The organism is Thalassobaculum sp. (assembly GCF_040219615.1).
Taxonomy (GTDB): domain Bacteria; phylum Pseudomonadota; class Alphaproteobacteria; order Thalassobaculales; family Thalassobaculaceae; genus Thalassobaculum_A.
In genome coordinates this window covers 57,672-113,381 of sequence record NZ_JAVJSE010000031.1, presented here as the reverse complement: position 1 = coordinate 113,381, position 55,710 = coordinate 57,672, and the positions used below count along the sequence as shown (strand labels likewise).

The window sequence follows — 55,710 nt, the reverse complement described above, 5'->3', positions numbered from 1 at the left end:
AGGTCCTCAAGATCCTGTCGGACGCCTCGGCGATCATCGCCGAGGGCGAGGTCCACCAGCTGGTGACGACCAACGACATCGCCACCACCGAGGACGCCTATCTCGAGGTGATCCGCTGCAAGACCGCGCAGCTGTTCGCCGCCGCCGCACAGATCGGCCCGGTGGTCGCCGAGCGGCCGGAAGCCGAGGAACTCGCGCTGGAGAATTTCGGCCGAGACCTCGGGGTCGCCTTCCAGCTGGTCGACGACGTCCTCGACTATGCCGCCGAGCAGGCGGCGTTGGGCAAGACCGTCGGCGACGACTTCCGCGAAGGCAAGGTCACCCTGCCGGTGATCCTGGCCTGCCAGGCCGGCGACGCGACCGAGCGGGCGTTCTGGAAGCGCACCATCGAGGATCTCGACCAGCGCGACGACGACCTCGCGGAGGCGCAGCGGCTGATGGCCCAGCACGGCACCCTGGAAGCCTCGCTCGACCGGGCCAGGACCTATGCCGGGGCGGCCCGGGAGGCCCTGCGGGGGTTCCCGTCGAATCCGTACCGCGCCGCGCTCGAGGAGCTGGTCGACTTCTGCGTCGAGCGCGCCTACTGACGCGACGCCCGCAGCCCTGTCGCTATCCCCAGTCGACCCGCGCCCAGGCGCGCTCGTGCAGGTAGTACAGCCCCATCTTGGTCAGCACCTCCAGGCTGGCGATCGAGCTTGCCCAGGCGAAGCTGCCGGTCACGAAGAAGCTGATGATGAAAGTGTCGATGGTGGCGGTGACGCGCCAGCTGACCGTCTTGGCCAGGGAATGCCGGCGCGACATCGCTCCGCGCGACGCCCTGGGCGATGCCGCGGCCCCCTGAACCGCCGCCGTCTGGCCGGCGGACGTCCGTGTCCTGTCGTCGGGTCCCGTCATGGGATGCTCCGTGCCTCACGAGCCAGGGCCCACGGAACACATCCGTGGCGCTTTAGCAGTTGGTTTCGCGGCCGCAAGCTGCCCCTCAAATCCCGCGGGTCGTGTTTCGGGCGACCACCCCGTTGCCGGCACATTCGACGTTTCCAGCGCCAGGATCAAACAAAAATCGCCTGAGTCCCGGTCCGTCTCGCACCGATCCGGTCAGGCCGACAGCGCCGACCTGAGCTTGTCGACATAGATGCGGTAGTCACCCAGCGCCCGCCGCAGGTCACCCGAGAAGGTGACTCCGGCCATCTCTGCTGCCTTTTCGAGGTAGTAGAAATAGGCTTGGTCGAAGGTCTCTGCCTCGAGGTCGTACCAGCCGTCGACGACCGAGGCCGCGTGCCGGGTCCAGTCGTCCGGCATGCCGACCCAGGTCTCGAAGTCGATCCGGCGATCGGAGAGATGGCTCATCGGCAGGTCGCCGCCCCGGAAGACCGCGGTCTCGAACAGCCGGCGCGGCATCGGCGCCAGGGAGTGGCGGATCACGGTCGCCCAGTACTCGATCAGACCCTTGGGATAGCGGATCAGCGGCTTGCTCTTCCGGATGATCGCGAAGTTCATGTAGTCGGGTACGCCGAGAACCGGTCCCAGGTTGCGGTAGAGATGCTTCAGCGTCACGTCGCTCTCGGGCAGGTTCTTGTACGGCCTGAACACCTCGTTTTCCGTTTCCAGCGTCGCCAGCAGGAAATTCTCGAAGTCGTCGATATGACCGGCAAACATCACGTCCCCGGTCAGGTAGGGGCCGTCGAACTGCATCGGCGGCGTGAAGATGAAGTTCCGTTGCCCGACGGCGGTGTACTCCGAGAAATTCCGTTCGCAGTGCAGGACATGGTCGCAGAGCGCCGGCAGGTCGGCGTGCAGGTCGGTCCGGATCTTGATGACGTAGTCGATGCCGCCAACCCCGCGGAGATGGTCGAGGCCGATCTTGGTGCTGAGCATCTGCCGCACCCGGTTGCGCAGCGGGATTCGATCCCGGGACCAGGCGGGCGTGGTGTCCCGGCTGAACAGGGCATGGCAGTTGTCGCCCCGCAAGCCGGGATCCGCCTCCCCCTCCCAGGTCGACAGGACCACTGCCTTGAACCGCTCGCCGAAGTCGTCGACCAGCCGCTGGATGTTGTCCCGGCAGTCGAAGCCGCGATGCGTCACCGGCCCTTGAATGACCAGCCCGAAAGTCCGCGTTGGCGGACGATCCGCCGGCGGCTTGGCGACAGCCGGCGGGACCCTTACCGGCGGCGCGTTCTGGAACGGACGCTCCGGCAGAACGTCCCGGTCCCCGCACAGCGGTCGCACGGTGTCGAGCCAATGGGTCAACGCCTGCGAGATGCGGTTGAGCCCGAGCAGGAAATAGAAGAGCTGAGCGGCCCCGGACTGATCCCCGGGATGCATCGCAACCGACTCCCGCAGCACGGCGACCGCCCGATCGGCTTCGTCCTCGGCCTTGCTCAGCTGCAAGAGCATCCCGACCCGCCGGAAGTCGCGGAAGTCGGCCTTCAGGCTGGCGACCGACCGGCGCAGCCGTCCGACGGCCGGCTCGACTCCCTCGGTCTCGCTGTATTTCGCCACGTCTGCGAGGAGGCTGCGCAGTTCCAGGGTCTGTCGGCGACCCGTGGCCTTGACGCCTTCGGACAGTGTCGCAACGCCCTCCTCGTGCCGGCCGAGGACCATCTGCATCAGCGCGAGATCCTCAACCTCCGTCAGCAGCGGCTGCCGCAGGCGGAAAGCGGTCTGCAGGGCGTCGCAGGCCTCGGCGTACAGGCCGGCGGCCTGGGTCAGCTTCGCCACGATGGTATGGAGAGGGTGATACTTCGGGAACTGCCGGGCGCCCTTTCGCGCCACTTCCAGCGCCGCTTCCGGAGCCGTACAGCGGATCTGGATTTCCGCGAGTTCCTCCAGCAGTTGCGGCGCATCCGGCAGACGCCGGATCGCCTCGCCGAGCACCTGGATGACGTCGTCCCGCCGACGGTCCAGTTCCAGGGACCGGGCGTAGGCGAGGATACAGGGAACGTCGTTCGGCGCGAGCCGGACCGCCGCCTCGAGAGTTTCGACAGCGTGTTGGGACTCGAGCAGACCGTGATAGAACAGCCCGAGCCGGAGATGCTCGGGAACCGGGTTCTGCGAACGCGCAAGCATGTCGCGCAGCGCTTCGACGAGTTCACGGCGCAGGATCGAATGTTGATTCTGGGCCACCAGGCGGGCGAGCGCCTCATGGTCGCGCGGCCGTGCCAGATCGAACGCCACCCCCTGATAGCGGACCGCAGCCGGCTCGTCCTGCCATCCGAGCTGCCGGTGCGTCCAGGCCAGCCAGAGGCCGGCCATGAGATTCTCGGGATCGCGGCGCAACGCCCGTGCGAGGGCGGCCGACGCCGACAGCAGGTCGCCGGCGCGAACCAGGTGGATACCGAGATCGGCCATGAAGCGAGGCGGGTGATCGACGACCGGCTGCCCGGCCGCTCGCCAGACGGTCAAGGCGTCGGCGTGGCCGTCGAGCCGGACGGCCGCCGCCGCCAGGGCAACCGTGGTGGCGCGGTCGGTACTGAGCTCGACGGCGTTCAGCAACTCGACCCTGGCCTGGTCGGCCGGACCATGCTCCGCCAGGATCAGGGCGAGTTGAACCTGCAACTGCCGGGCGGCCGGCATGGCCGCCAGGCTCGTGCGGAGCACCTGCACCGCCGCCTCGGGCCGCCCGAGCTCGGTGTAGCAGGCGGCGAGGCGACCGGCGATCTTGCGATCGGGAGCGTGATGCAGGGCGATCTCCAGGACCGTACGGGCCTCGCCGGATGCCTGGAGCTTGCCGAGCCACCCCCCGCAGGCCGTGAGGAAGGCAAGGTTCGTCGGATCCAGGCAGACGGCGCTCCTGACCAACGCCACCGCCAACGTCCGTCGGTTGCCGTTCCAGAGCTCCGTCGCGAAGTCGATCAGCGTCCGGGCGCCGTCCGGGGACCCGTCGAACGCCTCCAGGCGCGCCCGCAGCTCGTCGCCCGGCCGGACCTCTTCCGGGACCGGACTGTCGAGGATGGTGTCCGCGGCCACCGGCCTCACCCTCTCGGCCGCCGGCGGCGGACGATGCCCAATGGCGCCGTCATACCGCCTTGACGGCGAGCAGAGTGATGCGCTTGTCCGGCAGTCCGGGCAGGCCGCTCTCCATCCGGAAATCCGCCGTCCACTCCGCGCCCGCGTCGGGCGGTGTACCGACGGTGGCATGCAGGGTGAAACCGAGGTCGCCGAAGCAGTCCCGGTACTCCGCCACCGTCATGTACTGGTGGATCTCCAGCTTCTCGACGTTCCAGCGGGCCGGGTCGGCCTGCTTCAGCTTGTTGTACTGGGTCAGCAGGATGCACAGGTCGTGGGAGCCGATTTCCAGGGTGTCGGCGCCGGCCCAGCGATGCGCCATGCGGCGCGCCGGGTATTCATCGAGAAACCGGCCGACGGCCCCACGGGCCTGCGCATTGAGGACCCGAACCGTCACCCGCACATCGTCCGGGCACAGCACGTTGTCGGTGATCGCGACCGCTCCGCCCGGCGCGACCACTGTCGCCACCTGGGCCAGCGCCCGGCGAGCCGCGTCGAGGCCAAGCGCGTGATCGATCGGCTCCGCGACGTCGCCGTTCGGACGTCCGCAAAACGAATACACCTCGTGCAGCATGTCGAGCATGAACACCAGGTCGAAGCGGTCGGCTGACCGGCCGAGCTCGAATATGTCGGCCTGGCGCCACTCGAGCCGGGGATCGCCGTAGCGGCGCGCGGCGGCCTCGACCACCGCGGCATCATAGTCCAGGCCGACCAGCCGGCGCCCACCCAGTGCGTCCAGATAATGCAGCGCGATCTCGCTGGTCCCGCAGCCGATGTCGAGCAATCCGTCGACCTTGGACGGGCCATGGGCCGCGATCAGGGCGTCGAGGGCCTTCACCTTGTACTGGGCGGTCTCGCCCTGCACGAGGTTGTCCCAGTAGGCATCCCGCTTTCGCGACTTGTGCGTCTGAGTGAGTTCCATTCCCGGCCCGGTTTCTCCGCTGATCGCGATTGTTTCGGCAGTCGGCATCGTAGCCCGCGACAGGTGGCTGGGAAAGCGCAAGACCGGCCCATCCGGGCGAACCGGATGTCCACGCCGACCGGCCGCCGGTCCCAGGTCGTGCGTTGACACCGGGCCTTGGTGACGGAACAGTCTGACCCGTTCGGGAGTGCGGCGGTGCGCCGCGATCCCCGGGGCCGGCGGGCGACGATTGGGGAGAGCGAATGAGCGGCGACCATGACTACCGATGGATCGCGGAAGCCTACGTCTCCGCGTTCAACGGCCGCGATCTCGAACGTCTCGCGGCGCTGTTCACGGAAACGGTGTCGTTGCGCGACTGGTCCCTGGACGTGCACGGCCGCGAGGCGGTGCTGCAGGCCAATCGCGACATGTTCGCCGCCACCGAGTCGATCGAGGCTTCGATCCTCAAGAGCGTGGTCGAGGACCGGACGGTCGTGCTGGAGCTGGTCATCGTCGTGAACCGCACCGAGCGCCTGGCGGTCGTCGACGTCCTGGAGTTCGACGCCTCCGGGCGCCTGCTGGCGATCCGCGCCTACAAGAGCTAGATGCCGACCCGCACCACCGTCTGCATCCTGGCCGCCGGCGCCGGCACGCGGTCCCGGGCCAGCGCCATGGGCATGCACAAGGCGCTGCTGCCCGTGGGCAACCGCGCGGTGCTGAGCCATATCATCGGGCAGTTCCCGCCGGACAGCCGCTTCGTGCTGGCACTCGGTCACTATGCCGACCAGGTTCGCGACTACCTCGCCGCGGCGCACCCGGACATCGACGCCGTGTGCGTTCCGGTCGACCGAGTGACCGGTGCCGGTGCCGGGCCGGGCTACTCGCTGCTGGCCTGCCGACCGCATCTGCAGGAACCGTTCGTATTCACCGCCTGCGACACCTTGGTGCCGGCCGAGATTCCGGCGACCGACCGAAACTGGCTGGGGGTACAGCCGGTCGACCGTCCGGAGCGCTGGTGCACGGTGGCGACGGCCGGCGACCGCGTCACCGGACTGTTCTACAAGCGCGCCGGCACCCCGCCCCTCGGATTCATTGGCATCGCCGGGGTGAACGACCACGACCGGTTCTGGACCGCCCTGGAACGCGGCCTGGCGACGCGAGCGGAGTCGCAGGTCGTGCCCGGCCTGGAAGCGCTCATCGAGCCGGGGCTCGCAGCGGTCGAGTTGCCCTGGCACGACACCGGGGACGAGGAGGGATACGCCGCGCTGCTCGGACGGTTCGACCCGAACTACTCGTTCGAGGGCAAGACCACCGACGCCACCTACCGGCTGGACGACCGGATCATCAAGTTCTTCGCCGATCCGGCGGTCTCGGCCCGGCGGTTCGAGCGCGGCCGGCGGCATCCCGAGGCGTTCGCGGCGGTGCTGGAGCACCGGGGCCACTGCTACAGCTACCGCTTCGTGGAGGGCAAGAATCTGGCCGGCCGGCTCGATCCCGGCCGCATGACCGCCCTGCTGGACTGGCTGGAGACCGCGTTCTGGCGCAGTCATCCGTGCGATCCCGGCGAGTTCGCGGCGCTGTGCCGGCGATTCTACCGCGACAAGACATTGGACCGGCTCGGATCCTATCTGGCCCGGTTCGGCGACGGGGCGGAACCGGAAATCCTGCGGATCGACGGCCTGTCGTGCCCGCCGGCCGCCGTCCTGGTCGAGGACCTGCCGAAGGCGTTCTGGAGCGGGGGGCTTCCATCGACCTTCCACGGCGACCTGCATGCCGACAACGTGCTGGTCGACGGCGACGGCCGGTTCACGCTGATCGACTGGCGGCAGGACTTCGGCGGCCTGACCGCTTATGGCGACCGCTACTACGACCTGGCCAAGTTCTTCCACACCCTGGACTTCAGCGTGGCGGCGATGCGCGACGGCTTCCGCATCCGGGAAGCCGGAGGCGAGGTCGCCCTGGCCCACGACCCGCTGCCCGAGGCCGACGCCCTGCAGGCCGCCTTCTGGGCGTTCTGCGCGCGGCACGGCTACGACCGGCACCGAATCCAGGTGCTCAATGCCCTGATCTTCGTCAACATGGCCCCGCTGTACGACCGGCCGCTGGCCGACTACCTGTATCTGCTCGGGCGCCGCCGCCTCGCCGAGGCACTGGCCGGGCCGGACTCGGAGCACTGAGCGATGGCGATCACGACCGTGACCAAACCCTGGGGCAAGGAGATCCTGGTCGCCCATACCGACCGCTATGCCCTCAAGGACATCCACATGAAGGCCGGCACCCGCTCGAGCCTGCAGTCGCATGTCCGCAAGCACGAGACCATCCTGGTGGTGTCGGGCCGGATCGCGGTGGAGACCGGGCCGAACCCGACCGAGCTGACCTCGCGGACCTATGGCCCGGACGAGAGCTACACCGTCGCGCCCGGCACCGTGCATCGCGTGACCGTCCTCGAGGATTCGCGCCTGATCGAGGCCTCGACACCGGAACTCGACGACCTGATCCGGCACGCCGACGATTTCGGGCGCGGTTCGCCCGGCGCCTGACGCCGCCGCTTCCTCACGACACCCTGGGGTGCCATGCCGATCGACCCGAAAGTCCTGATCCTCGACGTCGACGGCGTTCTCACGGACGGGGCGATCTACTATTCCGACGCCGGCAAGGTCCTGAAGCGCTTCGGCCCCGACGACAACGACGCCATCGGCCTGCTGGCCGGCCGGCTGCCGGTCCATGTCATCAGCGGCGACAAGCGCGGCTTTCCGATCACCCGCAGGCGCGTCCAGGACGACATGGGGCTGCCGCTCGACCTGGTCAGCACCCTGCACAGGGTCGACTGGATGGCCGAGCGCTGGCCGCTGGACAGCGTCATCTACATGGGCGACGGGATCTTCGACGCCGTGGTGTTCGGCGCAGTGGGCTATTCCATCGCCCCGGCCGACGCCGACCCGCTGGCGCGCGCGCATGCCGACTACGTGACCGAACGCAAGGGTGGCGACCGGGCGGTCGCCGAGGCCTGCCTGCATGTCCTGGCGAAATTCTTCGAGCCCTTCGATCTGTTCCGCTACAAGGAAGAGGCGGGGAGTTCATCCTGAACGGGGGCAGCGGATGGGGGCGGTACGCGAGCGGTTGCTCGCCCAACTGAGGACATGGCCGAAGACCCTGCTCGGTGTCGGCGTGGTGAGCCGGCTGACCGTCGAGGCCACGGTCGAACTCGCCAACGAGCACGACGTGGACCTGATGCTGATCCCCAGCCGCCGCCAGGTCGACACCGACGCGCTCGGCGCCGGTTATGTCGAAGGCTGGTCGGCAGACCGGTTCGCCGAGTTCGTCCGCGCCCGCGACACCGGCGGGCGGGTGCTGCTGTGCCGCGACCATGGCGGCCCCTGGCAGAACGCACGCGAACTGGCCGGCGCGCTGAGCGAATCCGACGCGATGGCGTCGGCGATGAGGTCCTACGACGAGGACATCGAAGCCGGCTTCTCGGTCCTGCATCTCGACACCAGCGTCAGCCCGGACGGCGAGCCGCCGGGGGACGTGGCGCTCGAGCGGCTGTTTACGCTGTACCGCCACTGCACCGACACCGCCCGCCGCCTGGGCCGGGAGATCGCCTTCGAGATCGGCACCGAGGAACAGGACGCGGTGACGCACGGCCTGGACGACCTGTCGGACATGCTGGAGCGGGTGCAGCGGTTCTGCCGGGAACAGGACGTCGAGCCACCGCTGTTCGTGGTCGCACAGACCGGCACCAAGGTCCTGGAAACCCGGAACGTCGGGTCGTTCGGATCGCCCTACCGCATCCGCGGCGAGATGCCGTCCGAGATCCACGTGCCGCAGCTGGTCGATCGGCTTCGGTCCTTCGACGTCCTGCTCAAGCAGCACAACACGGATTACCTGAGCCGCGAGACCCTCCGTTCGCTGCCGGCCTACGGCATCGCCGCCGCCAATGTCGCCCCGGAGTTCGGGGTGACCGAGACCCGCGCCCTGTTGCACGTGCTGGAGGCCAACGGCCTGCTGGACCTGCGCGACCGCTTCCTCGAGCTCGCGCTGGCCAGCCGCAAATGGGAGAAGTGGATGCTGGCGCAGACCCGCGCCGACGACCGCGACCGCGCGGTGATCGCGGGGCATTATGTCTTCTCGACACCGGAATTCGCCGTCATCCGGCATGACGCCGATGCCCGGCTTGCGGCCCGCGGCGTCGACCTGGAAGGCCACCTGAAGTCTCGGGTGAAGGACGCCATCCGGCGCTATCTGGAATGCTTCCGGCTGACGGGTGTGCCATGAGGGAAGTCGCCACCATCATCCTGACCCGCAACCTGCCGCAGGTCGCGAACCGCCTGTACGAGCAGTTCGAGCGCCAGAACAACGGCGAGACCGACATCTACGTGGTCGAGAGCGGCACCAGCCGGGACCAGCTCTGCGACTACTACACCTACTGGGCCAACTGGGACGAGGCGCTGAAGGAGGGGTTGCGGTACCCGCGCGGCTTCAACTTCGGCCTGCTGCAGCTGCTGCGCGAGGCCAAGTTCCACGCCTACGACTACTTCCTGCTGGTGTGCAACGACGTCACCTTCGAGGCCCCGCTGGTGCCGATCCTGCTGGACGAGATCAAGCGGCACCCGCGGGTCGGCATCCTGTCGCCCTGCGGCGTGCACTGGGCCGAGTACGCCCAATTGCCGGCCGACCAGACCCGCTATGTCTGGCACATGAACCACATCGTCTGGCTGGTCCGGCGCTCGTTCGTCGAAACCGTCATGGAACGGGTCAGTCCGAGCCACATGAACCTGCTGTACGACGGCGCCAATTTCCGGGGCTACTGCGCCGACCTGGAGCTGATCATCAAGGGCTACGTCAACGAGTACGCCTCGGCGGTCACCAACCGGGTGTCCTTCGAGGAGGACACCAGCCTGCTGCGCGACCAGGCCGACCTGATCCGCACCGACCCGCTGTCGATCAACCAGCGCCGCGTGGTCGAGGAAGGCCGCGAGTGGATGCACCGCAAATACGGCTTCACCTCGATGTCGCAGATGCAGGTCTACGCCCGCACCTTCTACGACCGGTTCTTCGAGCTCTACCCGATGCTGTCCGACCACCGGTTCTGACGGGCGACACAAGCGCGCAGGCGATGCGGTCGACGGAACAATCCGCGCCGCTGCGAGTCCCATTGAGTGGCACGGGCACGTTCGCCCGCCTACCCACCCGATGGAGACGCATATGCCGGACATCCGGAACGCCAGGATCCTGATCCTCGCCACCAACGGCTTCGAGCAGTCGGAGCTCGAGGTGCCCCGCGACGAGTTGCGCCGGGCCGGCGCCGAGGTGCATGTCGCCAGCCCGGACGGCAAGAGCATCCGCGGCTGGGACAAGTCCGACTGGGGCCGGACGGTGGCGGTCGACCTGAAGGCCGCCGACGCCGAATGCGCCGCCTACGACGGCCTCGTGCTGCCGGGCGGACAGATCAACCCCGACCTGCTCCGCATCGACCGGTCCGCGATGGCGGTCGTGCGGGCGTTCCTCGGCAGCGGCAAGCCGGTCGCGGCGATCTGCCACGGCCCGTGGCTGCTGGTCGAGGCCGACGCCGTGCGCGGCCGCGACGTCACCTCCTACCCCTCGATCCGGCGCGACCTGGAGAACGCCGGCGCCACCTGGATGGACGAGCCGGTCGTGGTCGACGGCGGCATCGTCACCAGCCGCAACCCGGGCGACCTGCCGGCCTTCGTCTCGAAGATCGTCGAGGAGGTCGGCGAGGGCCGCCACCGGCAGCGCGCGACCGGCTGACCGGGCCGCGCCCTGTCCGCGCCCCGGACCGGTTCCTGCAAGGAACCCCGGCCGGGGTGTGCGGGTTGATCATTCGTCCACAGTACGAAGGACAGGAGACTTCCGATGGCCAAGCCGGTGACCTGGATCGTCGTCGCGGATGCGGGGCGCGCCAAGGTCTACGAGGCCGTGGGCGGCATCGCCGCCAGGTCCTGGAAGCGGCGCCACGAGATGACCGCGGCCCTGCCGCCCAGCCGCGACATCGACAGCGACAGACCGGGCCGCAGCTTCGACAGCGGCGGCCCGGGCCGCCATGCGATGGAGCCGCCGACCGACCCGCACGAGCACGCCAAGGAGCGCTTCGCCCGCGACGTCATGCAGACCCTGGACGACGGCCGCCGCCACGAGGCCTTCCAGGACCTGGTCGTGGTCGCGGCGCCGGCCTTTCTCGGCGACCTGCGCTCGAAGATGCCGGACCGGCTGCGGGATCGCGTCCGCCACGAGGTCGACAAGGATTACTCGAAACTCCCCGAGGACGAGCTGCGGCAGCGCATCCGGGACAGTATCTGAACCGACCGTTTCGCAAGCGAGGACACACGCACCATGACCGACAATCCGAAGACCAAACAGGAGCAGGACGCGGAGCTGGACGAGGAACTGGAGGACTCGTTCCCGGCCAGCGATCCGCCGTCCTCCTCGACCCCGGGCGGCGGCTCCGGCGCCCCGGACCACGACAAGGAAGACGAGAAGAAGAAGCCGTGACGGCCACCGACACCGACCCCCGGCGGCGGGCGCCAGCGATCGAGTCGGTCAGCGCGGTCACGCTGGCGACCGCCGACATGTCACGGGCCGTCGACTTCTACCGGCGGCTCGGCTTCGGACTCACCAAGGGCGGGGCGGGAGCCGCGTTCACCACCCTCGATGCCGGCGGCCAGAGCCTGAACCTGACCGCCGAGGCCGGCACCGGCGCGCCGGGCTGGTGGGGCCGGGTGATCTTTCACGTCGCCGACGTCGACGCCAGCTACCGCCACGTGCTGGCCCAGGGCGTCACGCCGGAGTTCCCGCCGCGCGACGCGCCCTGGGGCGAGCGCTACTTCCACATGGTCGACCCGGACGGCCACGAGATCAGCTTCGCCCGCCCTTTGGAGTGACGGGTCTTTCCCGGGCGCGCTCGACAGCCTGAGGCGCCCCGCCTGCGCGGGGCCGCGAAGGTTCAGCCGCCGGCCAGGTCCAGGATCCTGGCGTGCAGGGCCGCGTCCACCGCTACGCCGGCGGTCGCGGTCGTCGCCCGGTTGCGGCGCCGCCGGTCGGCCGGCAGCCGCACGCCCTCCTCCGCAGTGATCTGGGCGAACAGCAGTTCGGCATGGGTGGCGAAGCCCTCGGGGTCGCCGAACCGGGCCGGGTCGATCGCCAGCATCAGCTCGCCGCCCTTTGGCGGGCCGCCGTCGCCGTTGTCGGCGGCCAGCGCCTCGAAGCTGAACTTGTCGCCGATCAGGGCGCCGACCAACAGCTCGATCATCAGCGCGATCGAGGCCCCCTTGTAGCCGCCGAACGGCAGCTGGGCGCCGCCGTCCAGGATGGCTTTCGGGTCGGTGGTCGCGTTGCCGTCGGCGTCGATGCCGGTACCCGGCGGCACCTCGTGGCCCTCGCGCGCGGCGATCATGATCTCGCCGCGGGCCAGCGCCGACGACGCCTGGTCGAACACCAGCGGGTCGCGGCCCGGCCGCGGCCAGGCGAAGGCCATGGGGTTGGTGCCGTAGATCGGCCGCCGTCCGCCGGCCGCCACCACATAGGGGAAGGCGGCGGTAAAGGCGAAGGCACACAGCCCCTGCTCGGCCAGCGCCTCGACCTCCGGCCAAAGCGCCGCGAAATGGTGGATGTCGTTCAGCGCCAGCGCCGCGATGCCCTGGCTGCGCGCCTTGCCCATCAGCGGCTCGCGGCCAGCCTGCAGCGCCAGCGGCGCGAACCCGCCCTTGCCGTCGACCCGCACCACACCGGGGGCCAGGTCCTCGACCTGCGGGCGGGCGCTGCCGTTCACCTTGCCGCTGCGCAGCGACGCCACGTAGCCGGGCAGCCGGAACAGGCCGTGCGACAGGCAGATGTCGCGCTCGGCGGCGGCGATGGTGTCGGCCACGGCCCCGGCGTTGACGGCGTCGCAGCCGTTGGCGACGAGGCAGCGGCTGGCGAGCGCGTGCACCTCGCCGAGGCTGAGATGGACGCTGGCGGCGGCAGGGGGGGCGGCAGGCCCGGCCATGGACGGTCTCCCTGGTGTGGCGGAAGCGAATCCGCGACAGCTAACCAGAGGATCGCGGCGCCGCAAACCCACCGGCCGGCCGGCGCCGGAAATTCCTTGGCCGCCAGCACGATCCGGGCTTGATGCCGCTTCGGCGACCCGCTATATCACGCCCTCGCATCCCGGCGGGCCGCCTATCAGCCCGTATCGGTCGGGGAGTAGCTCAGCCTGGTAGAGCACTGTCTTCGGGAGGCAGGGGCCGGAGGTTCGAATCCTCTCTCCCCGACCAACATCTTCCTGCTGCAAATCCGACTGAGCCGATTGCCCCGGCGCTCCCGGGAGTCCCTGCTTACCCCCCTTGGGAGCCGCACTCGGCTTCCAGCTGGGCGAAGACGTCCTCCGCCGGGCGGTGGAACAGGTCGGGCTCCTCCAGGTTCACCAGATGGCCGGTCGCCGGCACCACCGACAGCCACACATCCGTGCTGGCCTGTCTCATGAACCGGCCCGAGCTCAGCGCTCCCGGAAGTCCTCGAACGCGCGGGTTCTTGTACTTGAGCTGGATGCGGTTCGGCGCCTTCTTCAACGTATTGATCGCCTCGGCGAAGCCGCACCGCTCGTACAGCAGCGCCCGGCCGCCCACCGCCGTCAGTTGCGGGGCTTGATCCCAGTCGAGTAGACCGAGTTGGCGTAGTGGCCGCCGCACTTCTCGCCCGGCTTGCCGCCGCAGTCGTAGTCGCAGGACGGCGACGTACCGTGCTTGCCATAGCTGTTCCCGCAGGCGCATTCGACGCCGTACTGGGTTCCGGCGAAGGCGAAGCCCTTGCCGGCGCAGTGCCGTACGCAGGCCTGGCCGGAGTTCGCGTTGCCAAGTTTGGTGAAGTCCCGCAGGTCGCGGTCGCCGCGCTTGTCGACGAAGCAGCCGAGATAGGTGCCGCGGGGTGCGTCGAGTTGGCGGAACGGCGTATCCGGCGGCAGCTGCTGCACCGCGGCCGGCGACACGCCGGTCGCGTAGATCGAATTGGCGTAGTAGCCGCCGCAGATCTCGCCCGGCGCGCCGGTGCAGGCGTAGTCGCAGGCCTTGGACGGGCCGTGCTTGCCATAGGTGTCGCCGCAGGCACACTCGCGCCCGTACTGGGTGCCGGCGTAGATGTAGCCCTTGTCCGCGCAATGCTTGGTGCAGGCCTGGGGCGAGTTGGTGGATTCGAGCTGGGTGAAGTCCGGCAGGTCGCGATCGCCGCCCTTGTCGGCATAGCAGCCGAGGAAGGCGCCGGCCGCCGCGCCGGAGTTGCCGGGGGACGGGGTCGGGGACGGGGACGGTTGCCGGGTCGCGACCGCCGTCACGCCGGTTGCGTAGATCGAGTTGGCGGCGAACCCCCCGCACTTCTCGCCGGGCCGGCCGCCGCAGTCGTAGTCGCAGACCGCCCCCGACGTGCCGTGCTTGCCGTAGCTGTTCCCGCAAGCGCATTCGACGCCGTACTGGGTCCCGGCGAACGCGAAGCCCTTGCCGCCGCAGTGCGCGATGCAGCTTTGTGCGGAATTTCTTCCGCCGAGCTTCGTCAAGTCGGGCAGGTCGCGATCCTGGACCTTGTCGGCATAGCAGCCGAGATAGGCGCCGCGGGGTGCGTCGAGCTGGCGGAAGGGGGTGTCGGGCGGCAGCTGCCGGGTCGCGGCCGGCGACACGCCGGTGGCGTAGATCGAGTTGGCGGCGAAACCGCCGCACTTCTCGCCGGGCCGGCCGCCGCAGTCGTAGTCGCACACCGCCCCTGACTGTCCGTGCTTGCCGTAGCTGTTGCCGCAGGCGCATTCGACGCCGTACTGGGTCCCGGCGAACGCAAACCCCTTGCCGCCGCAGTGTGCGATGCAGCTTTGTGCGGAGTTTCTTCCGCCGAGCTTCGTCAAGTCGGGCAGGTCGCGATCCTGGACCTTGTCGGCATAGCAGCCGAGGAAGGCACCGGCCTGCGGGTCGGCCGCCGGAGCGCCGGGCGCGGTGACCGGCCCGGCTGCCGATGCGCCGCCGCAGGAATCGTCACGGAAGCACTGCCGGAGAAAGTCGCGCAACTGGCCGCTGACACCGGCGCGCACGGTGTCGACGTCGACGACCACCAGCACGCGCCGGGCGGCGGCGCTGACTAGGTTCGGCGTGTCGTCGTCGGCGACGCAGGCGATGTAGGCCGAGGTGTGGCCGACGGTGTCGCCGAAGATCCAGCCGTCCTGGCTCCGCACCTGAAACGGCAACGAGAACCGGCTGGCCGCCGCCGCCAGGGCCCGGCGCGCGCGCTGCTCGCACTCCGCCTGGGTGACCGACACCCAGTTCCAGTTTCCGGCTGAATGGGTCTGTTGTGCCTGAGCCGGATCGAGCATCCAGGATACGGCCAACAGAATTGACATCGCCCACAGGGCGATCGTGGCTGGTCGTCGCATCGTCTCCCCCCGCGATTGTGAGCCAGCTATGCTGTGTGTCCCCGCAATGCGCAGCCGGGGCGTCTGGACGACCCGGCCAGTTCGAAGATGATTTACTGATCGGTGGCTGTCCAGGATTCCGGATTGACCGAAGGATCACGAGGCCTTGAAGGCCGCAACAGTGGCCAGGGCCGCACCGACGGGACTATGATCGGTTCCGAGGATGGTCGGGTGCGGGGAGACACATGACCAAGCTTCGCCTTGCAGTCCTGCTCGGCGCCGCGGCCTTGCTGCCCGGCGCGCCTCCGCAGGCACATGCCGACGCGCCGCCGGGCCACGAGATCAGGGAATTCGGCCAGTCCATCCAGGGGCCGGCCCTGCGTGGCGCTTCCGGCAGCGGGCCGGCCGGCGTCGGCACCACCCCGGCCGACCGGGTCGACACGCTGGGCGGGCTGCTGGGCCCGATCGTGTCCGGCAGCGGCGACCTGTCTCCGACGACGCCCGGCAGTTCTTCGCCCACGGCTTCGAACGGATCGCCATCGACCCTGGACAGCCTGTTCGACGATGTCGACGCCGAGGCCTCGAAGCGCTGCGACGAGATCGCCCGGGCCGATGGCGCCGGCCTCGACCGCCAGGCGGCGGAGCTGGACCGCCGGCGCCAGGACGAACTGGCGCGGCTGAAGCGGATCGAACAGGCCGAGCAACGCATCGCGGGCCTCAGGGGCGAGATCGATGCGCTGGACCGGGACATCGCCGGCCGCGAACAAACCAAGAGCCCCGAAGACGAGGCCCAGAGCCGCAAGATGGACGGCCTGCGGGACGACCTGGACGCCGCCCGCAAGGAGCTCGAGCGCAAGCGCTTCGAGCTGCGGCAGCTGGACGAGAAGAACGACCTGCTGCGGCAGCACCGCGACACGTTCGCGGCCGCCAGCGCGAAACTGCGCGACGCCACGGCCCGGATCGACTCCCTCACTCGGCAGATCCAGGATCTCCAGGAGGGGAACCGCACCACGGTCACGACCCGGGCCGGCGACGCCGCCTATGTCCGTCACGCCAGCCAGGAGTTGCAGGGGCAACTCGATGCTGCCCTCGAGGCACGGGCTGCAGCGCTGGCCGAGGCCGGAGGGGCGCTGTATCTGACCCATGCACCGGCGTCGCTCGCCGAGCTGGCGGCGCAGACCTCGCAGCTGCACGCCGACTGGCAGCAGTATCAGCATCAGCGCCAGGGGATCGCGACCCGGCTCCGCTGGCTGGAGGGCGAGCGGATTCCATCGCTGGAGCGCGACTTCAACGCTGCCGAGACGGCCGGCGCCGCCGCCACGGCCCGCAGCGCCGAGCTCGATGCCTTGCGGGACCGGCGCCGGCAACGCCAGCAGGACTACGACCTGGCCCGCGAGGACATGGTGACCGACCGGGTGGCGGCGGTGCTCGCCTTCAAGCTCGACACCGCGGTGCGCGACTGCATCGACCAGCGCCGGGTCGCCGGGACGAGTGCTCCGCCGCCGGCCACGACGGGCGGGCGGCAGACGGTGACCGGGACGATCACCCGGACCTGCTACGGACCGACCACCGGACCGACGGTCCAGCTCTTCCGGGGCTTCACCTACGCTCCGCATGAGTGGCAGCCGATGTCGCTTCACGTCAGCGACAACAACACCGTCGGGTTCGGCTTCATGCCCGGTTCGATCTATGGCGGCACCCGGCTCTACAAGACGGACACCTCCGGCAACACCTATCTAGATCGCGGCACCGGCCACCTGGACCCGGCGAGCGGCCGGCTCGTGCTGCGCGCCGAAGGCACCAGCATCTTCAACACTCTGCAGGGCACCGGGGCCAACCTCAGGACGGTGCGCTCCAGCGTCTGGCCGCTGGTGCTGATCGGCGAGTTGCGGCCGGATTCCTCGGCGCCGCGGGGATGGCGCGGCCACGGCAAGGGACAGATGGGTTTCAAGCTGTCCTACAGGCAGAACTTCGGCTCGTATCACGGAGACGAGCCTTGCGAGATCGAGTGGACGGTCCCGTGATCCCAGGCCGGCCGGCGGCTCGCCCCACCGTCACACTACTGTTATGAAAAATCCTTAGATTCCAGGGTGATTCGCCCACAGCCCGGGATGGCCGGCGCCGTGCACATCCTGATCGCGACCGACGCGTGGTACCCGATGATCAACGGCGTGGTGCGGGTCATCGACTCCGTGCGCCTGCGCCTGTTCGACCGCGGCCATCGCGTCACCGTCATCTCGCCGGACCAGTTCGCCTCGGTCCCCTGCCCCGGCTATGCCGAGATCCCGCTGGCGATCGCGCCGCAACGCCGGATCCGGCATTTCCTGAAGAAGGACCGGCCCGACGTCATCCACATCGCCACCGAGGGACCGATCGGCTGGGCGACGCGGGCGGCCTGCCTGTCCAAGGGGCTGCCCTTCACCACCGCCTATCACACCAAGTTCCCGCAGTACCTGACGGAGCGGCTCCCGATCCCGCTCGGCTGGGGCTACGGCGCGCTGCGCCGGTTCCACGGACCCTCGCGCTGCGTGTTCTCGCCGTCTCCGTCGGTGGCGGCAGAACTGAAGGAACGCGGATTCTCCAATGTGCTGGAGTGGAGCCACGGCGTCGACACCCGGACGTTCCGGCCGCGCGGCAAGGGGTTCTTCGACCTGCCGGGGCCGATCTTCATGTATGTCGGCCGGATTGCTGTCGAGAAGAACCTCCCAGCCTTCCTCGACCTCGACCTGCCGGGCAGCAAGGTGGTGGTCGGCCGCGGCCCCGACCGCGATGCTCTGATGAAGCGCTACCCGGACGTGCTGTTCCACGTCTGCCACGGCGACGACGAGCTGTCGCGCTGCTACTCCGCCGCCGACGCCTTCGTGTTCCCGAGCCGGACCGACACCTTCGGGCTGGTGATGCTGGAGGCGCTCGCCTGCGGCGTGCCGGTCGCCGCCTATCCGGTCCCGGGGCCGCTGGACGCGCTTGGTGCGACCGGGCCGATCGACGCGGGTCACGGCGTCCTGAACGACGACCTTCGCGCAGCGGCGCTCGCCGCCGTTGGGAAGTCTCCGGATGCCTGCCGGGCCTATGCCGAGAAGTTCGATTGGGACCGGGTCACCGACCAGTTCCTCGCCAACGTGGTCACGCTTGCCGCCGGTCCGGCCGCGACCATCGCCGCCTGACCCTCCGGGGCCGCAACCCGGCCGGAAGATCGCGCTTGGCCTTCGCACCGGGCCGCCCGACAATGCGCGCCAAAAGCGCATCGGGAGGAATTCACAGATGGCCCGAACGGCTGCATCGCCCAGCAACGATCCGGTTGACGTCCTGATCATCGGCGCCGGCGCGTCGGGTGCCGCGATCGCCTGGAGCCTGACCGAGACCAGGATGCGCATCCTGTGCCTGGAGCAGGGCGACTGGATGTCGTCGTCGCACTACCCGACGACGGCCAAGAACTGGGAGGCCCAGCAGTTCGGGGCCTGGCACGTCGACCCGAACGTCCGCGGGCGGGACACCGACTATCCGGTCAACGGCAGCGAGTCGCCGATCGACGTGCTGAACTTCAACGGCGTCGGCGGCGGCACGATCAACTACGCCGCCCATTTCCCGCGCCTGCACCCCTCGGACTTTCGCGTGAAGACCCTGGACGGCGTCGCCGACGACTGGCCGCTCGGCTACGATGACCTGGAGCCGTATTTCGTCCAGAACGACCGGATCATGGGGGTGTCGGGCCTGCCGGGCGACCCGATGTACCCGCCGAAGCTGCTGCCGCTGCCGCCGCTGCCCATCGGGCTGGTCGGCGAGACCGTGGCCCGCGGCTTCGACCGGCTGGGCTGGCACTGGTGGCCATCCGACGCAGCCATCCTCTCCCAGCCCTATGAGGGCCGCGACCGCTGCCTGAACCTCAATCCCTGCATGTCCGGCTGCTCGCAGGGCGCCAAGGGCAGCACCGACATCACCTATTGGCCCGAGGCGATCCGGGCCGGCGTCGAGCTGCGCACCCGCTGCCGGGTGCGCGAGGTGACGGTGAACGACGACGGCATGGCGGACGGCGTGATCTACTACGACGCCGACGGCCGCGAGCGCTTCCAGAAGGCCGAAGTGGTGATCATGGCCTGCAACGGGGTCGGCACCCCGCGCATCCTGCTGAACTCGACGTCGAAGCAGTTCCCCGACGGCCTGGCGAACCGCAGCGGCCTGGTCGGCAAGAACCTGATGTTCCACCCGGTGGCGCTGGCGACCGGCGTGTTCGAGGAGCGGCTGGACACCCACAAGGGGCCGAACGGCTGCTGCATCCTGAGCAAGGAGTTCTACGAGACCGACCTCGAGCGCGGCTTCGTGCGCGGCTACAACATGCAGGTGACCCGCGGCGCCGGCGGGCCGCTGGCGACCGCCATGCGCGGACTGGCGGCCGGCACGATTCCCTGGGGCCCTGGGCACCACGAGAAGTTCAGCCGGTACTTCGACCACACGGTGCAGTGCCTCGCGGTGTGCGAGGACCTGCCCGAGGAGTGCAACCGGGTGACGCTCGACCCCGAGCTGGTCGATTCCGACGGCATCCCGGCGCCGAAGATCAGCTACCGGCTGAGCGAGAACAGCAAGCGGATGCTGGCGCACGGCCTGGAGCGCGGCAAGGAGGTGATGCGGGCGGCCGGCGCGAAGGAGGTCATCGAGACCCCGCTGCTGCGGCCGTCCGGATGGCACCTGCTGGGCACCGCCCGCATGGGCACAGACCCCGAGCGTTCGGTGGTGAATTCCTGGGGCCGCAGCCACGACGTGCAGAACCTGTTCATCGTCGACGGCAGCCTCTTCGTCACCGCCGGCGGCGTGAACCCGACCAGTACCATCCAGGCGCTGGCGCTCTATATCGGCGACCGCATCAAGGCGAACCTCGCCAACCTGTTCGACGACTGAGGGGAATTCCGGTGACGACAGCCTTCAGCGACAGCCAGCGCCGCCGCCTCGCCGCCCTGCAGGACAGCATTCTGCCGGCCAGCGGCGACGGAACGATGCCCAGTGCGGCGGAGATCGACTTCCCGGCCTATCTGGCGGAGCAGGCGCCCGAGTACCGGGACGAACTGACCGCAATCCTGGACCGGTTCGACGACGGCTTTCCCGGCCTGCCCCTCGAGCGCCGCGTCGCGCTGGTGCGGGCGTTCTCGGAGGCCGACGCCAAGGCGTTCCGCAGCCTGGTGTTCCGGGTGTACGACAGCTACTATCAGGACGACCGGGTGCGCGCCGCCATCGGCGCCCGCCCCGGCCCGCCGTTCCCGGGCGGCCATTCGATCCCGGCCGGGGATCTCTCGTCCCTGGAAGCGGTCAAGGCACGCGGCAAGGGCTACCGGCGTTAGGACAGTCAGCCTTCCAGGTCGCCCAGGAAGTCCGCCAGCAGCCCGGCGCACGCGTCCGGGTGCGACGTGATCAGGAAGTGGCTCGCGCCCTCGACCACCGCCGGGCGGACGTTCGGCAGGCAGGCCGCCAGGCCGTCGGTGATGGTCGCCATCTCCTGGCAGGCGGCGCTGCCGCGCACCAGCAGGACCGGGATGTCGAGACGCGCGTAGTCGGCCTTCGAGGCCGCGAACGCGAAGGCGGTGCGCCAGTCGAGCACGTTGGCGCCGGCGGTCGTCCGGCAGTAGTCCTGCACGACCTCGGGCATCGCCGCGAACGATCCGGCGCCGCCCCAGAAGTCGATGATGCGCCCCGCCGCGTCCCGCTCGCCGCCGGCATGCGCCGCCTCGAAGGCCAGGCTCATCGCGCGGGTGCGCTCGTACAGCTCCTCGGAGCCGTGCTCGCGGATCAGCGCCAGCGGGTTGGCCTCGAAGGTCGCGATGCTGCGGATCTCGGCGACGCCGGCCAGGGCCGCCGCCAGCGCGACGGTGCCGCCGAAGGAATGGCCGACGAGATGGACGGGCGCCCCGATCCGGGCGGCCGCCTTCCCGATCACCCGGACCTGGTGGGCCATGTCGAGATCGGCCGGCGTCCGGGTCTCCCGGGTCGCGCCGTAGCCGAGGATGCTGGTCGCGACCAGCCGGTAGCCCGCGGGCAGCCGCTTCCACATGCCGCGCCAGGCGGCCGGCGTGCCGAACGAGCCGGAGACGAACAGCACCGCCGGCCCGTCCCCCTGCTCGACGAAGTCGATGCCGTCGTCGGATGCGGTCTCGCTCAAGCGGCACTCCCAACCCGTGTCCCAAGGTCGGATGGACACCCTATCGAGAGAGCACGGTCAGGCCCGGGAGACCAGCGGCACGTAGTCGTACTCGCCGACCCCCTGCAGCACCAGGAAGGTCAAGGAGGCGTCGCCGGCGTTGGTGACCAGGTGCGGCCGGCCCGGGGCGACGGCGTAGCTCTCGCCCGGCCCCAGCTCGACGCTTTCCTTCGGTGCCTGCAGGAACAGGCGCATCCGGCCCTCGAGCACGTAGAAGGTGTCGCCGACATGGGTGTGGCTGTGCCAGGGCACCGTCTGGTCGGGCGACAGCTGCAGCTCGGTGATCCGGAAGCCCGGCCGCTCCAGGTGGCGGGCCCGTCGCTCGACCTCATACAGGTGGCTTGCGTCGGGGATGGACTGGCCCCGTTCGGGCGTCGTGGTCATGGGCGGACTCCCGTTCCTGGCTTCCGGAGGCGCATGGCGTTGCGAACCCTACCGCCGGCCCGCACCGGCCGCCACAAGCCATGCGGCACCGGCGGCGGCTGTGCTAGGCTCGGACATCGCTCGCCCCGTCCTGGCGGTCGCTTCCGTTTCCCGTGCCGAGAAGGTGAAGACGATGGCGTATGAAAGCATGATCGCCGAATCCCTGACGATCAACGGCCACAACAACGAGCCGATCTCAGCCTACCAGGCGCGGCCGATGGGCCCCGGCCCGTTCCCGGGCGTCGTCCTGATCCACCACCTGCCCGGCTGGGGCGAGTTCTACCGGGAGATGACCCGGAAATTCGCCCATCACGGCTATGCCGCCGTCAGCCACAACCTGTACCACCGGCTCGGCGAGGGCCATCCCGACGACGTCGCCGCCAAGGCGCGGGCCGAGGGCGGGGTCGCCGACGACCAGATGGTCGGCGATACCCACGGTGCGGTCGCCTGGCTGCGCGCGCAGCCCTTCGTCAACGGCAAGGTAGGCCTGATCGGCAGCTGCTCGGGCGGCCGCCAGGCCTTCGTCTATGCCTGCCAGCGGAACGACATCGACGCCGTGGTCGAACTGTGGGGCGGCCGCGTGGTGCAGGCCGAGGACGACCGGCCGGCCAAGCAGCCGGTCCCGCCGATCGAGATGACCAGGGGCCTGTCCTGCCCGCTGCTGGGGCTGTTCGGCAACGAGGACCGCGCCCCCAGCCCGGAGCAGGTCGACCAGCACGAGGCCGAGCTGAAGAAGCACGGCAAGGACTACGCGTTCCACCGCTACGACGGCGCCGGCCATGGCTTCTTCTACTATCACCGGCCGATGTACCGGGTCGAACAGACCCTGGACGGCTGGGAGAAGATCTTCGCCTTCTTCGGCAAGCACCTGAAGGGGTAGGCGGCATGTGCACCTCGATCGTCGAGATCGTCCCGGCCGAGGGCGCCGGCAAGAGCTTCGACGGCTGGTTCCCGGTCACCCGGGCCGTCGTCTCCTACGACCATCCGAACCACGCGCTGCTCGATGACGGCATCATCGTCGACTTCGTGAACCCGGATCTCGGCCCCGGCGCCCGCGCCGCGGTCGAGCTGACCCTGGAATCGGCCAGGGCGCTGGTCGGCGCCCTCGAGCGGGCGATCGCCGCCGCCGAACTCGAGGAGGCGGAGGCGCGGCGGGTGCCGGCGAAGGCGGCCTAGACCGAAATCCCGAGCCGGTACACCCGCGCGGCGGTGTCCGCGAACAGCGCCCGTTTTTCGGCCGCCGAGCACCCCGCGGCGATTCGCTTGAAGGCGTTCCACAGCACGCCGTAGCCGCAGCTGCCCTTGTCCACCGGGAAGTTGCTCTCGAACATCGCGCGGTCCGGGCCGAACGCCTCGATCGCGGTCTCGACATAGGGCCGCCAGGCGGCGGCCACCGCCTCGGAACCGGGGGCCCGCTCGCCCGCGTGCAGGTCGAAGCCGAACAGCCGCATGCCGAGGCCGCCGAGCTTGACCGCGACGTTCGGCCGCCGGGCGACCTCGCGCAGCGCCGCCCGCCAGTCCGCGAAGACTTCGTCCCGGCGGCCGGCATAGGGGCCGATGCCGATCGGTCCGCCGACATGGTTCAGGATGATCGGGGTATCCGTGAACGCGTCGGCGAGCTCGGCCGCGTCGGCCAGCTGGGTGTGGTACATCCAGGCGTCGAACGACAGGCCGAGCGGCGCCAGATGCGCGAAGCCGGCCCGAAAGGCCGCGCTCCCCAGCAGCCCCGGCGGGACGTTCAGCATCGAGCCGTGGGCGGTCGGGTCGGGATGGTGGACGCTGCTGCAGCGCAGGCCCCTGAGGCGCCCCTGCCCGACCGCGACCGCCGCCTCCAGCAACGGTCGGACCCGGTCGCCGGCGGACAGGTCGAGGGTGCCGACGACGCCCCGGCAGAGCGCCGTGTTCCCGCCCTCCGCCTCGGCGAGCTCGCCGACGCCGGCGGCGAAGGCGACCTCGCCGAGCGGCCGTTCCAGCGGGTCGCCGCCCTCGCGGTACATGGCGTGGCATTCGACATAGACCGTCGCCAGGATCCGGTGGCCCGACCCGTCGATATCGGCCCGCAGGTCGTCGGCCAGGTAGCGCGAGTCCGGACGGTCCCAGAGATGGTGATGCGGGTCGACGATCGGCAGCTCGGGGTCGAGCGGGTCTTCGCGGCAGGTGGCCAGCCAGTCGGGACGGACCGGGATGTGACGGCTGACGGTCAGGCTCATCGGGCGGCTCCGGCAACGGGTGCCCCAGGGTGCCGCAGCGCCGGCCGGAAGTCGACCGGCCGCCGGCCCGGGTCAGGGTCCGAAATAGCGCGCCAGGAATGCCTCGACCGCCCGCCAGCACGCCTCGCTGCCGGGCGACAGCGACGGCACCAGCGCCGAGGAGCCGTGTCGGCCACCCCGGTCCGGCGAGAAATGCGCCTTGCGGTCGTGCGGCACCGCTTCGTAGATCGGCCGCCACTGGGCGACCTCGTCCGGTGGCGAGACGATCAGCAGGGGTACCGCGATGCCCGGCGCCGCGTCGACGACCGAATGGCCTGCCAGATACTCGCCGGGCGACACGGCGACGACCCCTTCGACCAGCGTCGGGTACTCGCCGGCCAGCCACAGCGCAAGCGCCGCCGAGTAGGAACTGCCCCAGAGCAGCACCGGGCCGCCGGTCCGGCTCCGCGCATAGGCGATGCCGGCCTCGATGTCGGGGATCGCCGAGACGTAGTCCTGGCGCATGCCCCTGGCCCGGCCGGCGGCGGCGGTCTCGTTCGGGATCCCGGCGAAGCCCGAGCCGGAGCGCTGGTCGAGGGCGACGGCGTTGTAGCCGAGCCGGTTCAGCCGCGGCGCGATCTCGCGGTACTCGCCGCGGCTGGCCCCGGCCATGTGCGCCAGAACGATCCACGGCGCGCCGGCATCGGGCCCGGCATAGACGTCGGCGGTCACCGGCACCCCGTCGGCGGCGGTCAGGACCACCCGCTCCTGCCCCGCCGCCGGCAGCGTGAGCAGCATCAGGACCGCAAGGGCCGGGAGGATGCGCCGCCTGAACATCGGGTTCCGTCCTTCCCCGAAACGGCCGCCGTCGCGCGGCCGCAGTCCCGCAAGGATACGCCGGTGACCCGCCGGCCGACAGGAACCGGACACTCGCGATCGGACAAAACCGCGCGAGGCGATCAGTGCGCCCATACCTCGTCGACCGACAGCGCCCGCGGCAACAGTCCCTGGTCGAACGCCCAGCGCGCCGCCAGCTCGATCGCCGGGTCCAGCGCCGCGCGGCCGACCGGCAGCGGGGCGCCGGCGGCCTGCAGGGCGGCGACAAGCGCCTCGGCGAAGCCGGCCACCAGTTCCGGCCGCGACAGCACCAGGTCGCGGCGCGCCACCACCAGGTGGTTGACCGGCACGAAGCCGTGCGCCGCCCGGAACCGCGCCCCGGCGGCCTCAGGGTCGGGGAACACCTGGCGCAGGGCGGGGTCGTTCGGCGGCTCGTTGCCGACGATCACGGCGTCCAGGTCGCCCGCCCGCAGCATCGCCAGCATGTCCGATCCGGCCGGCGCCCGCGTGGCCCAGGGCGGGTCGGCGTATTCCGGGACATGGGCCGGCTCGAAGGTGGACCAGCGGATGCTGTCGGCCTTGACGCCGAAATCCTGGGCCAGCACGCCGCGCAGCCAGGCGCAGGTGGTCTGGCTGTAGGCCCGGACGCCCACGCGCCGGCCCGCCAGATCGGCCGGCCCGGCGATGCCGCCGTCGTCGGCCCGGCACCACAGCGAAGGCTCCTGCGAGCGCGCCGCCACCGCCACCGGCAGCAGCACCATCGGCTTGTCGTAGGCCCGGGCCTGCAGAAAGGTGAACAGCGCCATCTCGGAGAGGTCGAAGCGCTGCTCGCGCACCATCGGCGCGAACGCCCGGTAGATCGGCGAGACGTCGGCGAACTCGACCGGCACGCCGCCGACGACCGGACCCGACGCCTTGAACGCCCGGGTCCACTGGGTGGTCCCAAGCGCCACGCCCAGCGTGCCGGCGCTCACGGCAGCAGGTCCGAGACGACGTGCGGGAACACCGCCTCGTAGGCCTCGCCGTATTTGATGCCCTTCCTGTCGGAGTTGCGGGCCGCCTGGGCGCCGCGCTGCAGGGCGACCCGGCCGTAGTACTCCCAGAGATGCTCCTGGCCGGCCATGCACTCGATCGCCGCCTGCTTGCGGTCCCAGACCGCGGTGATGTCGAGCAGCATGGTCGGCATCCAGCGGCACTGCTCGGGCTGGTGCGGCTCGAACAGGAACACCGGCGGCGACCCGGCGACCGGGACACCGGGGTTGTGGCCGTGCGCCTGGGCGATGATCCGGGCGTGCTGGGCGAAGCTGCTGACCGCCGGGTGGTCGTGGTTGTACGGGTCCGCGCGCGAGTGCGTCAGCACGAAGGCCGGATGGGTGGCCCGGTGCAGGTCGGCCAGCCGGTAAAGCGCCTCGTCGGGCAGCGCAATCGGGTAGTCGCCGAGGTCCCAGAACTGGATATCGGCAACGCCCAGGGCCTCGGCCGCCGCCTCGGCCTCCTTGCGGCGCTCGGTCTTGACCCGGTCCAGGGTCATGCCGTCCTGGCGCCACAGCTTGGCCGACTCGCCGCGCTCGCCATAGGACAGGCAGACCACGGTCACCGCCGCGCCCTGCGACGCGTGCAGGGCGATCGCCCCGCCGGCCCGCCACACGAAATCGGCGGAATGGGCGCTGACCACCAGCGCGGTCTTGCCCGCCATCGTCCCGGCTGTCGTCACGGCTCAGTTCCTCCTGGTCTGCGCATCCGCCGCGGCCACGTCGTCGGGCAGCGGCGGCGTGCCGTGGGTGTGGAAGCTCTCGATGGTCTTCAGGCCCCAGGCCTGGCCCTTCTTGCGCTCCTCCTCGGTCCACACCAACGGCTTCCAGTCCGGCGCCAGCAGCAGCCGGGCGCCGGCGTTCGCCAGCTCGACCCGGTTGCCGCCGGGCTCGTAGACGTACAGGAAGAAGGTCTGCTGGATCGCGTGCTTGTGCGGGCCGGTCTCGATGAAGACGTCGTTCTCCTTGAAGATGTCGGCGGCGCGCAGGATCTCCTCGCGGCTGTCCAGCGCGAAGGTCACGTGGTGGAACCGGCCGCCGATGCCGTGCGCCTCGCGGGTGTAGGCGAAGTCGTAGCTCTTGTTGGTGCAGGTCATCCACATGCCGGCCTCGGTGCCGTCGTTCAGCACGATCTGCTCGGTCAGGCGAAAGCCGAGATAGTCCTCGAAGAACACCCGGTTCGCGCGGATGTCGGCGGCCAGGCAGTTGAAGTGGTCGATCCGCCGGACGTTGACGCCGCGCGCCGGGAACCGCTGGGCCTGGTTCTTCAGATACGGCTTCAGCTCGGGCGGCGGCTGGTACCACTCGGTCTCGTAGTACAGCTCGACGACATGACCGTCGGGATCGCGGAACTGGTAGGCCGGGCCGTGGCCGAGATCGCCGTCGGTCCAGCCGATCGCGTACTCGGTGCCCTCCAGCGCCGCGACCCGGCGGGCCAGCGCCTGCGGGCTGCGCGCCCGGAACGCCGCGTGGCCCATGCCGGAGGTGCCGGCGTCGGTCAGCTTCAGCGAATAGCGTTCGTAGTCGTCCCAGCCGCGCAGGTAGACCGAGCGACCGTCGCGCCCGCTCTCGGTCATCCCCATGACGTCGACGAAGAACCGCAGGGACTCCTCGGCCTTCGGCGTCAGCAGTTCGATGTGGCCGAGATGGGCGACGTCGAGAATCGGTTCGGCGGTCATGGCCGTCTCCAGGCACAAGGTCGAGACATACGGGCTCGCGCGCTTCGGCGAGCGCCGCAGTATACCTGAATAGACCCGCCGGCCGCGGGACATGGCATCGCAAATCCGGCACCCGGCATAACCGGTGGCTATACCCCGGCGCCCCCGGATCCGGGCGGCGGCGGCACCAGGCCCCGCCTGGCGAGATCCGCGATGTAGTCCCGCAGCACCGTCGCGAAGGCCTGGGCCGGAGGCGTCAGCGGCCGGTCGCGCGCCAGGATCAGGCCGGCCGGCCGGTCCGGTGCGGCGATCGCCAGTGGCACCACGCGCAGGGTGCCGCGCAGCAGGTCGCCGACCATCATCAGCCGCGGCATCGCCGACAGCATGTCGGTGCTGTGCAGCATCTCGCGGATGAAGCCGTAGGAGTTCGAGCGCAGCGGCCACACCGGCGCCAGGTCGAGCCGCGCCAGGAAATGCTCGATGTCCTGGCCGACGCGCTGGGTGATCGTCGGCAGCACCAGCTCGCAGCCGGCGATTGCCCCGGCGGTGACCGGCTGCTGCCCCAGGATCGGGTGACCGGCCCGTGCCAGCAGCGAGATCGGCTCGCTCCACAGCGGCTCGCGCGCGAACCCGTCCGGGACCGGCGGCGCGTACAGCCGGCCGACGATCACGTCGAGTTCGCCGGCGTCGAGCAGCGGCAGCAGGTCCTCGGTCCGCCCCTCCTGCAACCGCAGGCGGATGCCCGGATGCTGGTCCTTCAGGCGGGCAAGGACGCCGGGCAGCACCCCGCTCGCGGCCACCGGCAGGGCCCCGACCGCGACCGCCCAGCCTTCCGGGCTCGAAAGCTCGTCGAGCGTGTCCTCGAGGCGCGACAGCTCGGCCAGCACCTTGCGGCTGGACCGCAGCACGCGCTCGCCGGCGGCGGTGATCCGGACCCCGCGCGAGTGCCGCTCGAACAGCCGGGTCTGCAGGATGTCCTCGAGCTCCCGCAGGCTCTTGGTCAGCGCCGGCTGGCTGACGCCGAGCGCCTTCGAGGCCTTCGAGATGCTGCCGTGCTGGGCGATCACGTCGGCGGCCCGCAGGAGCGGGAGCTTCAGCCGCTGGTCGAGGTATCGCCGCATCGCCCGACATCTCCCTCCGGCCCGTGCCGCGACCCTTACACCGTCCGGCGGCGCCACGGAACCGCCGCCGTCGGCAAGGCCGGAAATCGCCTCTTGGCCGGTCCGCCGACCCGACATTATCGTCTGGGGTCGCCCGCATGCCCCTCCGATCGCAGCAAGAGGACCGATGACCGACACTCCCGCGACATCGCTGCCGGCCTATGTCGAACTGCACCGAGACGTCATCCTGAATGCCGACCTGTGGACGTCGCAGGTGCGGATCCTGTCCGCCGACTATGCCTTCGAGGGCATTTCGGGCGTCCCGGGGCTGTTCACCGTCGACGACCTGAATCTCGCCGTCCTCGCGGGTGCCGGCGTCAACCTCGACTATGCCGCCGCCGACCCCACCGCGCCGCTGCGCAACCTGACGTCGTCGGGATCGCCGATCGGGATCGCGGCAGGCGGCTTCGGCGGAACGCCGACCCTGCAGGACGCCATGCCGGTGGTGTTCAGCTGGCCCCTGCTGCCGAGCACGGTCCACCCGACCGACATCGCGGTCACGCTCAACACCGGCGAGGTGATCACGCCCGAGGTCGCGGCGCTCAACCCGAACTACGACTACAACGAACGGCACGTGATCGTGTTCTTCGGCGATTTCGGGAACCGGCTGGCGCCCGGCACAGAGGGTGCCCGCTACCCGGTCTCGCTTACCATCGTCGACGACGGCACGCCGCTGATGGCGGTCGGCCGCGACGGGCCGGAGTCGCTGGTCGGAATGACCGCCGCGACCGGCAACCACTACGCGTCGGGACCGCAGCTGGTGGGCGCACGGCTGACCGAATACTCATCGGCCGGCGACTTCTCGCCGGCGGCGCTGTCCCAGGCGTTCCCGAACGACGGCGCGGCCTACTATGGCGACGACGCCGTGTTCCGGCTTCGTCTGTTCACCTCCGGCGGCTTCTCCCCCGATGGGGTCAGCGGCTTCCTGCCGACCGACTTCGGGCGCCTGTTCAAGCTGGAGGCGACGCATGCGGACGGCTCCACGGTCGTGCTGACCCAGGACGGGCTCGACTACGAACTCGGCGTCGGGACGGTCCGGGTGGTCGGCATCGCCGACCTCGGCCCGGCGGTCGGGGACGAGTCGGCGATCGACACGCTTCAGTACCAGGAGGACCACGACAACTATCTGGACATCATCCTGGCGGGCGATGCCGCGGCGGTTGCAAGGCTGACCACCGTCGTGATCCCGACCGCGGCGGAAAGCGGCTACACCGACGTTTACAACCCCGGCGGCCCCGGGCGCACGCCGACCGAGGGCGTGATCTTCTCCGAGCCGGCGGCAGCACAGCGGATCGGGATCGAGGTGAGCCTCGACGACCTGGGGACCGTCAGCTACGCCGCGCAGGCGATCTCGGACTACGACCTGGACGACGGCCTGCCGGTGGTGTTCCGGCTCTACGACCCCGGCAACGGAACGCATCTCTATACCGCCAGCACCGTCGAGGCGACGTCGGCGCTGGGGCTCGGCTATGTCGAGGAGGGCGTTCCGTTCTCGAACGAAGGGTCGCACCCGGCGCTGACCGCGGTGCATCGGTTCTTCTCGGCGACCGCCAGCGACTACGTGCTGACCACCGACCCGGCCGAGATCGCGGCGCTGTCCGAGGCGGACAGCGGCTTCGGCTACGACGGCGTGGCGTTCGCCGGCATCGCCGAGGCCGAGCCCGGGACCACCGCGATCCATCGCTTCTACTCGGCCGCGACGGCGGACCATCTCTACACCGGCAACTTCGCCGAAGGTGCAGACGCCGCAGGCTACGAATATGAGGGCGTCGCCTGGTACGCGATCGGTCTGCTGCAGGCCGACACGGCAACGGAGGCGCTGCGCTCCGGGTGGCTGGTCGAGGCCTGACCGCCGGGCTGTCGGCACGCGGCCGTCATTGCTCCGATTCCGCGTACAGCTCGGCGAAATAGGCGACCAGTTCGTAGCACATGCTCACGTTGCCGGTCTCCGGGTCGTAGTAGGCATTGGCCTCGTCGCAGGATTCGAAGACCACGTCGAAACCGGCCGGCAGAAGGAACAGGTCGGAAACATATGCGACGGCATCCCGGATCTCCTGGGATCCCTTGAGGAAGCTGACCAGCTTCGGGTCGATCCCCTTGCCCGGCCGCTTGAAGAGCAGCCTGATCCGGCCGCCGCCGGCCTTGCCCTCCGGGCGGTAGTGCCGGTCCAGCAGCGCGTCCCAGCTGAGCAGGGTCTGCGCGAAGATGCCGGGGCAGCGCTCCTGCTGCTCCTCGGGCATCTCCGTCAGCTCGGCCAGCTCGACCCAGCCCTCGGGATCGCTGCCGTAGACCAGGCAGACCACGGCGGCATAGCGCTGCAGGTCGAGCGAATGCTCGCCCCAGAACGCCAGGTCGTCCTCGTCCTCCCTCTCGTAGGCCATGCTGTAGCCGTCGGCCGCCGACAGGATCATCGCCTCGGCGACCGGGTCCTCCTGGTCGTCCTCCGGCAGCATCAACAGCACCGCCAGCCCGTCGACGGCGTCCTCCTCGCGGCCCAGGACCGGGATCTCGAGCTTGTCGATCAGGGCGTGACCGAGCTCGTGGTACAGCGTGAACAGCGTGTTCCCGACGACGAAGACCACGAACTCGTCGGCGGCCTCTTCCTGGCCCTTTGCGGACCCGGCGGTCGGCAACGCGCAGGCGAGCGCTACGGCCAGCCCGACGCCCAGCGTCATGCGACGAAAGACGGCCAACATTTGGCGCGATTCCCCTGAAGATACCCGTCGGCGCCAGTGTGATCCGACCTGCGGCGGCGCGCCAGCGGCGTTCGCTGCCCCGGGCGCTGCCCCACGACCGCTGCGCGGCTACAGCACCAGCGGCGGCAACGGGACCGGCAGCATGTCGCTGTCCGGCACGCCGGCACCGAGGTCCACGAACCGGTTGTCGTCGCCGACCCGGTTGTAGGCCGGATCGAGCTGCGGCAGCTTCAGCGCCACGTTCTCGACCGGCTGGCGGATCGTGAACAGCTGCGGCGGGGCCCCCTCCTCGTCGGCGAACACCGGCAGGCAGACATATTCCGAGAAGACCGGGCCGCCGACGCTGTACTCGAACAGCACCCGGAAATACAGGCCGCACGGCCGGCCGGCCAGAGCCAGGTTGATCAGCGATCGGCGCGGCCAGTCCTCCGGCCGCGACAGGTCCTTGAGGCTGGTGCCGGTCAGTTCCCGGCCGCGGCTGGCATTGATCGCCGTGCCGACCAGCCGGAAGATCATCTCCTCCGCCGATCTCACCTCCAGCACGCTCAGCCAGTGCAGATGCCGGGCGATGTCGGACAGGGCGATCTGCCCGCGCCGCGGGACCGTCGCATCGCCGCGCCACCGCAGCCAGGCCTGGACGAAGTCCCGGCATGTCGGGGTGACCAGCAGATCGGACAGCCGTTCCCCGCCGAGCGGTCCGGCCGTGCCTGATGACATCCGTGGTGTCCCTGTCGCCCTGCCCGGGTAGAATCCTAGTGTGCCGTCACTCTGGTTGCCAAGCGCGCCAGCGATCATCTGGCCCGGACCACGAACTCCATCCCGGCCCGATTCCCGACCCATAGCCCCGGCTTGCTGCGCCGGAGCGTGATCAGCAGCTCGCCGACCGACACCTCGGCCCGATCGCCCTGCAGCCGCACCACGGTGCCGCGCATCTCCTTGTCGTTGTCGGTGCAGGTGACCGTGACCTGATCGTCCAGACGCATCGCCGTTCCCCGAAAGGCCGCCGGCGACCCCACCGATCCCCGGACCGTCGCGATGCTGACACAAAACGGCCGCCGACCCGGCACGAATGAGCGGAACCTGCCGCCGCTGCCGTGCCCAGGTGGGTCGCCCTACCGGTATCTGATATAGTTTGCTCCCTCACTGGGGAGCGGGCGGGGTCGCGACGTGCCGAGCCGATACCTCGACGACATCGATCCGGAGAGCCCGTCGCACGCGGCGGGCAGCCCCGGAGGCCGCATCGTCGAGTACAAGGCGGACGATCGCTGGAGCCTCGAGCAGCTCGATTTCAGGGAATGGTTCCGGGCCGTTGCGGTCGACGGCATGGTGCCGCAGGGCACGCCGATCGACCGGCTGGCCCGCTACCTCGGGCACATCCACAAGCTCGAGGTCGGCCGCGGCGGGACCGACTTCCGCTACCGGATCTACGGCAACCTGATCGCCGCCGAGGCCAACATGCGGATGCAGGATCGCTGGGTCTCCGAACTGCAGGAGCCGACCAGCGGCATCGTCCTCGAGCACTATCGCCGACTGTGCGGCAAGCCCCGGCTGTTCGTCGGCGAGCTGCGCTATGCCGGCGGCGAGACGATGCGCTACCCGGTCTGGCTGCGCGCGGAGGCGCCGATCGGAACGCGCGACGCCGGAACGCTGGGGTTCATCGTGCTGACCTTACCGCTGGAACACGCCAGCCTGATGCCGGAGGACGAGGCCCCCGGCGGCGGGGCTCCCGACGCCGGGGGCCCGCCGCCTTCCGTCTGACCGGCAGGCGGCGGGGATCTTCGGGTCGCCCCGGTGGTTGGGGTCAGGCGCCGGCCGCCTCCGGGGCGGAACGGTCGGACGGACGGCCGCGCTGCTCGGCCATGAACTGGTCGAACTCCGCCTTGTCCTTCGCCTTCCGCAGGCGCTCCAGGAAGTCGACGAACTCCTTCTGCTCGTCCTCGAGACGCTTGAGGGTCTCGGCCCGGTACTCGTCGAACGCACTGTTGCCGGTGCCGCCACCCGCGCTCGACCGCTTCTCGCCGTGCCACCACTGGCCACGGCTGCGCTTCCAACATCCCATGCGACCACTCCAGAAAAGATAAGCCAGAACCGCCAGGCCGATCGGCCAGAACGCGATGAAACCGAGCACCATCAGGCCGATCCATGCCGGCTTTCCGATGTCGTCGAGCTTTTCCACGATGCCCATGCTGCACACACCATGTAAATGTTAGTAACATTCACATGGGCGATGCCGTCGCGCCGTTCAAGCCGCCCCGGTCGAAAAATCGCCGCCGAGAATCCGACCGGCGGCCAGCTATCGCTTCGGGGCGTGCAGCCCGAGGCCCTGCAGGTACACCAGTACCGCCGCCTCCAGCAGTTCCTCCGGCGCCATCGGCAGCTTGCGGCGGCCGGCGTCGCCGCGGCCGAACAGCGAGGCGATGCCGTGCGCCATCGACCAGAGATGCAGGGCGACCATCATCGCCGGCGGCCGGGCGCCGGCGGGCGCCAGGGCGCACAGCGCCTCGGCGGCCTTGCGGATCACCGCGAAGGCGGCGTCGGCGGCCTTGCGCAGTTCCGGATCGGCGTCCAGGTCGACCCCGGCCTCGAACATCGCCGAGTAGTGGGCCGGCTCCTCGCGGGCGAACTGCAGGTAGGCGCGGCCGGTGTTCTCGAACGCCGTGAAGGTGTCGGGCCGGCCGTCGTTCCAGGCCTTGTCGAGGCGCTGCTCGAACAGCTCGAAGCCGCGCCGGGCGACGTCGGCGATCAGCGCCTCGCGGTCGCGGAAGTGCCGGTAGGGCGCGGCCGAACTGACCCCGGCCGAGCGCGCGGCGTCGGCGAAGCTGAAGCCCGACGGCCCCTTCTCGGCGATCAGCGACAGGGCCGCCTCGATCAGCGCCTCGCGCAGGTTACCGTGGTGGTAGCCGCGCTTGCCGCCGGATCCGTCCTTCGACCATCCCATGGACGCGGTTCTTATGTCATTCGGGCCAGGAGCGCAGCCGCAATCGGCGATCGCGGCTCAGTACGGGTTCTTGTCCGGGTTGTCGGCCCACTGCCGGAACACCGCCCGCGCCTCGTCGCGCAGCAAGTTGCTCGCCGGCAGCGCCCGGCCGTCGATCGGCAGCGCCACCTGCTCGTAGAACCACTGGTCGTCGAAGCCGATCTCGGCGGCGTCCGCCCGGGTGTTGGCGTAGACCATGCGGTCGATGCGGGCCCACAGGATCGCGGTCAGGCACATCGGGCAGGGCTCGCAACTGGTGTAGACCACCGCCCCCGACAGGTCGTGGCTGCCGAGATGGGCACAGGCCCGGCGGATCGCCACCATCTCGGCATGGGCGGTCGGGTCGTGGTCGGCGGTCACCCGGTTGACGCCCTCGCCGAGGATGACGCCGTCGCGCACCACCACCGCGCCGAACGGGCCGCCCTCGGCGCTGACGGCGTTGCCGCGGCTCAGCTCGATGGCGCAGCGCAGGAAGGTCTCGTCTGACATGGCAGTCCCCTTCGGTTCCACGGCGATTATGACGCGCCGCTTCGCATCCGCGAAGCTTGCTGGCGGTTCGGAACGCCGTGTAGCGTTGCGGGTCGGCTGTCAGACCATCGGGAATCAGGGCGGGAACGGCAGGATGGACGCGGTGCTCGTCGCTTGGGTGGAGATGATCCTGCGCTGGCTGCACGTCGTCGCCGGCATCGCCTGGATCGGCAGCTCGTTCTACTTCATCGCCCTCGACCTCAGCCTGCGGAAGCGCGACGACCTGCCGGACGGCGTCCAGGGCGAGGCCTGGCAGGTCCACGGCGGCGGCTTCTACAACCTCGTGAAATACCTGGTGGCGCCGGCCCGGATGCCGGACGAGCTGACCTGGTTCAAGTGGGAGGCCTACACCACCTGGCTCAGCGGCTTCGCCCTCATGGCGCTGGTCTACTACCTGGGCGCCGAGCTGTTCCTGATCGACCCGGCGGTCGAGCGGTTCACGCCGTTCCAGGCGGTGTTCTGCAGCCTGGCGGGGCTGCTCGCCGGCTGGCTGCTGTACGAGTGGGCCTGCCGCTCCGATTTCGGGCGCAATACCACGCTGCTGTCGCTGGCCGGCTACGTGTTCCTGGTGGCCGCGACCTGGGGGTTCACCGAGATCTTCAGCGGCCGCGGCGCCTTCATCCAGGTCGGCGCGCTGATCGGCTCGATCATGGTCGCCAACGTGTTCGTGGTGATCATCCCGAACCAGAAGAGGACGGTCGCCGCGCTGCTGGCCGGCGAGACCCCGGACCCCGCCCTCGGCGCCCAGGCCAAGCAGCGCTCGCTGCACAACAACTACCTCACCCTGCCGGTCGTGCTGCTGATGGTCAGCAACCACTACCCGCTGCTGTTCGCCACGAAATACAACTGGGTGATCGTCGCCATCCTGCTGGCGCTCGGCCCGGTGATCCGGCACTTCTTCAACGAGCGTCATGCCGGCCGGGCCAGCCCGTGGTGGACCTGGGGGGTGGCGGCGCTCGGCCTCGCCGTGATCGGCTGGCTGTCCGCGGCCGGACCGCGCGAGAAGCTGCTGGGTGCGACGGTGACGCCTGCCCCGGCGTTCGCCGCGGTCGAGGAGATCGTGATCTCCCGCTGCAGCATGTGCCACGGCGACTACGCCGCCTGGGACGGCATCGCGGCCGCCCCGAAGGGCGTCAAGCTGGACACGCCCGAGCGCATCCACGCCCACGCCGCGATGATCGGCCTGAACGCCGTGCGCTCGTCGGCGATGCCGCCCGGCAACGTCACCGGCATGGAGCCCGGCGAGCGCGCCGTGCTGGCCGCCTGGCTGGCGGCCGGGGCGCCGAGAGAGTGACGACGATGGCCGCAGATCCCGACCCGGCCCTTCGCGGCCCCGCTTTCGCGGGGCACCTCAGGGCGATAGGGATAGGGCAGGGTCGGCGGTCGCTCTTCTTCCCCTGTCGCCCTGAGGTGCCGCGCATCGCGCGGCCGCGAAGGGCAGTCGGAGCCGCCAGATGACCGACCGCATCGCCCTCGACGCCCTCAACCGCCTCGACGACGCCGGCTTCGTGGCGGCGCTGGGCGGGGTGTTCGAGAACGCCCCCTGGGTGGCCGAGGCGGTGCTGCCCGGGCGCCCCTACGGGTCGCTGGCGTTTCTCCACGCGGCGATGTCGGCGGCGGTCCGCGACGCGCCGGCGGAGCGCAGGCTGGCCCTGCTGCGTGGCCACCCTGACCTGGCCGGCAAGGCGGCGCGGGCCGGCGCCATGACCGACGAGTCGAAGGCCGAGCAGGCCGGCGCCGGGCTCGACCGGCTGACCGAGGCCGAATACGACCGCTTCCACGAACTGAACGCCGCCTACCCGGCGAAGTTCGGCTTCCCGTTCATCGTCTGCGTGCGCCGGCACGGCAAGGAGTCGATCCTGCGCAGCTTCGAGCGGCGGCTGGCCCACACGCCCGAGCAGGAACTGGCGGCCGCGCTGGAGGAGGTGCTGCGGATCGGCGCCCTGCGGATCGACCAGAAGGTGACCGCCGCCGACCGCCTGCCGCTGGCCGGCCGGCTGTCGACCCATGTACTGGACACCCATCGCGGCCGTCCCGCGGCCGGGGTCGAGATCGAACTGTTCGAGCTGTGGGGCGAGGAGCGGCGCCCGGTGGCCCGCGGCGTCACCAACGCCGACGGCCGCACCGACGCGCCGTTGATCTCGGGCCGCCCGGTGCCGATCGCCCGCTACGAGCTGCGCTTCGGCCTCGGCGACTACTTCGCCGGCCTCGGGGTGGCGCTGGCCGACCCGCCGTTCCTGGACGTGGTGCCGATCCGCTTCGCGGTCGGCGAGCCCGAGGGCCACTACCACGTGCCGCTGCTGGCCACGCCCTGGGGCTACACGACCTATCGGGGGAGCTGACCGGCCCGCCCCTTGATCTGCGTCAAAGGTGGCGGCGGCGTTACGGTGCAGGGTTGCAGGAGCGTCGGCGAGCGGCCACCTGAGGTTGGACATACGGGACGGATTCGATGCAGCGCTGCGGCAGGTCGATACGAGGGGTACTGGCAGGCCTTCTGGTTCTGTCGGCCCTCGTCGGTGCCCCGGCCGTCGGCCATGCCGATCCCCACAGGTCCGAGACACCGGCGCCGTGCTCGGCGGCCGACGACCCGGTTGCCTGCGAGGCAGGCCGCAGCGCCGATGCCACGGCCGCCGAAGACAGCGACTGTGCCCGGGATCTCGGCACCGACCGGCATTGCTGTGCCGACCCGCGGTGCCTCTCGGTGCATGGCGGCCTGCCGCCCCGCATCGCGACCGTACCCGACGGCCCGGGCATCGCGCCCCACCGTTCGACGCTCGTCGACCGGCTCGACGGAGCCGAACCCGCGCCGGGCTTGCGCCCGCCGAGACCGCGGGCCTGATGACTCCGGGCCGGCTGCGGCCCGCCGTATCGCTTCGACCTGCAGATTGCGAACCGGGCCGCCCGCCGACCGGCGCGACGTGCCCAATGGAGACAGCCATGACAAGCTTCCTTCGCGCGACGCTTCCCGCCCTCGCACTCCTGGCCGCGGCCAGCGTGGCGCAGGCCCAGACCCCGCAGCAGAACACCCAGGCGCACCACCCGGCGGCGCCGGCACCCGGCATGGGCGCGGGGATCGGGATGGACCGAGGGGGCATGATGGGGATGATGGGCGGCGCCATGGGCCCCGGCATGATGCAGCAGATGCACGGCGGACCCGGCGGCATGCCGATGATGGGGATGATGCGCGGCGGCATGGGCATGCCGTTCGAGCACGTCGAGGGCCGCATCGCCTTCCTGAAGGCCGAGATCGGCATTACCGAGGCGCAGCAGCCGGCCTGGGACGCCCTCGCCGCCGCCCTGCGCCGGAACGCCGAGGCCATGCGGTCCATGCACCAGCGCATGGCCGAGCGGATGCAGCCGGCCGCCAAGCCCTGGCCGGACCGCATCGAAGGCATGGCCGGCATGCTGGCGGCCCGCGCCGAGGCGCTGAAGGCGGTCGAGATGGCGGCGCGACCGCTCTACGATGCCCTGACGGACGAGCAGCGCGGCAAGGCGGACGCGTTGTTCGCCGGCCCGATGGGCATGATGTGAGGCGCGGGCGGGAACGGCTGGAGGTAGCGATGCGTATCAGGAAGGCACTGTTCCCGGCGGCAGCCGGCATCATCGCCCTCGCCGCCGTGGCGTTCGCGGCTCCGGTGCTGACCGCCAGACCCGCCGAGGCGGAGCAGGAGGTCGAAGTCTGGAAGTCACCCACCTGCGGCTGCTGCAAGGGCTGGGTCGAGCACCTGCGGGCGGCCGGCTTCGCGGTGACGGTACACGACGTCGACGACGTGCAACCGATGAAGACCATGGCCGGCGTTCCGGACCGGCTCGCCTCCTGCCACACCGCCAAGGTCGGCGGCTACGTGGTCGAGGGGCACGTCCCGGCGGCGGACATCCGCCGCCTGCTCGGCGAGAAGCCCCGGGCGCTGGGCCTGTCGGTTCCGGGCATGCCGGCCGACGCGCCGGGCATGGACATGCGGACCGGCGAGCCCTACTCGGTGGTGCTGTTCGGCAGCCCCGACGGCGACAAAGTCTACGCCCGGCACTGACCACCCCGGGAGCGCCCGCCGCACCGGATGCGGCGGGCGCCACCTCGGTCACACCAGCCCCAGCTCCTCGGCCTTGATCGCCAACGCCAGGTATTTCGAGTAGTTGCGGCACTGCGAGAAGGCGCCGGCGGTGAACCACAGGCCGGGATGGCCGGTGCGGGTCCACATGTTGCGCAGCTCCTGGATCTCCTCATCGAAGCCCCAGACCGGGCCGGCGCGCTCGGCGACCGTATCGCCGAACAGGGTCCGGACCATGTGGTCCTGGCCCTTGTAGCCGGTCGCCAGCACCACGAGGTCGGCCTGCAGCAGGCGGCCGTCGGCGAGGCGCGTGCCGCCGCCCTCGAAGCCCTCGATGTCGGCGTACTGCACCACCGGGATCCTGCCGGCCGCGATCAGGTCGGAGCAGCCGACGTTGAAGTAGTAGCCGCCGCCGCGGGTCCGGTACAGCAGCGGCCAGCCGGTGCCGCCCTCGCCGAACGACAACCGGAACCCGGCCTTCTCCAGGCCGTCGAGCAGCGGCCTGTCGATCTCCCGCACCTCGTCGGTCAGCAGCCTGTGGGCGACCTTCATCAGCGCCAGCGGCATCGAGGCGTTGATCAGGTCGCGGTCGTCGAGCGACGGCCCGTCGCCGAGATAGACCCCGTCGTAGAGCTGGGCGCTCGGCTCGATGTTCACCACCAGGGTCGGGCTGCGCTGGATCATGGTCACCCGGGCGCCGCTGCCGTGCAGGTCCTGGGCGATGTCGTGGGCGCTGGTGCCGGTGCCGAACACCAGCACGTCGCGGTCGCGCCAGTCGGCGCCGCTGCCGAAGCCGCTGGAATGCACGACCGCGCCGCCGAAGCGCTCCAGGGTCGGGATCTCCGGCAGGCTGGGGGTGCCGCTGACGCTGGTCGCCATCACGATGTGGCGCGGCCGCATCACCCGCTCGCCGCCGTCGGCCAGCCGCAGCCGGGCGGTCCAGCAGCCGGCCTCGTCGTCGTAGGTGCCGCCCTCGAAGGCCGTCCCGGTCCAGAAGTTGATCTCCAGGGCCTCGACATAGAGTTCCAGCCAGTTGGCGACCATGTCCTTCGGGATGTAGGTCGGGAAGGTCTCCGGGAACGGCAGGTAGGGCAGGTGGTTGCTGTGCTTCTGGTTGTGCAGCTTCAGCCCGTGATAGCGCAGCCGCCAGTTGTCGCCGACCCGCGCCATGCGGTCGACCACCAGGGCGTCGACGCCGAGCTGGCCGAGCCGGGCGGCGATGGTGAGGCCGGCATGCCCGCCGCCGACGATCAGCACCGCCGGGTCGCGGTCGGCGTAGGCCCGTGCCGCCTGCCGCCGGTCCAGCCAGTTCGGCCCGTGCATGTCGCGCTCGAACACCGGCCCCTCGCGGGCGGCCCGGACCGTCGCCTCCTCGTGGCCGCGCAGTTCGTCGAGGGCGGTCAACAGGGTCCAGGCCCGCGGCGTGTCGAGCCCCCGGTCCAGCCGGAACCGCACGATGCCGCTGCCGCGCCCGACGTCGGTCTCGAAGCCGATCATCGCCTCGACGACCTCGACCCCGGCACGGGCGACGATGCGCGGCGGGCAGCGGTCGGGATGGATCGTCAGGCCACGCAGCCGGCGCTCGCGTCCCAGCCGCGCCAGGTCGCCGGCGACCGCCTCGCCGCCGCTCACCGTCGCGATCCGCCAGGTCAGCGCCAGCACGTCGCGCCAGTGCGCGTCGTCCAGGAACAGCGGCGCCAGCCGGCCCGGATCGCCGGAGGCCAGCGCCGCCTCGAACCGGCCCAACCAGTCGGTCACCGTCGCGGCGATGCGCGACCCCTGTTCCGCTCCCATGCGCGTGCCCCGCTTGCCGGAGGTCGTCCTCGATGGCGGTGAGGCTAGCGGAGGACCACCGCCCCCGGCAATTCGGCCGGCCGGAACGACTACCGTCGCCGGCTGGAGGCGATCGCGAGGGCGAAGCTGACGGCGGCCACCGCGAGCAGGACCAGCAGGCCGGCGCGAACCGTGTCGTAGCCGCCGGCCGACCAGACCACCGCGGCCAGGGTCGGCGCCGCCGCGCTGGCGGTGATGAACGGCAGGGCGAGCGCGCCGGAGATCGCGCCGAAACCGTCGCGGCCGAGAACCGTGGCCGACACCACCGGCCGGGCGATGGCGATAACGCCGTAACCGGCCCCCTGAAGCACCACGAAGGCGGCCAGCAGCGGCGGCGAGGCCCCGGCCAGGATCAGCGCCACGACCGCCGCCGCCATCAGCGCGAAGGACAGGCCGCAGACCGCGTTCATCGAGACCCGGCGCTCCACCGACATCATCAGCAGCCGGCCGACCACCTGCATCGGCCCGATGCCGGAGGCCGCCAGCACCGCCACGCCGTGGTCGACCCCGCGCTCGGCCAGCATCGGCAGCAGATGGGTAATCAAGATGCCATGGCTGAGCGCGATCATCGGGAACGCCGTGGCCAGCAGCCAGAATGCCGGCCGCCTGAGGGCCGCGTGCAGGGCACCCGAACCGGCCAATCCCGGCCCGCTCCGCACCGCCGCGGATTCGCGGTCGGCGGCACGCCCCCCGAACAGGAACAGCGGCGCCGCGACCGCCAGCATCAGGCCGGCGAACGCCAGCACTGCGACCCGCCAGCCCCACAGCCCGGCGACCGCGTTGCCGCCGGCGAATGCCAGCGCGCTGGCGAAGCCGGTGACCAGGGTGATCATGGTCAGAACCCGCCGGGCGTCGGCGCCCTGGGTGCGCACCAGGAAGGCCGAGCACGGCTCGTACAGGCAGGCCGCGGCGGCGACGCCCAGCACCGCCCAGAGGGCATAGAACTGCCAGACCTCGTTCACCAGGGCGAGCGCACCGACGATCGCGGCCGCCGCCACCGTGCCCCAGGTCAGCAGCCTGACGCCGTGGCCGGCGTCGATCAGCCGGCCGGCCAGCGGCGCCGCCGCCGCCGAGATCAGCACCGACAGGGTGAAGGCGCCGGCCAGGGTGGTCTTCGACCAGCCGAGATCGGCCTCCCAGTGCAGCAGCAGGGCGGGGAACAGGTACAGGGTGCCGGCCCATACGATGGTCTCGGCGACGGCCAGCGCCCACACGGCGCGGCGGCTGATCACGCGCGGCCCCCGTACACGGTCATGCTGCCTCGGTCAGGGTTCGGATGCGCCGGGGCAGCGGGCGGCCACGGCGGCTCCAGCCTCGCCCGCCGACGGCCCCGTGATCAAGCGGGTCTGCCTTCGGCCATTGCCGCCCCGGGCGCTTCCTGGCGTATGATTGGGCAGCGGGAGCCGGGTTCTGCCCGCGCCGTGGGCGTCGCCGGGAAATCGGTCCAGGCGGGCCGCGGGTCCGGCCGCTGGCACGGCGCTTGCGGATCCGGGCGGGCCCGACCGGACGACATCGGCGCAAGCGGGGCGACAGGAGGGATCAGGGACATGCGTGGAATTCGGATCGGCGCGGCGCTCACCGCCGTGGTCACACTGGGGGTCATGACGCTGGCCTCGGGCGGGACGGCAGTCGCCGAGACCGCGGTGAAGTTCGCGCTCGACTGGAAGTTCGAGGGCCCGTCGGCGCCCTACTTCGTCGCCATCGACAAGGGCTACTACAAGGCCGAGGGCCTGGACGTCACCGTCGACACCGGCCCGGGCTCGGTCGCCGGCATCGGCCGGGTGGCCGCCGGCACCTATCCGCTCGGCTTCTTCGACATCAATTCGCTGGTGAAGTTCCGCGACCAGAACCCCGACAAGGCGGTGAAGGCGGTGCTGATGGTCTACGACCGCCCGCCCTTCGCGATCGTCACCACCGCCAAGACCGGCATCACCAAGCCGAAGGACCTGGAGGGCCGCATCCTCGGCGCCCCGGCGCCGGACGGCGCCTACGCCCAGTGGAAGGCGTTCGTGAAGGAGAACGGCATCGACGCCTCGAAGGTGACGATCGAGAATGTCGGCTTCCCGGTGCGCGAGCCTATGCTGGCCTCCGGCCAGGTCGACGCGATCACCGGCTTCTCGTTCTCGTCCTACTTCAACCTGCAGCTCAAGGGTGTCGAGCCGGCGGACATCAAGGTCATGCTGATGGCCGACTACGGCCTGGTGCTGTACGGCAACGCCGTCATGGTGAACCCGGACTTCGCGGCCGCCAACCCGGAGGTGGTCGCCAAGTTCGTGCGCGCCACCATCAAGGGTGTGCAGGACACCGTGAAGGACCCGGAGACCGCCATCGACTCGGTCATGAAGCGCAACGAGACCGCCGACCGGGCGATCGAGCTGGCGCGGCTGAAGATGGCGCTCAAGGACAACATCGCCACGCCCTGGGTGCTGGCCAACGGCTTCGGCGGCGTCGACCCGGCGCGGCTGGCCGCCTCGATCGACCAGATCGCGGTGACCTACGACTTCAAGGCGCGGCCCAAGGCCGAGGACGTGTTCACCAGCGAGTACCTGCCGCCGGCGGGCGAGCGGATGCTCGCGAAGTGACAGCGAGGGAGCGGCGAGTGGGTCCCGGCTCGCCCCGCTCGCGCGGGTCGTCCGGGATGACGTCAACATTGGGTCGTCATCCTGGGCCGGGCCGCCACAGGCGGAACGGACCCGGGACCCAAGCAGCGACGGGCGTGGAGAACCGCCGGTGACCCCCTTCGTCGCCCTCGACGACGTCACCCTGACCTACCGCGGCGCCAGCGGCGACGTGACGGCGCTCAGCGGGACGACCCTGGCGGTCGGCCGCGGCGAGTTCACCGCCGTGGTCGGCCCGTCGGGCTGCGGCAAGTCCACCCTGATGAAGCTGGTCACCGGCCTGGTGCGGCCGACCGCGGGAATGGTCTCGGTCGACGGCGCCCCGGTCGCCGGGCCTGTCAAGATCGCCGGCATGGCGTTCCAGAACCCCAACCTGCTGCCGTGGCGCAAGGTCATCGACAACGTGCTGCTGCCGCTGGAGATCGTCGAGCCGCACCGCCGCCGGTTCCGCGCCAACCGCCGCGAATACCGGGAGCGCGCCGAGCAGCTGCTGGCGACCGTCGGCCTGGCCGGCTTCGGCGACCGCTTCCCGTGGGAGCTGTCGGGCGGCATGCAGCAGCGCGCCTCGCTGTGCCGGGCGCTGATCCACGAGCCGGCGCTGCTGATGCTGGACGAGCCGTTCGCCGCCCTCGATGCCTTCACCCGCGAGGAGCTGTGGTGCGTGCTCAGGGATCTCTGGGAGCGCATCGGCTTCACGGTGATCCTGGTGACCCACGACCTGCGCGAGGCCGCCTTCCTGGCCGACACCATCCACGTGATGAGCGCCCGGCCCGGCCGCATCGTCACCACCCGCCGGGTCGAGCTGCCGCGCCCTCGCGACCTGGAGGTCTGCTTCGAGCCGGCCTTCGTCGAGCTGGTGCACGAGCTGCGCGGCCGCATCGCCGAGGTGCGGGCGGCATGAGCGGGGCATGCCCGTCGCTTCGTGGGTTCCGGATCCGCCGCGCCGAGGGCGGCGCGGCCGTCCGGAATGACGTCGGAAGGGGGATGGCGCCGTCGCGCCTCTTCCCCCTTCGCCGTCATTCCGGACCGGGCCGCCGACGGCGGAACGGAGCCGGAACCCACCCGCCGCTCCAAAGTGGAAGCCTGCCATGACCGCCACCCTCGAGCGCCTCGCCCCGGTGTGGTTCACGATCCTGCTGTTCGCGGTCTGGGAGGCGACCTGCCGGATACTGCAGGTCGACCCGTTCATCCTGCCGGCCCCCTCCGAGGTGTTCGGCGCGCTGGTGCAGTACTGGCGGCCGGTGCTGCGGCACTCGCTGGTGACGCTCTGGACCACCATGGCCGGCTTCGGCCTGGCGGTCGCCTTCGGCATCGCGCTCGGCCTGGTGGTCGGCTGGTCGCGCACGATCTACCGCGGCATCTACCCGGTGCTGGTCGGCTTCAACACCATCCCCAAGGTGGCGGTGGTGCCGGTGCTGGTGATCTGGTTCGGCATCGGCGAGGTGCCGGCGATCCTGACCGCCTTCCTGATCTCGTTCTTCCCGATCGTGGTGAACGTCGCCACCGGCCTCGCCACCATGGAGCCGGAGCTGGAGGACGTGCTGCGGGCGCTCGGAGCGCGCAAGCTCGACATCATGCTGAAGGTCGGCATTCCGCGCACCACGCCCTACCTGTTCGCCTCGCTGAAGGTGGCGATCACGCTCGCCTTCGTCGGCTCGGTGGTGTCCGAGACGATCGCCGCCAACGCCGGCATCGGCTTCCTGATGGCGCAGGCCGGCGCCAACTTCCAGATGCCGCTGGTATTCGCCGGGCTGATGGCGCTGGCGGTCGAGGGTATCGCCATGTACGGCCTGTTCGCGCTGGTCGAGCGCCGGATGACCCGCTGGGCGTTCCGCTCGTCGGGGAGTGCTGCGGCGTAGCGGCGGGCATATGGCGCCCGCACGGCACCCGTGTAAGCTTTGCCCATGACGAGCGGGTCGGTATGGTTCCGGTTGAACGGACGCGAGGTGGCGGCGACGGGTGGCACGCCGACCACGACGGTGCTCGACTGGCTGCGCGAGGCGCGGCACCTGACCGGCACCAAGGAAGGCTGCGCCGAGGGCGACTGCGGCGCCTGCACGATCGCGGTGGCGCTGCCGGGCGATGGATGGCAGGCCGTCAACGCCTGCCTGATGCTGCTGCCGCAGCTCGACGGACACTCGGTGCTGACCGTCGAGGGGCTGTCCGGCAGCGACGGGTCGCTGCACCCGGTGCAGACCGCGCTCGCCGAATCCGACGCCACGCAATGCGGCTTCTGCACCCCCGGCTTCGCCATGGCGATGTTCGCCTACGGCCAGGGCGGCGAACCGGCCGACGAGGCCCTCATCCACGAGGCGCTCGCCGGCAACCTGTGCCGCTGCACCGGCTACCGGCCGATCGTCGAGGCCTGCCGCAGCATCGCCGGCAGTGCCGCGTTCCCGGCCGGCGATCCGCCGGCGCCCGGCAGCGCCTTCGGCGACGGACCGCAGAGGTTCCTGGCGCCCGACAGCCTGGACGGACTGACGGCAGCGCTGTCGGCCCACCCGGACGCCTGGCTGCTGGGCGGCGGCACCGACCTCGGCATCGCCGTCATCAAGCGGCGCGCCCGGCCGAAAACGGTGATCTCGACCGCCCGGGTGCCGGAGTTGCGGCGGATCGAGGCGGCCGGCGACGCCCTGGTTCTGGGCGGCGCGGTGACCTACAGCGCGGCCCTGCCGCATCTCGACGCATTGTTCCCGTCCTTCGCGGCACTGGTCCGGCGCATCGGCTCGCGGCAGATCCGCAATCTCGGGACGATCGCCGGCAACCTCGCCAACGCCTCGCCGATCGGCGACACCCCGCCCTGCCTGATGGCGCTGGAGGCGACCGTCGAACTGGTCTCGGCCGAGGGCCGGCGGACGGTGGCGGCCGACGGCTTCGTCACCGGCTACCGCAGGACCGTCCTGCGGCCGGGCGAGGCGATCGCGGCGATCCGCATTCCTCGCCTCGCCGACGGGCAGCGCTTCGTCGCCTACAAGCTGTCAAAGCGCTTCGACCAGGACATCTCGGCGGTCGTCGCCGCCTTCCGGTTGAGGGTCGAGGACGGGGTGCTGACCGGCCTGCGGGCGTTCTACGGCGGCATGGCGGCGACCACGGCCCGGGCCCGCCATGTCGAGGCGGCGCTGGTCGGCCGGCCGTGGACGGCGGCCAGCCTCGCCGGGATCGAGGCGGCGGTGGCCCGCGACTTCCAGCCGATCGCCGACCAGCGGGCCACCGCGGAATACCGGCTGGCGGCGGCGGCGAACCTGCTGCGCCGGCTGCAGATGGAGACCTCGGACGCCCCGGCGCCGGTCCGGCTGGAGGCGCTGTGATGGCGCGCAAGCCGGAGCGCCCGTCGCACCGTGGGTTCCGGATCGACCGCGCCGGGGCGGCGCGTCCGTCCGGAATGACGACAGGAGAGAGGGAGCCGGCGCACCCGTCCGGAATGACGAGAGAAGAGAAGGCTGGCCGTCCCCGATCTTCTATTGTCGTCATTCCGGCCCGGATCGCCGCCGGCGAGACGGAGCCGGAACCCACCCGCCGCTCCGGCGCGTCTCGGGAGGCCCCGTGAACGCCCCCGCCTCCCCCCGGCGCGGCGCCCATGCCTCGGTGCGGCACGACAGCGCCGCCGGCCACGTTACCGGGCGGGCGGTGTATCTCGACGACATGCCGCTCCCCACCAACGCCCTGCACGCGGCGCTGGTGCTGTGCCCGCACGCCCACGCCCGCATCGGCGCCATCGACTTCACCGCGGCCCTGGCCCTGCCCGGCGTGGTCGCGGCGGTCGGCGCCGCCGACATTCCCGGGGTCAACGACATCGGCCCGATCCTGAAGGGCGAGCCGGCGCTGGCCGAAGGCGTCGCCGAGTATGCCGGCCATCCGGTCGCGGCGGTCGCCGCCGAGACCCTGGAGATCGCCCGCGAGGCCGCCGCCCTGGTGAAGGTGGAGTGGGAAGAGCTGCCGGCGGTGCTGACGGTCGAGGACGCCCTGGCCCAGGGCCTGTTCGTGGCGCCGCCGCAGGTCATGCTGCGCGGCGACCCGGACGCTGCCCTCGGCTACGCGCCGATCCGGCTGTCCGGCGAGGTGCGCTGCGGCGGCCAGGACCACTTCTACCTGGAGGGCCAGATCGCCATCGCGGTGCCGGGCGAGGACCGCGACATGCAGGTGTTCTCCTCGACCCAGCACCCGACCGAGGTGCAGCACGGCGTCGCCCACCTGCTGGGCCTGCCGTTCAACCAGGTGACGGTCGAAGTGCGGCGCATGGGCGGCGCCTTCGGCGGCAAGGAGAGCCAGGCCACCATCGTCGCCGGCATCGCCGCGCTGCTGGCCCGGAAGTCCGGCCGGCCGGTCAAGCTCCGGCTACCGCGCGACGACGACATGGCCGCCACCGGCAAGCGCCACCCGTTCCTGATCCGCTGGGACGTCGGCACCGACGCCGAGGGCCGGATCCTGGCGCTGGACCTGACCCTGGCCGCCGATTCCGGCAACATCGCCGATCTGACGCCGGCCGTGCTGGCCCGCGCGCTCTGCCACTCCGACAACTGCTACTGGATCCCCGACATCCGGGTGACCGGCCTCGCCTGCAAGACCCACAAGGTCTCGAACACCGCGTTCCGCGGCTTCGGCGGACCGCAGGGCATGTTCGCGATCGAGGCGCTGCTGGACGACCTCGCCCGTCACCTGAAGCTGCCGCTCGACACGGTTCGAGCCCGCAACTTCTACGGCGTCGGGGCGAAGGACACGACGCCCTACGGCATGACGGTCGAGGACAACATCATCGAGCGGGTCACCGGCGAGCTGGCCCGCAGCGTCGACCTGCCCGGCTGGCGCGACGCGGTCGACGCCTTCAACGCCTCCAGCCCGGTCGTGAAGAAGGGCCTCGCCACCGTGCCGGTGAAGTTCGGCATCTCGTTCAACCTGCCGACCCTGAACCAGGCCGGCGCGCTGGTGCACGTCTACACCGACGGCAGCGTGCACCTGAACCACGGCGGCACCGAGATGGGCCAGGGCCTGTTCGTGAAGGTCGCCCAGGTGGTGGCCGAGGCGTTCGCGATCGACGTCGCCATGGTGCGGGTCTCGGCGACCAGCACGGCCAAGGTGCCGAACACCTCGGCAACCGCGGCGTCCTCCGGCTCCGACCTGAACGGCATGGCGGCGCTGGCGGCGGCCGAGACCATCAGGGGCCGCATGGCCGAGGTGATGGCCGGGCAGTTCGGGGTGCCGCCGGACGACGTGAGCTTCGACGACGGCCGGGCGTTCGCCCGCAACGAGAGTCTGTCCTTCGGCGAGCTGGCGCAGCTGTGCTGGAGCAAGCGGGTGTCGCTGTCCTCCACCGGCTTCTACCGCACCCCGAAGATCCACTGGGACGCCGCGACCTGCACCGGAAGGCCGTTCTTCTACTTCACCTACGGCGCGGCGGCGGCCGAGGTGGCCGTCGACACGCTCACCGGAGAGCTCAGGGTGCTGCGGGCCGAGCTGCTGCAGGACTGCGGCAACTCCCTGAACCCCGCCATCGACCGCGGCCAGATCGAGGGCGCCTTCGTGCAGGGCATGGGCTGGCTGACCTCGGAGGAGCTGTGGTGGGACGCGGCCGGCCGGCTCGGCACCCATGGCCCCTCGACCTACAAGATCCCGGGCTCCCGCGACGTGCCCCCGGTGTTCGTCACCCGCCTGCTCGAGGACGCCCCGAACCGCGAGGCCACGGTGATGCGCTCAAAGGCGGTCGGCGAGCCGCCGCTGATGCTGGCGCTGTCGGTCTGGCTGGCGATCCGCGACGCGGTGGCGAGCGTCGGGCCGAAGGGCGCGAAGGTCGAGCTGGACGCGCCGGCGACGCCGAGCCGGGTGCTGGCGGCGGTGGAGCGGGTACGGGGCGGGGAACAGCCGGGTGTGGGCCCGCCGCCGACCGGACCCGGCCAGCGGTCGAACGCCGGGGTCGGATCCGGCTCATGACCTGCCCGGCGCGGGTGAGCTTCGGCCGCTCACCCCGGACAACGTCACTTTTGGATTGGCGTACAGCCAACCGTGTTCTTGTTTACCTTTACGTTCGCGGACTAATCATGAATGCAAAAAAACTTTGAGACCGATTCTCTACGATAGTTCAGCCCTATGTCTTTGAGAGTTTCTTTTCTATTTATCGAACTGACCTCGCCGTTGTTTTGAATATTTTGTTCGACATCCACCATCGTCTGCGAACCTGCCTGCAGGATGGATTCGAATGCCAAGGTCGAGAAGGATTTCATCAACATACTAGCGCCCCCGGTTTGAACGGCCACAGCACGCGCTGGGCACAAGCGAGATTCTTTTGGTGGCACCTTCCTACCCAAAATTCTGAAACACTTTCTTTCCAGTCGATATTAATAATATGTAAATTTGATCAAACACTGAGAGCTACATTACAATTTATGTTTGTAGCGATGCTGTCATCGCGATGAACACGCGGCCTCGTTTGAGGACATCGGGTCTTTCGGTACAACTGTTGTCACGTCCCCGGTGATGGTGTAGCTCGGCAGGCACTCGGCCACGGCGTCGAAGTTCGGGATCGCGAGGAACGGCACCGAGAAGCGCTCGCGGCCCGACCGGTTGATCACCCGGTGCGGCGTCGAGGCGAGGCGGCCGTCGGTCCAGCGCGCCATCATGTCGCCGATGTTGATGACGAAGTCGCCGACGCCCGAAACGAGCCTCCCTCACCCCGCCGCCTCGCCGAACGACTCCCCCCGCACCAGTTCGATCAGCGGGGCGACCGCCGGGTTGTCGCGGCCGCGCGGGGTCTTCAGGACGACCTCCAGGGCCGGGGCGTCGACCAGCGGCCGGGTCAGCAGGTCCGGCGTCCGGCCGTCGCAGATCGACTCCGGCACCAGCGCCACCCCGAGCCCGGCCGCCACCAGCCGCAGCACCGTATTCTGCAGCTGCGGCTCGAAGCGGAAGCGCGGCACGATGCCCTGGTCCGCGAAATAGCCGACGATCGCGCCGCGCAGGGTCGGCGCGACCCCGGCCGACGCGGCGATCAGGTCCCGGTCCTGCAGGTCGCGCGGCCCGACCGAGCGGCGCGCGGCGAGCGGATCCCCCGGCGCCATCGCCAGGCACAGCCGGTCCTTCAGCAGGGTGTGGCCGTCGAGCTGCGCGTTGCTCGGGCCGGCGAAGGTGACCGCGGCGTCGAGCTCGCCGTTCAGCAGCCGGTGCTCGATGTCGGCGGGCGTGGTCTCCGACAGGGTGAGCCGGACCTCCGGCCGGACGGCGCTGTAGCGGCTGACGATCCGCGGCACGATCCGATGCGCCGCATGCATCATGAAGCCGAAGCGCAGCTCGCCCCTCATGCCTTCGCCGACCAGGCGGGCGTCGCGGCAGGCGTCCTCGAACCGCGCCAGCACCGCCCGGGAATCCGCCAGGAACCGGGCGCCGGCCCGGGTCAGCGTCACCTGCCGGGAGGTCCGGTTCACCAGCCTGACGCCGAGATCGCGCTCGAGATTGGCGATCTGCCGGCTGAACGGCGGCTGGGTCATGTTCATCCGGGCGGCCGCGCGCCCGAAATGCAGGGTCTCCGCCAGCGCCACGAAATAGCGCATCTGCCGCGTGTCCATCGATACTCCTAAGGCATCAATATGGCATCTTGATTGAATTGGATTGTATCGAACGGAGGCTGTACGAAGCCAGCAGTTCCGCCCCGAGACCCAGCCATGCTGTCCAATCTCCTCATCGTGCTGCCGATTTTCGCGCTGATCCTGACCGGATGGGTGGCGCGGCGCTGCAACGCCCTCGGCCCGAACGCGACGCGCGAGGTCAACCGCCTGGTCGTCTACCTGGCCCTGCCGGCGTTGCTGTTCGACATCATGTCGAAGGCCGACCCGGCGGAGATCTGGCAGCCCGGCTTCATCCTGGCGTTCTCGGCCGGCTGCGCGGCGATCTTCGCGCTGACCCTGCTGATCCGGCTGCGCCAGGGCTGCGACCTGGCGGACGCGGCGATCGACGCCCTGAACGCCAGCTACGCCAACACCGGCTTCATCGGCTTCCCCCTGGTGCTGGCGGTGCTCGGCAACGCCGCCATGGGCGCCACGCTGGTCGCCACCATCGTCACCGTCTGCGTGCTGTTCGCGATCGCCATCGTCCTGATCGAGAGCGGCCTGCAGTCGGGCGCCCGCCGCCGCGACATCGTGCGCAAGACGCTGGTCTCGCTGCTGAAGAACCCGCTGCTCGTGGCCCCGGCGCTTGGTGCCGCCGTCATGCTGTCCGGGCTTCGCCTCCCGGAAACGCTCGACACCTATCTCGGCCTGCTGGGCGGGGCCGCGGCACCCTGCGCCCTGGTCGCCCTCGGGCTGTTCCTGGCCGAGAACACCGAGCGCAGCCGCGCCGGCGCGGGCTCCAGCGCCGGGTCCGGCTCCGCCGTCCAGTCCGCCCTGGTGCTCCTGAAGCTGGTCGCCCAGCCGGCGGTGACCTGGGTGGTGGCGGTGCCGGTGCTGGGGCTGTCCTCGACCCTGGCCTACACCGCGGTGCTGCTCGCCGCCCTGCCGACCGGCACCGGGCCGTTCATGCTGGCGCAGTTCTACCAGCGCGAGGCGCTGCTGACCGGCCGGGTCGTGCTGATCTCGACGGTGCTGTCCCTGGTTACCGTGTCGACCTTCCTCAGCCTGCCGCTCGGCTGATCTGGAGGGCTTCCCGTCCCGCCCCTCCCCCTGCGACAATTGCGGCAAGTCACACCGAGAAGGCGCGAGGGGATGGAGACCGACCACAGTTTCGCCGCCGGCGCCGGGTCGGCCGGCGCGACGCCCTGCTCCGCGCCGGACCAGCCGAATCGGGTCGGCGGATGAGCGGATTGCTGCCGCGGGCGGCCAGCTACGAGGAGTGCTACGGCCGCTTCGAATGGCGGGTGCCGGCGCGCTTCAACATCGCCGCCGCGGTGTGCGACCGCCATGCCGCCGCCACCCCCGGGGCGACGGCGGTGATCTACGAGGCCTCCAACGGCGCGGTGCGGACGCTCAGCTTCGGACAGCTCCGGGGCGAGGCGAACCGGCTGGCCAACCTGCTGACCCATCTCGGCGCCCGGCCGGGCGAGTGCGTCGCCATCCACCTGCCGCAGAGCCTGGAGTGCGCGATCGCCCATGTCGGGGTGTACAAGACCGGCGCGATCGCGCTGCCGCTGTTCAGCCTGTTCGGCCCCGAGGCGCTGGAGCACCGGCTCGCCGACAGCGCCGCCCGAATCCTCATCACCTGCAGCGACAACCTGCCCCGGCTGCTGGAGGTCCGCGACCGACTGGGCGCGCTGGAGCACGTCATCGTGACCGACGGTGGCGGGCCGGGCCTGATCGACTGGCGCGCCGCTTTGGCGCAGGCGTCCGACGGGTTCGAGACCCGCGACACCGCGGCCGACGACCCGGCGCTGCTGATCTACACCTCGGGCACCACCGGCAACCCCAAGGGCGCCCTGCATGGCCACCGGGTGCTGATCGGCCACATGCCGGGCGTGGAGTTCCCGCACGAGTTCTTCCCGCAGGCCGGCGACCTGTTCTGGACCCCGGCCGACTGGGCCTGGGCCGGCGGGTTGCTGGACGTGATGCTCCCGGCGCTGTTCCACGGCCGGCCGGTGCTGGCCAAGCGGTTCGCCAAGTTCGAGCCGGAGGCGGTGTTCGAGCTGATGGCCCGCCACCGGGTGCGCAACACCTTCATGCCGGCGACCGCCCTGCGCATGCTGCGGCAGGCGGCCGATCCGCGGCGCTTCGGCTGCTCGCTGCGCAGCATCGCCAGCGGCGGCGAGGCGCTGGGCGACGACATCATCGACTGGGGCCGCGAGACCTTCGACCTCACCATCAACGAGTTCTACGGCCAGACCGAGGTGAACCTGGTGGTCGGAAACTGCGCCGCCGTCATGTCGGTCAAGCCGGGCTCGATGGGACGGCCGGTGCCGGGCCATGTCGTGGCGGTGGTCGACGGCGAGGGCCACGAGGTCGGGGTCGGCGAGGAGGGCAACATCGCGGTCCTTCGGCCCGATCCGGTGATGTTCCTCGGCTACTGGAAGCGGCCGGAGGCGACCGCCGCCAAGTTCGTCGGCGACTGGTGCCTGCTGGGCGACCTCGGCCGGCGCGACGAGGACGGCTATTTCTGGTTCAAGGCGCGCGACGACGACGTGATCATCAGTTCCAGCTACCGGATCGGGCCGACCGAGGTCGAGGAATGCCTGCTGCGGCACCCGGCGGTGGCGCTGGCCGGCGTGATCGGCTCGCGCGACCCGGTGCGCGGCGAGGTCGTGAAGGCCTACCTCACCCTTGCCGACGGCCATGCCGGCAGCGACGCGCTGCGCGACGAGATCCAGGGCTTCGTGCGCCAGCGCCTGTCGGCCCACGAATACCCGCGGCAGATCCGCTTCATCGACGAGATGCCGCTGACCGTCAGCGGCAAGATCCGGCGCGTCGCGCTGCGGGAACTGGACGCGGCCGAGCGGGCCGGGAAGGACTGACGGGAATGGGACTGCATTTCGAGGATTTCGCGGTCGGCACCGAGTACCGCACGCCGGGCCGCACCCTGACCGAGGCCGACATCGTCGGCTTCGCCGGGCTGACCGGCGACTTCAACCCGCTGCACACCGACGAGGTGTTCGCGGCGAAGTCGATGTTCGGCGGCCGGATCGCCCACGGCCCGATGATGGTAGGGATGGCGTTCGGCCTGCTGAGCCGGCTCGACCTGATCGACGGGACGGTGCTGGCCCTGAAGGCGATCGAGTGGTCGTTCGAGGCGCCGCTGCGCGCCGGCGACACGGTGCATGTGCGGGCCAAGGTCGTCGAGGCCGAGCCGAGCCGCCGGCACGACGACCGCGGCACCGTGGCGCTTGGAATCGAGATCGTCCGACAGGACGATATGGTGGCGCAGACCGGGCGGGCCGTGCTGATCATGGCGCGCCGCTGACCGGTCCGGCGCCGGCCTTGTCCATGCAATTCCCTCGACACGCCCCCGACGCCGGGCGCATATGAGTCGGGGGAACGGCGCGAACGAGCGCGAGACATGCCCGATCCGATCGACGACCTGCTGCAGCGGATGAACCTGTCCGACAAGGTCGGCCAGCTGAACCACCCCAAGGGGACCGGAGACGAGACCACCGGCGTCGGGCCGGTGGTCGTCGACATCGAGAGCCGCATCCGCCGGGGCGAGGTCGGCCTGCTGGGCGGCGGCTTCGAGCCGGACCATCTGCTCGAGCTCCAGAGGATCGCGGTCGAGGAATCGCCGCACGGCATCCCCGTGATGTTCTCGATGGACGTGATCCACGGCCACCGCACGATCTTCCCGCTGCCGCTCGCGCTGGCCGGCACCTGGGATCCCGACCTGATCCGCCGGACGGTCCGCGTCGCCGCGACCGAGGCCGCCGCGCTGGGCATCGCCATCTCCTGGGCACCGATGCTCGACGTGTCGCGCGACGCCCGCTGGGGACGCTGCGCCGAGAGCCCCGGCGAGGACCCGGTTCTGGGCGCCATGTTCGCGCGGGCCACGGTCGAGGCCTTCCAGGAGGGCGGCGTCGACCGCCCGGACGCGGTGATCTCCTGCGCCAAGCATTTCGCCGGCTACGGCCTGTCCGAGGCGGGGCGCGACTACCACGCGGTCGATGCCAGCCCGTATCGCATGCACAACGTCGTGCTGCCGCCGTTCAAGGCGGCCGTCGACGCCGGAGTCGGCTCGGTCATGGTCGGCTTCCACGACCTGGCCGGCATCCCGTGCAGCGCGCATCGCGAGCTGCTGCGCGACCTGCTGCGCGACCGCTGGGGTTTCGACGGCCTGATCGTCTCCGACCACACCGCCATCCTGGAGCTGGTGCACCACGGCGTGGCGGCCGACCTCAAGGAGGCGGCGTATCTGGCGTTCACCGCCGGGATCGACGCCGACCTGGTGAGCGAGGCCTATCTGCGCCACCTGCCCGAACTGGTCGCCGAGGGCCGCGTGGCCGAGGCCGACGTCGACGCCGCCTGCCGCCGCGTGCTGCGCGCCAAGCACCGGCTCGGCCTGTTCGAGCGGCCGTATCGCGGCCTGGACGACGACGACCGTCGCCGGGCCGTCACCCTGACCCCGGGAAACCGAAGCCTGGCCCGCGAGGCGGCTGCGAAGGCCTGCGTGCTGCTGAAGAACGCCGGCGTCCTGCCGCTGGCCCGCGAGGACAGCACCATCGCCCTGGTCGGGCCGCTGGCCGACAGCCGGGCCAACATGCAGGGCACCTGGGCGGTCGCCGCCCGGGCGGAGGAGAGCGTCACCGCCCTGGACGGAATGCGCGCCGCCGCCGGCAACCGGGTCCGT

The 55,710-nt window shown here is 70.6% G+C and carries 56 protein-coding genes and 1 tRNA gene (2 of these 57 running past the window's edge); 33 read left to right on the top strand and 24 right to left on the bottom strand.

What is annotated here, in order from left to right:
* Positions 1–587, top strand: partial view of a polyprenyl synthetase family protein gene (locus RIC31_RS17015; protein WP_502990132.1) — the 3' portion only. 442 nt of this gene lie to the left of the window's left edge; only the last 587 of its 1,029 coding nucleotides appear in the window; the start codon falls outside the window, past its left edge; it ends in the stop codon at positions 585–587.
* Positions 588–609: 22 nt separating this feature from the next.
* On the opposite strand, the gene RIC31_RS17010 is transcribed toward RIC31_RS17015, so the two are convergent.
* The 3 genes from RIC31_RS17010 to RIC31_RS17000 form a co-directional block, all read right to left on the bottom strand.
* Entirely contained in the window at positions 610–894 is a 285-nt protein-coding gene (locus tag RIC31_RS17010; RefSeq protein ID WP_350110281.1) for a DUF2061 domain-containing protein, read from the bottom strand.
* Between the two features lie 201 nt (positions 895–1,095).
* Positions 1,096–3,966: a hypothetical protein gene (locus tag RIC31_RS17005; protein WP_350110278.1), complete on the bottom strand. Its 2,871-nt coding sequence runs from the start codon at positions 3,964–3,966 to the stop codon at positions 1,096–1,098.
* Between the two features lie 49 nt (positions 3,967–4,015).
* A complete protein-coding gene (locus RIC31_RS17000) occupies positions 4,016–4,927 on the bottom strand; it encodes a class I SAM-dependent methyltransferase (RefSeq protein ID WP_350110275.1) in 912 nt (303 codons plus the stop codon).
* Between the two features lie 242 nt (positions 4,928–5,169).
* Here RIC31_RS17000 and RIC31_RS16995 point away from each other — a divergent pair, with 242 nt between their 5' ends.
* From RIC31_RS16995 to RIC31_RS16950, 10 genes are all read left to right on the top strand, one after another.
* The gene (locus RIC31_RS16995; protein ID WP_350110272.1) at positions 5,170–5,511 is read left to right on the top strand and encodes a nuclear transport factor 2 family protein; all 342 of its coding nucleotides are present in this window, start codon (positions 5,170–5,172) and stop codon (positions 5,509–5,511) included.
* Entirely contained in the window at positions 5,512–7,083 is a 1,572-nt protein-coding gene (locus RIC31_RS16990) for an NTP transferase domain-containing protein (protein WP_350110269.1), read from the top strand.
* A 3-nt stretch (positions 7,084–7,086) separates the two neighbouring features.
* Positions 7,087–7,446, top strand: coding sequence for a cupin domain-containing protein (locus RIC31_RS16985; protein WP_350110266.1), 360 nt, complete (start codon positions 7,087–7,089; stop codon positions 7,444–7,446).
* 33 nt (positions 7,447–7,479) lie between these two features.
* Entirely contained in the window at positions 7,480–7,992 is a 513-nt protein-coding gene (locus tag RIC31_RS16980) for an HAD hydrolase family protein (protein ID WP_350110263.1), read from the top strand.
* A gap of 13 nt (positions 7,993–8,005) precedes the next feature.
* Positions 8,006–9,181 (top strand): class II D-tagatose-bisphosphate aldolase non-catalytic subunit, encoded by a 1,176-nt coding sequence (locus RIC31_RS16975; protein ID WP_350110260.1) that lies wholly within the window; start codon positions 8,006–8,008, stop codon positions 9,179–9,181.
* Entirely contained in the window at positions 9,178–9,999 is an 822-nt protein-coding gene (locus RIC31_RS16970) for a glycosyltransferase family protein (RefSeq protein ID WP_350110257.1), read from the top strand. The genes RIC31_RS16975 and RIC31_RS16970 overlap by 4 nt, the downstream gene beginning before the upstream one ends.
* A 112-nt stretch (positions 10,000–10,111) precedes the next feature.
* Complete coding sequence (locus tag RIC31_RS16965) at positions 10,112–10,675, top strand: type 1 glutamine amidotransferase domain-containing protein (RefSeq protein WP_350110254.1); 564 nt, start codon at positions 10,112–10,114, stop codon at positions 10,673–10,675.
* Positions 10,676–10,780: 105 nt separating this feature from the next.
* On the top strand, positions 10,781–11,224 hold the full coding sequence (locus RIC31_RS16960; RefSeq protein ID WP_350110251.1) for a host attachment protein: 444 nt from the start codon (positions 10,781–10,783) through the stop codon (positions 11,222–11,224).
* Positions 11,225–11,257: 33 nt separating this feature from the next.
* The gene (locus RIC31_RS16955; RefSeq protein WP_350110248.1) at positions 11,258–11,416 is read left to right on the top strand and encodes a hypothetical protein; all 159 of its coding nucleotides are present in this window, start codon (positions 11,258–11,260) and stop codon (positions 11,414–11,416) included.
* Positions 11,413–11,805 carry a VOC family protein gene (locus tag RIC31_RS16950; protein WP_350110245.1) on the top strand — a complete coding sequence of 131 codons (393 nt, stop codon included), beginning with the start codon at positions 11,413–11,415 and terminating at the stop codon, positions 11,803–11,805. Before RIC31_RS16955 ends, RIC31_RS16950 begins: the two co-directional genes overlap by 4 nt.
* Positions 11,806–11,867: 62 nt before the next feature.
* Here RIC31_RS16950 and RIC31_RS16945 read toward each other — a convergent pair whose 3' ends face one another.
* A complete protein-coding gene (locus RIC31_RS16945) occupies positions 11,868–12,908 on the bottom strand; it encodes an Ldh family oxidoreductase (RefSeq protein WP_350110242.1) in 1,041 nt (346 codons plus the stop codon).
* A 191-nt stretch (positions 12,909–13,099) separates the two neighbouring features.
* On the opposite strand from RIC31_RS16945, the gene RIC31_RS16940 reads away from it, so the two are divergent.
* Positions 13,100–13,176: transfer RNA gene (locus tag RIC31_RS16940), tRNA-Pro, on the top strand.
* 60 nt (positions 13,177–13,236) lie between these two features.
* Here RIC31_RS16940 and RIC31_RS16935 read toward each other — a convergent pair.
* Both RIC31_RS16935 and RIC31_RS16930 read right to left on the bottom strand, forming a co-directional pair.
* The gene (locus RIC31_RS16935) at positions 13,237–13,383 is read right to left on the bottom strand and encodes a hypothetical protein (protein WP_350110239.1); all 147 of its coding nucleotides are present in this window, start codon (positions 13,381–13,383) and stop codon (positions 13,237–13,239) included.
* A gap of 149 nt (positions 13,384–13,532) precedes the next feature.
* The gene (locus tag RIC31_RS16930; protein ID WP_350110236.1) at positions 13,533–15,194 is read right to left on the bottom strand and encodes a WSC domain-containing protein; all 1,662 of its coding nucleotides are present in this window, start codon (positions 15,192–15,194) and stop codon (positions 13,533–13,535) included.
* A 338-nt stretch (positions 15,195–15,532) separates the two neighbouring features.
* Between RIC31_RS16930 and RIC31_RS16925 the strand changes: the two genes are divergently transcribed.
* The 4 genes from RIC31_RS16925 to RIC31_RS16910 all read left to right on the top strand — a co-directional run bounded on the left by RIC31_RS16925 (position 15,533) and on the right by RIC31_RS16910 (position 20,617).
* On the top strand, positions 15,533–17,311 hold the full coding sequence (locus tag RIC31_RS16925; RefSeq protein WP_350110233.1) for a hypothetical protein: 1,779 nt from the start codon (positions 15,533–15,535) through the stop codon (positions 17,309–17,311).
* A gap of 99 nt (positions 17,312–17,410) precedes the next feature.
* Positions 17,411–18,451 (top strand): glycosyltransferase family 4 protein, encoded by a 1,041-nt coding sequence (locus RIC31_RS16920; protein ID WP_350110230.1) that lies wholly within the window; start codon positions 17,411–17,413, stop codon positions 18,449–18,451.
* A 97-nt stretch (positions 18,452–18,548) separates the two neighbouring features.
* Positions 18,549–20,180, top strand: coding sequence for a GMC family oxidoreductase (locus RIC31_RS16915; protein WP_350110228.1), 1,632 nt, complete (start codon positions 18,549–18,551; stop codon positions 20,178–20,180).
* Between the two features lie 11 nt (positions 20,181–20,191).
* A complete protein-coding gene (locus RIC31_RS16910) occupies positions 20,192–20,617 on the top strand; it encodes a gluconate 2-dehydrogenase subunit 3 family protein (RefSeq protein WP_350110225.1) in 426 nt (141 codons plus the stop codon).
* Positions 20,618–20,622: 5 nt separating this feature from the next.
* Here the strand turns inward: RIC31_RS16910 and RIC31_RS16905 are convergent, their stop codons facing one another.
* Together RIC31_RS16905 and RIC31_RS16900 are read right to left on the bottom strand one after the other, a co-directional pair.
* Positions 20,623–21,432, bottom strand: a complete 810-nt coding sequence (locus RIC31_RS16905) for an alpha/beta fold hydrolase (protein ID WP_350110223.1) — start codon at positions 21,430–21,432, stop codon at positions 20,623–20,625.
* A 57-nt stretch (positions 21,433–21,489) separates the two neighbouring features.
* On the bottom strand, positions 21,490–21,855 hold the full coding sequence (locus tag RIC31_RS16900) for a cupin domain-containing protein (RefSeq protein WP_350110219.1): 366 nt from the start codon (positions 21,853–21,855) through the stop codon (positions 21,490–21,492).
* Positions 21,856–22,027: 172 nt separating this feature from the next.
* On the opposite strand from RIC31_RS16900, the gene RIC31_RS16895 reads away from it, so the two are divergent.
* Both RIC31_RS16895 and RIC31_RS16890 read left to right on the top strand, forming a co-directional pair.
* On the top strand, positions 22,028–22,774 hold the full coding sequence (locus tag RIC31_RS16895) for a dienelactone hydrolase family protein (protein ID WP_350110216.1): 747 nt from the start codon (positions 22,028–22,030) through the stop codon (positions 22,772–22,774).
* Positions 22,775–22,779: 5 nt separating this feature from the next.
* On the top strand, positions 22,780–23,070 hold the full coding sequence (locus RIC31_RS16890) for a DUF6295 family protein (RefSeq protein ID WP_350110213.1): 291 nt from the start codon (positions 22,780–22,782) through the stop codon (positions 23,068–23,070).
* On the opposite strand, the gene RIC31_RS16885 is transcribed toward RIC31_RS16890, so the two are convergent.
* From RIC31_RS16885 to RIC31_RS16860, 6 genes are all read right to left on the bottom strand, one after another.
* Complete coding sequence (locus RIC31_RS16885) at positions 23,067–24,104, bottom strand: amidohydrolase family protein (protein ID WP_350110211.1); 1,038 nt, start codon at positions 24,102–24,104, stop codon at positions 23,067–23,069. The two genes, RIC31_RS16890 and RIC31_RS16885, sit on opposite strands and share 4 nt — an antisense overlap.
* Positions 24,105–24,176: 72 nt before the next feature.
* Positions 24,177–24,920, bottom strand: a complete 744-nt coding sequence (locus tag RIC31_RS16880) for an alpha/beta hydrolase (protein ID WP_350110208.1) — start codon at positions 24,918–24,920, stop codon at positions 24,177–24,179.
* Positions 24,921–25,042: 122 nt separating this feature from the next.
* Positions 25,043–25,894 carry a substrate-binding domain-containing protein gene (locus RIC31_RS16875; RefSeq protein WP_350110206.1) on the bottom strand — a complete coding sequence of 284 codons (852 nt, stop codon included), beginning with the start codon at positions 25,892–25,894 and terminating at the stop codon, positions 25,043–25,045.
* Positions 25,891–26,634 carry a PIG-L deacetylase family protein gene (locus RIC31_RS16870; RefSeq protein ID WP_350110204.1) on the bottom strand — a complete coding sequence of 248 codons (744 nt, stop codon included), beginning with the start codon at positions 26,632–26,634 and terminating at the stop codon, positions 25,891–25,893. Before RIC31_RS16870 ends, RIC31_RS16875 begins: the two co-directional genes overlap by 4 nt.
* 3 nt (positions 26,635–26,637) lie before the next feature.
* Positions 26,638–27,630 carry a catechol 2,3-dioxygenase gene (locus RIC31_RS16865; RefSeq protein ID WP_350110202.1) on the bottom strand — a complete coding sequence of 331 codons (993 nt, stop codon included), beginning with the start codon at positions 27,628–27,630 and terminating at the stop codon, positions 26,638–26,640.
* Between the two features lie 128 nt (positions 27,631–27,758).
* Positions 27,759–28,730 (bottom strand): LysR substrate-binding domain-containing protein, encoded by a 972-nt coding sequence (locus RIC31_RS16860; RefSeq protein ID WP_350110199.1) that lies wholly within the window; start codon positions 28,728–28,730, stop codon positions 27,759–27,761.
* Positions 28,731–28,896: 166 nt separating this feature from the next.
* Between RIC31_RS16860 and RIC31_RS16855 the strand changes: the two genes are divergently transcribed.
* Complete coding sequence (locus RIC31_RS16855) at positions 28,897–30,618, top strand: hypothetical protein (protein WP_350110196.1); 1,722 nt, start codon at positions 28,897–28,899, stop codon at positions 30,616–30,618.
* A gap of 25 nt (positions 30,619–30,643) precedes the next feature.
* On the opposite strand, the gene RIC31_RS16850 is transcribed toward RIC31_RS16855, so the two are convergent.
* The 3 genes from RIC31_RS16850 to RIC31_RS16840 form a co-directional block, all read right to left on the bottom strand.
* On the bottom strand, positions 30,644–31,465 hold the full coding sequence (locus RIC31_RS16850) for a DUF4344 domain-containing metallopeptidase (RefSeq protein ID WP_350110193.1): 822 nt from the start codon (positions 31,463–31,465) through the stop codon (positions 30,644–30,646).
* A gap of 108 nt (positions 31,466–31,573) precedes the next feature.
* Positions 31,574–32,182 (bottom strand): PAS domain-containing protein, encoded by a 609-nt coding sequence (locus RIC31_RS16845; protein WP_350110189.1) that lies wholly within the window; start codon positions 32,180–32,182, stop codon positions 31,574–31,576.
* 74 nt (positions 32,183–32,256) lie between these two features.
* Positions 32,257–32,448 (bottom strand): hypothetical protein, encoded by a 192-nt coding sequence (locus tag RIC31_RS16840; protein WP_350110187.1) that lies wholly within the window; start codon positions 32,446–32,448, stop codon positions 32,257–32,259.
* Between the two features lie 184 nt (positions 32,449–32,632).
* On the opposite strand from RIC31_RS16840, the gene RIC31_RS16835 reads away from it, so the two are divergent.
* Positions 32,633–33,223, top strand: coding sequence for a hypothetical protein (locus RIC31_RS16835; RefSeq protein WP_350110184.1), 591 nt, complete (start codon positions 32,633–32,635; stop codon positions 33,221–33,223).
* 43 nt (positions 33,224–33,266) lie between these two features.
* Here the strand turns inward: RIC31_RS16835 and RIC31_RS16830 are convergent, their stop codons facing one another.
* The 3 genes from RIC31_RS16830 to RIC31_RS16820 all read right to left on the bottom strand — a co-directional run bounded on the left by RIC31_RS16830 (position 33,267) and on the right by RIC31_RS16820 (position 34,931).
* Entirely contained in the window at positions 33,267–33,650 is a 384-nt protein-coding gene (locus RIC31_RS16830; protein WP_350110182.1) for a DUF2852 domain-containing protein, read from the bottom strand.
* 108 nt (positions 33,651–33,758) lie between these two features.
* Positions 33,759–34,403: a TetR/AcrR family transcriptional regulator gene (locus RIC31_RS16825; protein ID WP_350110178.1), complete on the bottom strand. Its 645-nt coding sequence runs from the start codon at positions 34,401–34,403 to the stop codon at positions 33,759–33,761.
* Between the two features lie 57 nt (positions 34,404–34,460).
* Entirely contained in the window at positions 34,461–34,931 is a 471-nt protein-coding gene (locus RIC31_RS16820; RefSeq protein WP_350110175.1) for a nucleoside deaminase, read from the bottom strand.
* Between the two features lie 133 nt (positions 34,932–35,064).
* On the opposite strand from RIC31_RS16820, the gene RIC31_RS16815 reads away from it, so the two are divergent.
* From RIC31_RS16815 to RIC31_RS16800, 4 genes are all read left to right on the top strand, one after another.
* Positions 35,065–36,264, top strand: coding sequence for a urate hydroxylase PuuD (locus RIC31_RS16815; RefSeq protein ID WP_350110172.1), 1,200 nt, complete (start codon positions 35,065–35,067; stop codon positions 36,262–36,264).
* Positions 36,265–36,424: 160 nt separating this feature from the next.
* Entirely contained in the window at positions 36,425–37,312 is an 888-nt protein-coding gene (gene uraD / locus RIC31_RS16810; RefSeq protein WP_350110169.1) for a 2-oxo-4-hydroxy-4-carboxy-5-ureidoimidazoline decarboxylase, read from the top strand.
* 595 nt (positions 37,313–37,907) lie between these two features.
* On the top strand, positions 37,908–38,501 hold the full coding sequence (locus RIC31_RS16805) for a Spy/CpxP family protein refolding chaperone (RefSeq protein ID WP_350110166.1): 594 nt from the start codon (positions 37,908–37,910) through the stop codon (positions 38,499–38,501).
* Positions 38,502–38,530: 29 nt separating this feature from the next.
* Positions 38,531–39,001, top strand: a complete 471-nt coding sequence (locus tag RIC31_RS16800; protein ID WP_350110163.1) for a DUF411 domain-containing protein — start codon at positions 38,531–38,533, stop codon at positions 38,999–39,001.
* Between the two features lie 48 nt (positions 39,002–39,049).
* On the opposite strand, the gene RIC31_RS16795 is transcribed toward RIC31_RS16800, so the two are convergent.
* A complete protein-coding gene (locus tag RIC31_RS16795) occupies positions 39,050–40,813 on the bottom strand; it encodes a flavin-containing monooxygenase (protein ID WP_350110160.1) in 1,764 nt (587 codons plus the stop codon).
* Between the two features lie 89 nt (positions 40,814–40,902).
* Complete coding sequence (locus tag RIC31_RS16790) at positions 40,903–42,084, bottom strand: MFS transporter (protein WP_350110157.1); 1,182 nt, start codon at positions 42,082–42,084, stop codon at positions 40,903–40,905.
* Between the two features lie 315 nt (positions 42,085–42,399).
* On the opposite strand from RIC31_RS16790, the gene RIC31_RS16785 reads away from it, so the two are divergent.
* The 5 genes from RIC31_RS16785 to xdhB all read left to right on the top strand — a co-directional run bounded on the left by RIC31_RS16785 (position 42,400) and on the right by xdhB (position 49,395).
* On the top strand, positions 42,400–43,434 hold the full coding sequence (locus tag RIC31_RS16785; protein ID WP_350110154.1) for an ABC transporter substrate-binding protein: 1,035 nt from the start codon (positions 42,400–42,402) through the stop codon (positions 43,432–43,434).
* 148 nt (positions 43,435–43,582) lie between these two features.
* A complete protein-coding gene (locus tag RIC31_RS16780) occupies positions 43,583–44,371 on the top strand; it encodes an ABC transporter ATP-binding protein (RefSeq protein WP_350110151.1) in 789 nt (262 codons plus the stop codon).
* A gap of 187 nt (positions 44,372–44,558) precedes the next feature.
* Entirely contained in the window at positions 44,559–45,329 is a 771-nt protein-coding gene (locus RIC31_RS16775) for an ABC transporter permease (protein ID WP_350110149.1), read from the top strand.
* A gap of 72 nt (positions 45,330–45,401) precedes the next feature.
* Positions 45,402–46,778: a xanthine dehydrogenase small subunit gene (gene xdhA, locus RIC31_RS16770; RefSeq protein WP_350110146.1), complete on the top strand. Its 1,377-nt coding sequence runs from the start codon at positions 45,402–45,404 to the stop codon at positions 46,776–46,778.
* 235 nt (positions 46,779–47,013) lie between these two features.
* The gene (gene xdhB, locus RIC31_RS16765; protein ID WP_350110143.1) at positions 47,014–49,395 is read left to right on the top strand and encodes a xanthine dehydrogenase molybdopterin binding subunit; all 2,382 of its coding nucleotides are present in this window, start codon (positions 47,014–47,016) and stop codon (positions 49,393–49,395) included.
* Positions 49,396–49,865: 470 nt separating this feature from the next.
* Here the strand turns inward: xdhB and RIC31_RS16760 are convergent, their stop codons facing one another.
* Both RIC31_RS16760 and RIC31_RS16755 read right to left on the bottom strand, forming a co-directional pair.
* On the bottom strand, positions 49,866–50,096 hold the full coding sequence (locus RIC31_RS16760) for a 2OG-Fe(II) oxygenase family protein (protein ID WP_350110363.1): 231 nt from the start codon (positions 50,094–50,096) through the stop codon (positions 49,866–49,868).
* A 33-nt stretch (positions 50,097–50,129) separates the two neighbouring features.
* Complete coding sequence (locus RIC31_RS16755) at positions 50,130–51,023, bottom strand: LysR family transcriptional regulator (RefSeq protein WP_350110140.1); 894 nt, start codon at positions 51,021–51,023, stop codon at positions 50,130–50,132.
* A gap of 96 nt (positions 51,024–51,119) precedes the next feature.
* On the opposite strand from RIC31_RS16755, the gene RIC31_RS16750 reads away from it, so the two are divergent.
* From RIC31_RS16750 to bglX, 4 genes are all read left to right on the top strand, one after another.
* Entirely contained in the window at positions 51,120–52,082 is a 963-nt protein-coding gene (locus tag RIC31_RS16750) for an AEC family transporter (protein WP_350110137.1), read from the top strand.
* A gap of 170 nt (positions 52,083–52,252) precedes the next feature.
* Positions 52,253–53,890: an acyl-CoA synthetase gene (locus RIC31_RS16745; protein ID WP_502990131.1), complete on the top strand. Its 1,638-nt coding sequence runs from the start codon at positions 52,253–52,255 to the stop codon at positions 53,888–53,890.
* A 5-nt stretch (positions 53,891–53,895) separates the two neighbouring features.
* Positions 53,896–54,336, top strand: coding sequence for a MaoC/PaaZ C-terminal domain-containing protein (locus RIC31_RS16740; RefSeq protein ID WP_350110131.1), 441 nt, complete (start codon positions 53,896–53,898; stop codon positions 54,334–54,336).
* A gap of 96 nt (positions 54,337–54,432) precedes the next feature.
* Positions 54,433–55,710, top strand: partial view of a beta-glucosidase BglX gene (gene bglX / locus RIC31_RS16735; RefSeq protein WP_350110128.1) — the 5' portion only. 1,017 nt of this gene lie beyond the right edge of the window; only the first 1,278 of its 2,295 coding nucleotides appear in the window; it begins with the start codon at positions 54,433–54,435; its stop codon lies beyond the right edge, outside the window.

Excerpts from the sequence above, each read along its gene's own strand:
- RIC31_RS17010 (WP_350110281.1), bottom strand. The coding sequence starts at position 894 with ATGACGGGACCCGACGACAGGACACGGACGTCCGCCGGCCAGACGGCG.
- RIC31_RS17000 (WP_350110275.1), bottom strand. The coding sequence starts at position 4,927 with ATGGAACTCACTCAGACGCACAAGTCGCGAAAGCGGGATGCCTACTGG.
- RIC31_RS16995 (WP_350110272.1), top strand. The coding sequence starts at position 5,170 with ATGAGCGGCGACCATGACTACCGATGGATCGCGGAAGCCTACGTCTCC.
- RIC31_RS16990 (WP_350110269.1), top strand. The coding sequence starts at position 5,512 with ATGCCGACCCGCACCACCGTCTGCATCCTGGCCGCCGGCGCCGGCACG.
- RIC31_RS16985 (WP_350110266.1), top strand. The coding sequence starts at position 7,087 with ATGGCGATCACGACCGTGACCAAACCCTGGGGCAAGGAGATCCTGGTC.
- RIC31_RS16980 (WP_350110263.1), top strand. The coding sequence starts at position 7,480 with ATGCCGATCGACCCGAAAGTCCTGATCCTCGACGTCGACGGCGTTCTC.
- RIC31_RS16975 (WP_350110260.1), top strand. The coding sequence starts at position 8,006 with ATGGGGGCGGTACGCGAGCGGTTGCTCGCCCAACTGAGGACATGGCCG.
- RIC31_RS16970 (WP_350110257.1), top strand. The coding sequence starts at position 9,178 with ATGAGGGAAGTCGCCACCATCATCCTGACCCGCAACCTGCCGCAGGTC.
- RIC31_RS16965 (WP_350110254.1), top strand. The coding sequence starts at position 10,112 with ATGCCGGACATCCGGAACGCCAGGATCCTGATCCTCGCCACCAACGGC.
- RIC31_RS16960 (WP_350110251.1), top strand. The coding sequence starts at position 10,781 with ATGGCCAAGCCGGTGACCTGGATCGTCGTCGCGGATGCGGGGCGCGCC.
- RIC31_RS16955 (WP_350110248.1), top strand. The coding sequence starts at position 11,258 with ATGACCGACAATCCGAAGACCAAACAGGAGCAGGACGCGGAGCTGGAC.
- RIC31_RS16945 (WP_350110242.1), bottom strand. The coding sequence starts at position 12,908 with ATGGCCGGGCCTGCCGCCCCCCCTGCCGCCGCCAGCGTCCATCTCAGC.
- RIC31_RS16935 (WP_350110239.1), bottom strand. The coding sequence starts at position 13,383 with ATGAGACAGGCCAGCACGGATGTGTGGCTGTCGGTGGTGCCGGCGACC.
- RIC31_RS16925 (WP_350110233.1), top strand. The coding sequence starts at position 15,533 with ATGACCAAGCTTCGCCTTGCAGTCCTGCTCGGCGCCGCGGCCTTGCTG.
- RIC31_RS16915 (WP_350110228.1), top strand. The coding sequence starts at position 18,549 with ATGGCCCGAACGGCTGCATCGCCCAGCAACGATCCGGTTGACGTCCTG.
- RIC31_RS16900 (WP_350110219.1), bottom strand. The coding sequence starts at position 21,855 with ATGACCACGACGCCCGAACGGGGCCAGTCCATCCCCGACGCAAGCCAC.
- RIC31_RS16895 (WP_350110216.1), top strand. The coding sequence starts at position 22,028 with ATGGCGTATGAAAGCATGATCGCCGAATCCCTGACGATCAACGGCCAC.
- RIC31_RS16890 (WP_350110213.1), top strand. The coding sequence starts at position 22,780 with ATGTGCACCTCGATCGTCGAGATCGTCCCGGCCGAGGGCGCCGGCAAG.
- RIC31_RS16885 (WP_350110211.1), bottom strand. The coding sequence starts at position 24,104 with ATGAGCCTGACCGTCAGCCGTCACATCCCGGTCCGTCCCGACTGGCTG.
- RIC31_RS16880 (WP_350110208.1), bottom strand. The coding sequence starts at position 24,920 with ATGTTCAGGCGGCGCATCCTCCCGGCCCTTGCGGTCCTGATGCTGCTC.
- RIC31_RS16865 (WP_350110202.1), bottom strand. The coding sequence starts at position 27,630 with ATGACCGCCGAACCGATTCTCGACGTCGCCCATCTCGGCCACATCGAA.
- RIC31_RS16860 (WP_350110199.1), bottom strand. The coding sequence starts at position 28,730 with ATGCGGCGATACCTCGACCAGCGGCTGAAGCTCCCGCTCCTGCGGGCC.
- RIC31_RS16855 (WP_350110196.1), top strand. The coding sequence starts at position 28,897 with ATGACCGACACTCCCGCGACATCGCTGCCGGCCTATGTCGAACTGCAC.
- RIC31_RS16850 (WP_350110193.1), bottom strand. The coding sequence starts at position 31,465 with ATGTTGGCCGTCTTTCGTCGCATGACGCTGGGCGTCGGGCTGGCCGTA.
- RIC31_RS16845 (WP_350110189.1), bottom strand. The coding sequence starts at position 32,182 with ATGTCATCAGGCACGGCCGGACCGCTCGGCGGGGAACGGCTGTCCGAT.
- RIC31_RS16840 (WP_350110187.1), bottom strand. The coding sequence starts at position 32,448 with ATGCGTCTGGACGATCAGGTCACGGTCACCTGCACCGACAACGACAAG.
- RIC31_RS16830 (WP_350110182.1), bottom strand. The coding sequence starts at position 33,650 with ATGGGCATCGTGGAAAAGCTCGACGACATCGGAAAGCCGGCATGGATC.
- RIC31_RS16825 (WP_350110178.1), bottom strand. The coding sequence starts at position 34,403 with ATGGGATGGTCGAAGGACGGATCCGGCGGCAAGCGCGGCTACCACCAC.
- RIC31_RS16820 (WP_350110175.1), bottom strand. The coding sequence starts at position 34,931 with ATGTCAGACGAGACCTTCCTGCGCTGCGCCATCGAGCTGAGCCGCGGC.
- RIC31_RS16815 (WP_350110172.1), top strand. The coding sequence starts at position 35,065 with ATGGACGCGGTGCTCGTCGCTTGGGTGGAGATGATCCTGCGCTGGCTG.
- uraD (WP_350110169.1), top strand. The coding sequence starts at position 36,425 with ATGACCGACCGCATCGCCCTCGACGCCCTCAACCGCCTCGACGACGCC.
- RIC31_RS16805 (WP_350110166.1), top strand. The coding sequence starts at position 37,908 with ATGACAAGCTTCCTTCGCGCGACGCTTCCCGCCCTCGCACTCCTGGCC.
- RIC31_RS16800 (WP_350110163.1), top strand. The coding sequence starts at position 38,531 with ATGCGTATCAGGAAGGCACTGTTCCCGGCGGCAGCCGGCATCATCGCC.
- RIC31_RS16795 (WP_350110160.1), bottom strand. The coding sequence starts at position 40,813 with ATGGGAGCGGAACAGGGGTCGCGCATCGCCGCGACGGTGACCGACTGG.
- RIC31_RS16785 (WP_350110154.1), top strand. The coding sequence starts at position 42,400 with ATGCGTGGAATTCGGATCGGCGCGGCGCTCACCGCCGTGGTCACACTG.
- RIC31_RS16775 (WP_350110149.1), top strand. The coding sequence starts at position 44,559 with ATGACCGCCACCCTCGAGCGCCTCGCCCCGGTGTGGTTCACGATCCTG.
- RIC31_RS16755 (WP_350110140.1), bottom strand. The coding sequence starts at position 51,023 with ATGGACACGCGGCAGATGCGCTATTTCGTGGCGCTGGCGGAGACCCTG.
- RIC31_RS16750 (WP_350110137.1), top strand. The coding sequence starts at position 51,120 with ATGCTGTCCAATCTCCTCATCGTGCTGCCGATTTTCGCGCTGATCCTG.
- RIC31_RS16740 (WP_350110131.1), top strand. The coding sequence starts at position 53,896 with ATGGGACTGCATTTCGAGGATTTCGCGGTCGGCACCGAGTACCGCACG.